The 57,671-nt window shown below is 41.6% G+C and carries 57 protein-coding genes and 2 other annotated features (2 of these 59 cut by a window edge); of the genes, 49 read left to right on the top strand and 8 right to left on the bottom strand.

Annotation, left to right across the window (positions count from 1 at the left end):
* On the top strand, positions 1-239 hold the end of the coding sequence (locus FD17_RS03880) for a helix-turn-helix domain-containing protein (protein ID WP_057823822.1). 673 nt of this gene lie to the left of the window's left edge; only the last 239 of its 912 coding nucleotides appear in the window; its start codon lies off the left edge, out of view; its stop codon occupies positions 237-239.
* 180 nt (positions 240-419) lie between these two features.
* Here the strand turns inward: FD17_RS03880 and FD17_RS03875 are convergent, their stop codons facing one another.
* The 5 genes from FD17_RS03875 to FD17_RS03855 form a co-directional block, all read right to left on the bottom strand.
* The gene (locus FD17_RS03875; protein WP_020280455.1) at positions 420-902 is read right to left on the bottom strand and encodes a universal stress protein; all 483 of its coding nucleotides are present in this window, start codon (positions 900-902) and stop codon (positions 420-422) included.
* A gap of 72 nt (positions 903-974) precedes the next feature.
* Positions 975-1,268, bottom strand: coding sequence for a hypothetical protein (locus FD17_RS03870; RefSeq protein ID WP_057823820.1), 294 nt, complete (start codon positions 1,266-1,268; stop codon positions 975-977).
* 15 nt (positions 1,269-1,283) lie between these two features.
* Complete coding sequence (locus FD17_RS03865; RefSeq protein ID WP_057823818.1) at positions 1,284-2,561, bottom strand: replication-associated recombination protein A; 1,278 nt, start codon at positions 2,559-2,561, stop codon at positions 1,284-1,286.
* A 112-nt stretch (positions 2,562-2,673) separates the two neighbouring features.
* Entirely contained in the window at positions 2,674-3,285 is a 612-nt protein-coding gene (rpsD, locus tag FD17_RS03860) for a 30S ribosomal protein S4 (RefSeq protein ID WP_057823816.1), read from the bottom strand.
* Positions 3,286-3,476: 191 nt separating this feature from the next.
* Positions 3,477-3,941 (bottom strand): GAF domain-containing protein, encoded by a 465-nt coding sequence (locus FD17_RS03855; protein ID WP_057823814.1) that lies wholly within the window; start codon positions 3,939-3,941, stop codon positions 3,477-3,479.
* A gap of 164 nt (positions 3,942-4,105) precedes the next feature.
* Between FD17_RS03855 and ezrA the strand changes: the two genes are divergently transcribed.
* From ezrA to trxA, 40 genes are all read left to right on the top strand, one after another.
* On the top strand, positions 4,106-5,842 hold the full coding sequence (ezrA, locus tag FD17_RS03850) for a septation ring formation regulator EzrA (protein ID WP_057823812.1): 1,737 nt from the start codon (positions 4,106-4,108) through the stop codon (positions 5,840-5,842).
* Between the two features lie 166 nt (positions 5,843-6,008).
* Positions 6,009-7,154 (top strand): cysteine desulfurase family protein, encoded by a 1,146-nt coding sequence (locus FD17_RS03845; RefSeq protein ID WP_057823809.1) that lies wholly within the window; start codon positions 6,009-6,011, stop codon positions 7,152-7,154.
* A gap of 8 nt (positions 7,155-7,162) precedes the next feature.
* The gene (thiI, locus tag FD17_RS03840; protein ID WP_057823807.1) at positions 7,163-8,380 is read left to right on the top strand and encodes a tRNA uracil 4-sulfurtransferase ThiI; all 1,218 of its coding nucleotides are present in this window, start codon (positions 7,163-7,165) and stop codon (positions 8,378-8,380) included.
* 74 nt (positions 8,381-8,454) lie between these two features.
* Positions 8,455-8,964: a thiol peroxidase gene (gene tpx, locus FD17_RS03835; protein ID WP_057823806.1), complete on the top strand. Its 510-nt coding sequence runs from the start codon at positions 8,455-8,457 to the stop codon at positions 8,962-8,964.
* Positions 8,965-8,991: 27 nt separating this feature from the next.
* Positions 8,992-9,201, top strand: a binding site (T-box leader).
* A gap of 60 nt (positions 9,202-9,261) precedes the next feature.
* Positions 9,262-11,922, top strand: a complete 2,661-nt coding sequence (locus FD17_RS03830; RefSeq protein WP_057823804.1) for a valine--tRNA ligase — start codon at positions 9,262-9,264, stop codon at positions 11,920-11,922.
* A 114-nt stretch (positions 11,923-12,036) separates the two neighbouring features.
* The gene (locus tag FD17_RS03825; RefSeq protein ID WP_057823802.1) at positions 12,037-13,368 is read left to right on the top strand and encodes a bifunctional folylpolyglutamate synthase/dihydrofolate synthase; all 1,332 of its coding nucleotides are present in this window, start codon (positions 12,037-12,039) and stop codon (positions 13,366-13,368) included.
* A 140-nt stretch (positions 13,369-13,508) separates the two neighbouring features.
* Positions 13,509-14,516: a rod shape-determining protein gene (locus tag FD17_RS03820; protein WP_275452948.1), complete on the top strand. Its 1,008-nt coding sequence runs from the start codon at positions 13,509-13,511 to the stop codon at positions 14,514-14,516.
* 48 nt (positions 14,517-14,564) lie between these two features.
* Complete coding sequence (gene mreC, locus FD17_RS03815) at positions 14,565-15,413, top strand: rod shape-determining protein MreC (protein ID WP_176744916.1); 849 nt, start codon at positions 14,565-14,567, stop codon at positions 15,411-15,413.
* 16 nt (positions 15,414-15,429) lie between these two features.
* On the top strand, positions 15,430-15,954 hold the full coding sequence (mreD, locus tag FD17_RS03810; protein WP_057823796.1) for a rod shape-determining protein MreD: 525 nt from the start codon (positions 15,430-15,432) through the stop codon (positions 15,952-15,954).
* Between the two features lie 15 nt (positions 15,955-15,969).
* On the top strand, positions 15,970-16,653 hold the full coding sequence (locus tag FD17_RS03805) for a septum site-determining protein MinC (RefSeq protein ID WP_057823794.1): 684 nt from the start codon (positions 15,970-15,972) through the stop codon (positions 16,651-16,653).
* Positions 16,646-17,452 (top strand): septum site-determining protein MinD, encoded by an 807-nt coding sequence (gene minD / locus FD17_RS03800; RefSeq protein ID WP_057823792.1) that lies wholly within the window; start codon positions 16,646-16,648, stop codon positions 17,450-17,452. Before FD17_RS03805 ends, minD begins: the two co-directional genes overlap by 8 nt.
* Positions 17,453-17,510: 58 nt before the next feature.
* Positions 17,511-17,747, top strand: a binding site (T-box leader).
* Between the two features lie 164 nt (positions 17,748-17,911).
* Positions 17,912-18,556, top strand: coding sequence for an amino acid ABC transporter permease (locus FD17_RS03795; RefSeq protein ID WP_057823790.1), 645 nt, complete (start codon positions 17,912-17,914; stop codon positions 18,554-18,556).
* Between the two features lie 12 nt (positions 18,557-18,568).
* Positions 18,569-19,204 carry an amino acid ABC transporter ATP-binding protein gene (locus FD17_RS03790; RefSeq protein WP_057823789.1) on the top strand — a complete coding sequence of 212 codons (636 nt, stop codon included), beginning with the start codon at positions 18,569-18,571 and terminating at the stop codon, positions 19,202-19,204.
* 11 nt (positions 19,205-19,215) lie between these two features.
* Entirely contained in the window at positions 19,216-20,079 is an 864-nt protein-coding gene (locus FD17_RS03785) for an amino acid ABC transporter substrate-binding protein (protein WP_057823787.1), read from the top strand.
* Between the two features lie 168 nt (positions 20,080-20,247).
* Positions 20,248-21,513: an EF-P 5-aminopentanol modification-associated protein YfmF gene (yfmF, locus tag FD17_RS03780; RefSeq protein WP_057823786.1), complete on the top strand. Its 1,266-nt coding sequence runs from the start codon at positions 20,248-20,250 to the stop codon at positions 21,511-21,513.
* A gap of 2 nt (positions 21,514-21,515) precedes the next feature.
* A complete protein-coding gene (gene yfmH / locus FD17_RS03775; protein WP_057823784.1) occupies positions 21,516-22,793 on the top strand; it encodes an EF-P 5-aminopentanol modification-associated protein YfmH in 1,278 nt (425 codons plus the stop codon).
* Positions 22,794-22,903: 110 nt separating this feature from the next.
* The gene (locus FD17_RS03770) at positions 22,904-23,995 is read left to right on the top strand and encodes a helix-turn-helix domain-containing protein (protein ID WP_057823782.1); all 1,092 of its coding nucleotides are present in this window, start codon (positions 22,904-22,906) and stop codon (positions 23,993-23,995) included.
* Positions 23,996-24,012: 17 nt separating this feature from the next.
* Complete coding sequence (gene pgsA / locus FD17_RS03765) at positions 24,013-24,594, top strand: CDP-diacylglycerol--glycerol-3-phosphate 3-phosphatidyltransferase (RefSeq protein ID WP_057823780.1); 582 nt, start codon at positions 24,013-24,015, stop codon at positions 24,592-24,594.
* Between the two features lie 119 nt (positions 24,595-24,713).
* Positions 24,714-25,184, top strand: a complete 471-nt coding sequence (locus tag FD17_RS03760; RefSeq protein ID WP_057823778.1) for a CinA family protein — start codon at positions 24,714-24,716, stop codon at positions 25,182-25,184.
* A 101-nt stretch (positions 25,185-25,285) separates the two neighbouring features.
* A complete protein-coding gene (gene recA / locus FD17_RS03755; protein ID WP_057823776.1) occupies positions 25,286-26,428 on the top strand; it encodes a recombinase RecA in 1,143 nt (380 codons plus the stop codon).
* 283 nt (positions 26,429-26,711) lie between these two features.
* A complete protein-coding gene (gene rny, locus FD17_RS03750) occupies positions 26,712-28,292 on the top strand; it encodes a ribonuclease Y (protein WP_057823774.1) in 1,581 nt (526 codons plus the stop codon).
* A gap of 82 nt (positions 28,293-28,374) precedes the next feature.
* Positions 28,375-29,169, top strand: a complete 795-nt coding sequence (locus FD17_RS03745; protein ID WP_057823772.1) for a TIGR00282 family metallophosphoesterase — start codon at positions 28,375-28,377, stop codon at positions 29,167-29,169.
* Between the two features lie 65 nt (positions 29,170-29,234).
* On the top strand, positions 29,235-31,823 hold the full coding sequence (mutS, locus tag FD17_RS03740; RefSeq protein ID WP_057823770.1) for a DNA mismatch repair protein MutS: 2,589 nt from the start codon (positions 29,235-29,237) through the stop codon (positions 31,821-31,823).
* Between the two features lies 1 nt (position 31,824).
* Positions 31,825-33,768, top strand: a complete 1,944-nt coding sequence (gene mutL, locus FD17_RS03735) for a DNA mismatch repair endonuclease MutL (RefSeq protein ID WP_057823768.1) — start codon at positions 31,825-31,827, stop codon at positions 33,766-33,768.
* Positions 33,769-33,843: 75 nt separating this feature from the next.
* Positions 33,844-34,443 carry a Holliday junction branch migration protein RuvA gene (gene ruvA, locus FD17_RS03730; RefSeq protein WP_057823767.1) on the top strand — a complete coding sequence of 200 codons (600 nt, stop codon included), beginning with the start codon at positions 33,844-33,846 and terminating at the stop codon, positions 34,441-34,443.
* 18 nt (positions 34,444-34,461) lie between these two features.
* Positions 34,462-35,490, top strand: coding sequence for a Holliday junction branch migration DNA helicase RuvB (gene ruvB / locus FD17_RS03725; RefSeq protein ID WP_057823765.1), 1,029 nt, complete (start codon positions 34,462-34,464; stop codon positions 35,488-35,490).
* Between the two features lie 4 nt (positions 35,491-35,494).
* Positions 35,495-36,535, top strand: coding sequence for a tRNA preQ1(34) S-adenosylmethionine ribosyltransferase-isomerase QueA (gene queA, locus FD17_RS03720; protein WP_057823763.1), 1,041 nt, complete (start codon positions 35,495-35,497; stop codon positions 36,533-36,535).
* 12 nt (positions 36,536-36,547) lie between these two features.
* The gene (tgt, locus tag FD17_RS03715) at positions 36,548-37,690 is read left to right on the top strand and encodes a tRNA guanosine(34) transglycosylase Tgt (protein WP_057823761.1); all 1,143 of its coding nucleotides are present in this window, start codon (positions 36,548-36,550) and stop codon (positions 37,688-37,690) included.
* An 88-nt stretch (positions 37,691-37,778) separates the two neighbouring features.
* The gene (yajC, locus tag FD17_RS03710) at positions 37,779-38,168 is read left to right on the top strand and encodes a preprotein translocase subunit YajC (protein WP_057823970.1); all 390 of its coding nucleotides are present in this window, start codon (positions 37,779-37,781) and stop codon (positions 38,166-38,168) included.
* A gap of 89 nt (positions 38,169-38,257) precedes the next feature.
* Positions 38,258-39,346, top strand: a complete 1,089-nt coding sequence (gene dinB, locus FD17_RS03705) for a DNA polymerase IV (protein WP_057823759.1) — start codon at positions 38,258-38,260, stop codon at positions 39,344-39,346.
* 82 nt (positions 39,347-39,428) lie between these two features.
* Positions 39,429-40,376 carry a DHH family phosphoesterase gene (locus FD17_RS03700; protein ID WP_057823757.1) on the top strand — a complete coding sequence of 316 codons (948 nt, stop codon included), beginning with the start codon at positions 39,429-39,431 and terminating at the stop codon, positions 40,374-40,376.
* Positions 40,377-40,384: 8 nt separating this feature from the next.
* Complete coding sequence (locus FD17_RS03695) at positions 40,385-41,746, top strand: DEAD/DEAH box helicase (RefSeq protein WP_057823756.1); 1,362 nt, start codon at positions 40,385-40,387, stop codon at positions 41,744-41,746.
* A 271-nt stretch (positions 41,747-42,017) separates the two neighbouring features.
* Positions 42,018-44,660 carry an alanine--tRNA ligase gene (gene alaS, locus FD17_RS03690; protein WP_057823753.1) on the top strand — a complete coding sequence of 881 codons (2,643 nt, stop codon included), beginning with the start codon at positions 42,018-42,020 and terminating at the stop codon, positions 44,658-44,660.
* 108 nt (positions 44,661-44,768) lie between these two features.
* The gene (locus FD17_RS03685; protein WP_057823751.1) at positions 44,769-45,065 is read left to right on the top strand and encodes an IreB family regulatory phosphoprotein; all 297 of its coding nucleotides are present in this window, start codon (positions 44,769-44,771) and stop codon (positions 45,063-45,065) included.
* Positions 45,062-45,496, top strand: coding sequence for a Holliday junction resolvase RuvX (gene ruvX / locus FD17_RS03680; protein ID WP_057823749.1), 435 nt, complete (start codon positions 45,062-45,064; stop codon positions 45,494-45,496). Before FD17_RS03685 ends, ruvX begins: the two co-directional genes overlap by 4 nt.
* Positions 45,497-45,510: 14 nt before the next feature.
* Positions 45,511-45,837, top strand: a complete 327-nt coding sequence (locus tag FD17_RS03675; protein WP_057823747.1) for a DUF1292 domain-containing protein — start codon at positions 45,511-45,513, stop codon at positions 45,835-45,837.
* A 90-nt stretch (positions 45,838-45,927) separates the two neighbouring features.
* The gene (locus FD17_RS03670) at positions 45,928-46,170 is read left to right on the top strand and encodes a cell division protein ZapA (RefSeq protein ID WP_057823745.1); all 243 of its coding nucleotides are present in this window, start codon (positions 45,928-45,930) and stop codon (positions 46,168-46,170) included.
* Positions 46,171-46,689, top strand: coding sequence for a CvpA family protein (locus FD17_RS03665; RefSeq protein WP_057823743.1), 519 nt, complete (start codon positions 46,171-46,173; stop codon positions 46,687-46,689).
* Positions 46,686-49,052: an endonuclease MutS2 gene (locus tag FD17_RS03660; RefSeq protein ID WP_057823741.1), complete on the top strand. Its 2,367-nt coding sequence runs from the start codon at positions 46,686-46,688 to the stop codon at positions 49,050-49,052. Before FD17_RS03665 ends, FD17_RS03660 begins: the two co-directional genes overlap by 4 nt.
* An 80-nt stretch (positions 49,053-49,132) precedes the next feature.
* A complete protein-coding gene (gene trxA, locus FD17_RS03655) occupies positions 49,133-49,444 on the top strand; it encodes a thioredoxin (RefSeq protein WP_057823739.1) in 312 nt (103 codons plus the stop codon).
* Between the two features lie 176 nt (positions 49,445-49,620).
* Here trxA and FD17_RS03650 read toward each other — a convergent pair whose 3' ends face one another.
* The gene (locus FD17_RS03650; protein WP_057823737.1) at positions 49,621-50,145 is read right to left on the bottom strand and encodes a DUF2507 domain-containing protein; all 525 of its coding nucleotides are present in this window, start codon (positions 50,143-50,145) and stop codon (positions 49,621-49,623) included.
* Positions 50,146-50,300: 155 nt separating this feature from the next.
* On the opposite strand from FD17_RS03650, the gene murI reads away from it, so the two are divergent.
* The 4 genes from murI to cbpB are packed head-to-tail and all read left to right on the top strand — an operon-like array spanning position 50,301 to position 52,753.
* Positions 50,301-51,071, top strand: coding sequence for a glutamate racemase (murI, locus tag FD17_RS03645; RefSeq protein WP_057823968.1), 771 nt, complete (start codon positions 50,301-50,303; stop codon positions 51,069-51,071).
* Positions 51,072-51,085: 14 nt separating this feature from the next.
* Positions 51,086-51,682, top strand: coding sequence for an XTP/dITP diphosphatase (locus tag FD17_RS03640; RefSeq protein WP_057823735.1), 597 nt, complete (start codon positions 51,086-51,088; stop codon positions 51,680-51,682).
* Positions 51,682-52,197, top strand: a complete 516-nt coding sequence (locus FD17_RS03635; protein WP_057823733.1) for a metallophosphoesterase — start codon at positions 51,682-51,684, stop codon at positions 52,195-52,197. The genes FD17_RS03640 and FD17_RS03635 overlap by 1 nt, the downstream gene beginning before the upstream one ends.
* Positions 52,198-52,219: 22 nt before the next feature.
* Positions 52,220-52,753 carry a cyclic-di-AMP-binding protein CbpB gene (cbpB, locus tag FD17_RS03630; RefSeq protein WP_057823731.1) on the top strand — a complete coding sequence of 178 codons (534 nt, stop codon included), beginning with the start codon at positions 52,220-52,222 and terminating at the stop codon, positions 52,751-52,753.
* A gap of 73 nt (positions 52,754-52,826) precedes the next feature.
* On the opposite strand, the gene FD17_RS03625 is transcribed toward cbpB, so the two are convergent.
* Positions 52,827-53,708, bottom strand: a complete 882-nt coding sequence (locus FD17_RS03625) for a mechanosensitive ion channel family protein (protein WP_057823729.1) — start codon at positions 53,706-53,708, stop codon at positions 52,827-52,829.
* Positions 53,709-53,843: 135 nt separating this feature from the next.
* Here FD17_RS03625 and FD17_RS03620 point away from each other — a divergent pair, with 135 nt between their 5' ends.
* Complete coding sequence (locus tag FD17_RS03620; RefSeq protein WP_057823727.1) at positions 53,844-54,263, top strand: DUF948 domain-containing protein; 420 nt, start codon at positions 53,844-53,846, stop codon at positions 54,261-54,263.
* Positions 54,264-54,281: 18 nt separating this feature from the next.
* Complete coding sequence (locus FD17_RS03615; protein WP_156653605.1) at positions 54,282-54,737, top strand: YtxH domain-containing protein; 456 nt, start codon at positions 54,282-54,284, stop codon at positions 54,735-54,737.
* A gap of 38 nt (positions 54,738-54,775) precedes the next feature.
* Here the strand turns inward: FD17_RS03615 and FD17_RS03610 are convergent, their stop codons facing one another.
* Positions 54,776-55,876: a M24 family metallopeptidase gene (locus FD17_RS03610; RefSeq protein ID WP_057823723.1), complete on the bottom strand. Its 1,101-nt coding sequence runs from the start codon at positions 55,874-55,876 to the stop codon at positions 54,776-54,778.
* Between the two features lie 217 nt (positions 55,877-56,093).
* Here FD17_RS03610 and ccpA point away from each other — a divergent pair, with 217 nt between their 5' ends.
* The gene (ccpA, locus tag FD17_RS03605; RefSeq protein WP_057823721.1) at positions 56,094-57,095 is read left to right on the top strand and encodes a catabolite control protein A; all 1,002 of its coding nucleotides are present in this window, start codon (positions 56,094-56,096) and stop codon (positions 57,093-57,095) included.
* A gap of 176 nt (positions 57,096-57,271) precedes the next feature.
* On the top strand, positions 57,272-57,671 hold the 5' portion of the coding sequence (locus tag FD17_RS03600; RefSeq protein ID WP_057823719.1) for a YebC/PmpR family DNA-binding transcriptional regulator. It continues 332 nt past the right edge of the window; only the first 400 of its 732 coding nucleotides appear in the window; its start codon is at positions 57,272-57,274; the stop codon falls past the right edge of the window.

The following is a 57,671-nucleotide window of genomic DNA, read 5'->3' as shown; positions in this document are numbered from 1 at the left end:
CTCAACAGGATTTGATCTATAAAGCTGATGTGTTGGCTGAATTGGAGTCCAAGTGTTTGTATGCCAAGGGGCAGGTAATTCAGGCGACAATGAAACAGTTTGCCGCCATGTTCATTGCTGAGTTGCGTGGCAATACAGACTTGGCAGAGAAAATTATGAACCGGAATCAATCCCATATTGTTGAGATGGTAAAGAACGAACTATCAAAGAATGAAGGGAATCCAACTTTTGTTAAATAATAAAGATTTAAAGAAAAACCGATTTTCCAAGTAGCCGGAAGGGTCTACTTGGAAAATCGGTTTTTATATTGTTCCATGAGTCCTAAATAGATGTGAAACAAAAACACCCAAGGAGTATGTAAGCATTTCTGGGTGCTTGGTATTTAATCAATCATTTTGAATCGTAGTTCTGAATGAATGTTAAACATGTTTACTTGGATTGACAGCAGGTTTGTTATCCAAGTCGGTTCTAACAACTAAGACATCACAAACCGCTGTTCTTGTTACATATTCAGTAACTGATCCGATTAATAATCGTTCTACGGCATTTAAACCAGTTGCACCAATCATGATTAAGTCGATGTTGAGGTTTTGTGGAATATCTCTTGCAATGACCGTCTTTGGTGCACCGTACTCAATTGAGTAATCGACATCGTTCAGACCCGCACTTTTAGCGTCTTCGATGTATTTATCCAAAGTTTCCTTTGCGGTATCGGTAACCTGTTCAACCATTGATGTGTCAAAGCTTGAAATATTTTGAAATGCTCGTGTATCAACAACGTGAACTAAGTGAAGAGATGCATTATTACGGATCGCAACTGCTACACCCTTTTTAAAAGCTAACTCAGCCTCGTATGATCCATCTACTGGGACTAAAATTTGTTTATATTGTTGTTGTAACATTATGCCCACCCTCATTTCTATCTGTTTAACTTAATTGTACTTTACTTTGGATAAAATACAAAGAAATAAATATCACTGCTGTTTATGATTAATGACGTTAAGAATTGCAAACTCGACCACGAGGCCATGTGCAGTCATCCACAAAAGGACAACCAATATCAAAATATCATTTTGAAGAATGAGTGAAATAATCCCTAAAACAGCCAGAATGATAAACATAATTCCACCATTTTTAGCCGCTCCCTTTAAACGAGGATCATCTTGAACCGAAATATTGAACATTGTTTTTTTAAGGTGCGATAGCAGGTAATAGCCGATGTAAAGGGCAATCAGCACAGCTACAGCAACCAAAATATTGATTATCATAGTTACACTCCAATACTATTTATGTCCCGAAGATTTTCTAAGCTTTTCATACTGTTCCCCAAGGGCCGTTTCGATGCGCCCATTTTCTTTCGGGTGGTAATACTGGGCATTTTTTATTTTATCAGGCAAATATTGTTGTTTGACCCAGTCGTTTGGAAAATCATGGGGATACTTATAAGTGACACCTCGGCCCAACTTTTTGGCACCTTTATAATGGGCGTCTTTCAAGTGTAATGGGACATCACCGTAATTACCTGATCGAATGTCGCCTAGCGCACCGTCAATCGCGGTCATGGCCGAATTAGACTTTGGGCTGAGACACAGTTCGATGATTGCGTTGGCAAGCGGTATTCGAGCTTCTGGCAGTCCCAACTGGCGGGCAGCGTCAACTGCCGCCACTGTTCGTTGACAGGCACTAGGATTGGCCAACCCGATGTCTTCATACGCGATAACCAATAGCCGTCGCATAATCGAAACCAAATCGCCGGATTCAATCAATCGACCTGCGTAATGCAATGCGGCATCAGTATCAGAGCCACGGATTGACTTTTGAAACGCAGAAATCACATCGTAGTGGGCATCACCGTCTTTGTCGGAATTCAGTGCCTTTCGCTGTAAGCATTCCTCAACGATTGCCTGGGTCACTTTGATTCGACCCTGACTGTTTTTCTCGGTAGACTTGACCGCCAACTCCAAAGCGTTTAAGGATGAACGCAAATCACCGTTGGTTGCCGTTGACAAGAAGTTCATTGCCGAATCCGAGATGTCGACTGGATAACTTCCAAGCCCTTTATCTGTGTCTTTCAATGCACGGGTGAGGGCTTTTTGGATATCTTTGGACGATAGGGGATGGACTTCAAAAATTTGAGTTCTTGATCGAATTGCGGGATTGATATTGATGTAAGGATTTTCAGTCGTTGCACCAATCAAAATAATCGAACCGCTTTCCAGTAATGGCAAAAGGAAATCCTGCTTGGTTTTATCCAAACGATGAATTTCATCAAGAAGCAATACGACGGTACCGCTCATTTTGGCTTCTTCAGCGACAACCTGCAAATCCTTTTTAGTATCGGTGGCAGCGTTCAACATTCTGAAGGCATATTTGGTTGATCCTGCAATCGCACTGGCGATACTGGTCTTTCCGGTTCCGGGAGGACCATATAAGATCATCGATGACAGCATCTTAGCGCGAACCATTCGTTCAATAATTTTACCGGGTCCAACCAAATCCTGTTGGCCCACGATTTCTTCGAGCTTTGTGGGACGCATTCTGTAGGCGAGGGGTTGTTGCATGATCATCCTCCTTTCAACTTAATGTGATTAAAATATAAACTTCATAAATTATACCATGGGAATTGGAGACACAAAAAAAGCGTTTTGCCTAAGCAAAACGCCAGCTGAATTATTAACCCAACTTGTTGTAGTATTCAACAATAAGTGATTCATCAATATCAGCATCAAGTTCTTCACGTTGTGGAAGACGTACTAATGATCCTTCAAGCTTGTCTGCATCGAAGCTGACATATTGTGGACGACCCACAACAGCTTCAACAGCATCCTTGATAACTTGGAGAGATTTTGACTTCTCACGAACGGAGATTACTTGACCAGGTTGAACTTCATATGATGGAATATCAACACGGTTGCCATCAACAGTGATATGACCATGATTTACTAATTGACGAGCTTGACGACGAGTAGTAGCCAAACCTAAACGGTAAACCATGTTATCCAAACGCTCTTCAAGTAAGATCATGAAGTTAACACCATGCTTACCTTCACGAATCTTGCCGGCACGAACGAACAGGTTACTGAATTGACGTTCAGTAAGTCCGTACATGTAACGAAGCTTTTGCTTTTCGTGTAATTGCAAACCATATTCTGAAAGTTTTGAACGACGGCCTTGACCGTGATCACCAGGAGCATAAGGACGACGTGAAAGTTCTTTACCAGTACCTGATAAAGAGATACCCAAACGACGTGAAATTCTCCAACTTGGACCTGTATATCTTGACATAAGTAATCCTCCAATATTTTTTTGGAGTAAAATAAGCCATTGTAGACTTAGTATTCGTGCATGTTGCTTTGCTCTTTCGCTCAAGCAGCCGATTGAGTTACTTGCAGAACCAATTGAATGGCAACAACATGTTGACGAGCTTACCGTCTACTGCTGCGTTATTTTACACAAAGACCATTGTATAAAGATTTCTACTTGAAGTCAACATGTTTGATGAAGATATCGGCAAACTGATTGAGAATTTGTTCATCTTCACTTGAAAAGCGATCGAGAATTGGTGAGTCGATATCTAAAACGCCAATTGCTTTTCCGTCTTTAAATAATGGGACAACGATTTCCGAATTGGAATTGGCATCACAGGCAATGTGACCTGCAAATTGATGGACGTCGGCTACCCGCAGAGAATGTTTTTCCTTTAGAGCAGTCCCGCACACGCCGTCACCATTTTTGATGTGCATGCATGCCACATTTCCCTGAAATGGGCCGAGGATGAGTTCATCATTATCAGGAACGTAACGGTAAAATCCAACCCAGTTAATATCTTCCAAAGTCACGTTTAATAAGGCAGCGGCGTTTGCCATATTTGAAATCAAATCAGTCTCCCCGGTTAAGAGGGCATCGAGTTGTTGATTGACGAGATTGGTAACGTTTTGCATAATTGTCTTCCTCACTTTAAAAATAATATGGTGAAAGCATTCTACTATGATATAATTCAACTTAGAGCACATTTATTTGCTATTCATACATATTAAATTGTTTTGGGCAATTTTACTACAATAATGTACCATTTAATATCTTTATTTCTGAAGGATGGGATCGAATGCTTACTTTGTTGATTGGAATCATCGTAGTTGTTGGGGCCGGTTACCTTGGATTTGTTTTTTATCAAAGACGAACAATCAAAATGGCAACCGATGTTTATGAGAACAAACGGGACTTGAACAAAATTCCGCTGGATGATGAGTTTGCACTTGCTAAGAAAATGAATTTAACGGGTGAATCTCACAAGAAATATGATCAGTTGTACAACAAGTATCAGCATTACAAGAACCAGATGCTGCCAAATATTGATGAGGGGATCGCGGCAGTTAAGGAAGACGGCAAGGGAATTAACTTTCTCAAAACAAGAAGCGACTGGGAAAGTGCCAACAAGGCCATCTCTGATGCCGATTCTACTTTAAAAGAAATCCAAGCTGGCTTGGCCCAGCTTTATGATTTGAACAAACAACATAAGCTGGCAGTTGAAGAGCTGGAAAAGAAATATAAACGGTTGCGTGAGGATATTCTCAACAAGAACCAGTCATTTGGCCCAAGTATTGATAATTTGGAAAAGATGCTCTCTGATATTGAGGGGACCTTTGACGAGTTTACCCAGCTGACCAAGAGTGGCGATCCCAACAGTGCTGAAGATGTATTGAATGATCTTAATTCTTCAACCGACAAAATGGAATCGTATATGAATCGGATTCCCAAGTTATATCAAATGATCTCAAAAGAGTTCGTTGATCAAGTTGATGAGATCGAAGCTGGTTATAAGGAACTTAAAGACAAACAATACAATTTTCCAAATGATAAGTTTACCGATGACATCAAGGGAATTCGTGATCAACTGAAAGTCAATACCAACAAGTTGAAGACTTTAGATGTTGATTCAGTTGAGAAGGCTACCAAAGATATCGCTGATCGAATTGACAAGTTGTATGATGCAATTGATAAAGAGTTCAAAGCCCGACCAGAAGTGGAAAAGGACACCAAGGTTATCGGTGAATATATTGAACATGTTCGCCAGCAAAACAGCGATCTTCAGCTGCGGCTTGAGGCACTTAACAAAAGTTATATTTTGAATCACAAAGAAATTGAAAACAATCATCAATATGACCAGCAGATCTCGACAATTGAGAAGAAGTATCAGGATGCTGTCGACGCCATGCAAAATGGCACTGCCGTATTTTCAACAATCAATAGCGATCAGAAGCAAATGATGAAAGACTTAGGACAAATTGAATCAGAGCAAAAAGATCTGTTCCAGTCGACTGTCAAGATTCCCCAACAAGAACAGGCTGCCCGCAACGCGCTGTCCAAATTTGATTTGGAAATGCGTAATAAGAAACGGCGGATAGACAACCATAATTTACCTGGATTGTCAGATGACTACCAAGAAACGTTCACCGGGGTCATTCGAGAAATTAACCACTTGGACGATGCCATGAATCAACCTAAGATCGATGTTGATGACATCTCCAAGCAGCTTATTATCATTCAGTCTGATATGGATACATTAGAGGAAAAGACCGATCAGTTGATTGACGATGCAACTCTGGCAGAACAAACGATTCAGTACGCTAACCGGTTTATCGGCAGTGACTCTGAAATTGCCGCCGCCAGTAAAACTGCTCAGATGTATTTTGACCAAAAATATGATTATGAGCAAAGCTTGAATATCATTTCAAAAGCATTGGAAAAACAGTCGTCCGGAATGTTTGACAAGATCAAAGATGACTATTTTAGTGCTAAGAAACGATTCAAATCAGGAAAAGCAAAAGAAGACAAACAATAATTTGATTCATCAGGTGAGGCTGAACTGGATTCTTCAGCCTCACTTTTTGTTTACTGCTTGTTGATGTTTAACCCAAATTGCTTGTTACAAAAGGCCTTTGGGTGTATCATCATGAGAGTTATATTTGTTGGAGTCGAACCAATAAATTTAGAGAAGAAGGTTTCAAATGATTTATTTTGATAATAGTGCCACCACAAAAGTATTACCTGAAGTTCTTGACACTTATAATAAAGTGAGCGAACAAATTTGGGGCAACCCATCAAGTTTGCATAACTTTGGTGAACAGGCGTTTAATCTCTTGGAGCAGTCCAGAAAGCAGATCGCCGATTTGTTGAATGTTCATCCAGATGAAATCTACTTTACGAGTGGCGGAACCGAGGGTGACAATTGGGTCATCAAAGGAACCGCAATTGAAAAGCGAGAATTTGGGAAACATCTGATTACCACATCAGTTGAACATGCTGCAGTAAGGAACTCATTTGAACAGCTCAAACAGCTGGGCTATGACGTCACCTATCTGCCAGTTGATGATGAAGGCCGGATCTCCATTGCTGACTTGAAAGCAGCAATCCGTCCGGATACGACTTTGGTTTCAATTATGGCAGTGAATAATGAAATTGGGACTATCCAACCAATTCAAGAAGCTGCAGAATTGCTGAAGAATTATCCGAAAATTCATTTTCATGTTGATGCGGTTCAAGGCCTTGGAAAGGGCATTCAGGATCAGATCTTTAACGATCGAACTGATTTTGCTGCCTTTTCAGGTCACAAGTTCCATGCACCACGGGGAACCGGTTTTATCTATGGTCGTCGTGGTCGTCGTATCGCACCATTAATGAATGGTGGCGGTCAGGAAAAGAACCAGCGGTCGGGAACCGAAAATTTGCCTGGCATCGTTGCCATGGCAAAAGCAATTCGCCTGGTACTTGCAAAAGAACCGAGTGCAATTGAAACCGAGCGCCAAATTAAGCAGCTAATTATGGATCATATCAGTAAATTTGATAAGGTCACGATTTTCTCAAAGAATGACGCAACGTTTGCTCCGCACATCCTTTGTTTTGCAATTCAGGGTGTCCGTGGTGAAACCATTGTTCATGCTTTTGAGAAACAGGGAATTTATATTTCTACGACAAGTGCCTGTTCGTCGAAGGATCACACTGAATCCGGCACGTTAAATGCCATGCAGGTTCCAGATGATATTGCCACAAGTGCCGTTCGCATTTCACTTGGAGATCACAATACGCTTGATGAAGCCAAACAATTCGTAAAAGTATTTGATCAGTTGTATGAAGAATTTGACAAATTAAGTTAGGAGCAAATATGCACTATACAGAAATTATGGTTCGTTACGGCGAACTGTCCACAAAGGGCAAAAATAAAAAAGATTTTATCAAGCAGCTTGGGAAAAATGTCAGAGCTGTTCTTCACCCATTTCCAAAGCTTGAAGTCAAAGCACAACGCGACCGTCTTCACGTTGCCTTGAATGGCGAAGATGACAAACAGGTCATCGAAACCTTGAAGGGCGTTTTTGGGATCGAAAACTTCTATCCATCCGTTCAATTGGATAAGGACATGGATGTGATCAAGAAGACCGCGTTGGAAATGGTCAAGGAACAATATCATGACGGAGCAACATTCAAAATTAATACGCGTCGTCAGGATAAACACTTTGAGTATGATACCAACCAGATTAACAACATGCTGGGTGATTACATTCTCGAAAACGTTGATGGAATTACGGTTGACGTTAAGAACCCAGACATTTCGATTCGGGTGGAAATTCGTATGAATGGCGCTTTTCTTTCATCTGAAAAGATCCACGGCGCTGGTGGCTTGCCAGTCGGAACCGGTGGTCGCGCAACGATGATGCTTTCCGGTGGAATCGATTCGCCCGTGGCGACTTATTTAGCCATGAAGCGTGGTGTCAAAATTGACATGATCCATTTCTACAGTCCGCCTTATACCGGCGAACAGGCTTTGAATAAGGCCAAACAGCTGACTTCTGTTTTGGGAAAGTATTCAGGCAACATTCAGTTCATCCAAGTGCCATTTACAGAGATCCAAGAAACCATTAAGGAAAAAGTCCCCGAAGGTTATTTAATGACGATTCAACGACGGATGATGCTGCGAATTGCTGCTCAAATTACCAAGAACCGCCATTGTGATGGCGTCTTTACCGGTGAAGCTTTGGGTCAAGTCGCATCACAGACTTTGGAAAGCATGATGGCCATCAACGATGTGACCACGATGCCGGTTTTGCGGCCGTTGGTTTCAATGGATAAGACTGATATCATCAAGATTTCAGAAAAAATTCATACTTATGATCTTTCTATTCTTCCATTTGAGGATTGCTGTACAATTTTCACACCCCCAGCACCAAAAACGCGGCCAAGTTTGGAAAAGTCTCGGAAATTTGAACAGTATATTGATGTTGAAGGGTTGATGAAAAAAGCGATTGATAACATTGAAATCACTAATATTAAACCCGGTGAAGAATTCCTGAATCAAAATCAGGATGTCTTTGCTGAACTTCTTTAATTTTTCGATACTTGCGCATTTAACCAGTTTAGGCTACATTATGTATAAAGTAGTTACACCAAGGGAGTGCTTTTATGAAAATCACTATCAATGGTAAAGAAGAAAGTATGTTTGGCAATCCACCTGAAGTTGGGGAACAATTGCCAAAGTTTAAACTCGAGGATGCAAATGGCAACAAAGTGAAAACGGCTGATATTATTGGCCGAATCACGTTGATTTCGACTGTTCCCGATATTGATACACCGGTTTGTTCAATGGAAACCCGCAAGTTTAATCAGGAGGCCGACAAGTTTCCTGACGTGCGTTTCTTGACAATCTCCAATAATACGATTGAGCAGCAGAAAAATTGGTGTGCTGCGCAAGGCGTCACAAATTTGCAAATGCTGTCTGATGAAAACCTTTCATTAGGTTACGCATTGAAGCTTTATTTGCCTAACTTTGGGGCTTTGGCACGGACCATTTTCATTGTCGATGCGACCGGGAAAATTATTTATCGCCAAGTGGTTTCGGAGATTCATGATGAACCGGACTACGATGATGCGTTGAATGCTTTGAAAAAAGTTGCTCAACGTATTGACGATTAAGCCATATTTGGTTAAGATTAAAATTAAATTAAAGTGTTGAGCAAGAGAGTAGCCGGTATTTTGGGTTAAGAAAGAAAACCATTGCTGCGAGGTTTTTACCAAATACCGAGTGAAGGTAACTTGTGAGCTTCTCGTTTTATTTCGAAACGAGGCGGTTTATCAGACCGTTACTATGATATTTAAGTGGGGCTTTTTTGAGCCCAATTTAGGTGGTACCGCGAGCACTTCGTCCTAATGACAGGATGGGGTGTTTTTTTGTTACATAAATTTGATCTAAAAATTGGAAGGAGCAATGTCATGTCAGACAAAAAACCAGAAATGTCCACGAAATATGATCCAACTGCTGTTGAAAATGGCCGTTATAACGAATGGCTTGAAGAAGGGGTATTTACTCCCAGTGGAGACAAAAAAGCCAAGCCGTTTTCAATCGTTTTACCACCGCCAAATGTTACTGGTAAGCTTCATCTGGGTCATGCATGGGACACAACGCTTCAAGATATGATTATCAGACGCAAGCGAATGCAGGGCTTTGATACACTGTGGCTGCCAGGAATGGACCATGCCGGAATTGCGACTCAAGCTAAAGTTGAGGCTAAGCTCCGAAAGCAGGGAATTTCCCGATACGACTTGGGTCGTGAAAAATTTGTCGAAAAGGTCTGGGAATGGAAGGATGACTTCGCCCGAACGATTAAAGAACAATGGGCCAAGCTCGGCCTTTCACTCGATTACAGTCGTGAACGTTTCACTTTGGATAAGGGGCTTTCAAAAGCAGTTCGAAAAGTCTTCGTATCCCTTTACCAAAAAGGCTTGATCTATCGTGGCGAATATATTATCAACTGGGATCCTCAGGCCAGAACGGCATTGTCCGATATTGAAGTTATCCATAAAGACGATAAGGGTGCTTTCTACCATGTCAAATATCCATTTACCGATGGAACCACTTTCAATGGGAAGGACTATATTGAAATTGCCACTACCCGTCCGGAAACGATGATGGGCGATACTGCGGTTGCCGTCAATCCTTCCGACAAGCGATATAAGGATATTGTCGGCAAAAAGGTACTTGTGCCATTAATTAATCGTGAAGTGCCGATTATTGCCGATCAGTACGTTGACCCCGATTTTGGAACTGGAATGGTAAAAATCACGCCAGCCCATGACCCTAACGATTTTAAAGTTGGAAATCGTCATGACCTGAAGCGAATCAATACCATGAATGAAGACGCATCAATGAATGAAAACGCCGGCAAGTATGAAGGCATGGATCGATTCGAAGCGCGAAAAGCAATGGTAAAAGATCTTCAGGATGAAGGCTTAATGATTTCTATTGATCCGATTGTCCATTCCGTTGGTCACTCCGAACGGACCGGTGTTCAAGTTGAAGCCCGCTTATCAACTCAGTGGTTCGTTAAGATGAAGCCACTTGCCGAACAGGCCATCAAGAATCAGGATACGAATGATAAGGTTAACTTCTTCCCAGACCGTTTTGAAGGCACCTTTGAACAATGGATGGAAAATGTTCATGACTGGGTTATTTCTCGTCAACTCTGGTGGGGTCATCAAATTCCTGCCTGGTACAACAAGAAAACCGGTGAAACATACGTTGGTATGGAAGCACCTAAAGATCCGGAAAACTGGGATCAGGATCCTGATGTCTTGGATACCTGGTTCTCGTCAGCGCTTTGGCCATTTTCAACCATGGGCTGGCCTGAAGATACCGAAGATATGAAGCGATACTTCCCAACCGATACACTGGTTACCGGTTACGATATTATCTTCTTCTGGGTTTCCAGAATGATTTTCCAAAGTTTGGAATTTACTAAAGAACGACCATTTAAAGATGTTTTACTGCATGGATTAATTCGTGATTCACAGGGTCGGAAGATGTCCAAATCACTTGGAAACGGAATCGATCCGATGGACGTCATTGATAAATATGGTGCTGATGCGCTTCGTTGGTTCCTATCCATTGGTGGAACACCTGGACAAGACTTGAAGTTCAGCTATGACAAGATGGATTCGGCATGGAACTTCATTAACAAGATTTGGAATGCCAGTCGATACGTTATCAAGAATTTGGATGGAATCGATCAACCCAAGCTGCCTGATCAATCCGAATGGCAATTATCCGACAAATGGATTTTGAGCCGCTTGAATGCAACCGTCAATCACGTTTCAGAGTTGTTTGAAAAGTACAATTTTGGTGAAGCCGATCGCTATCTTTACGACTTTATCTGGAACGACTTCTGTGACTGGTACATCGAAATGAGTAAGGAAGCACTCAACAGCGATGATGAGAGGCTGAAGAAAAACACCCAAAACATTTTAGCTTATGTCTTGGATCAAACATTGCGTCTGCTTCAACCGATTATGCCATTTGTAACTGAATATATTTGGCAGATGATGCCGCACGAAGGAAAGTCATTGGTTACCGCAGCATACCCGGTTGATCATAAAGAACTGAACGATCCGGAATCTGAACAACAGATGAAGTCACTCATTGATTTGATCACGGCCGTCCGGAACATTCGAAACGAAGCCAACGCACCACTTTCTTCACCAATCGATATGCTGATTCAAACAGACAACGCAACTCTTAAGGGAATTTTTGAGTCCAACCGTGAATATATTGACCGGTTCTGTCATACTCAGAAATTGGAAATCGGGGCAAATATTGAGGCACCAAAGCTTTCAATGTCTGCCGTGATTACGGATGCAACGATCTTTGTGCCATTAGCAGAATTGGTTGATTTGAAAGATGAACAAGCCCGGGTTCAAAAAGATGTTGATAAATTTGAGGCCGAAGTGGCCCGTTCAGACAAAAAATTAGCAAATAAACGCTTCGTGGACAATGCGCCTGAAGCCGTTGTTGAAGAAGAAAAAACCAAACAGGCTGATTATCAATCGAAGTTGGATGCAGCCAAGGAACGTCTTGAACAAATTTCCAGTGAGATGTAAAAATGAACCAACTATGATCCGCTAATTTCAAAAAACGTGGGATGAAATGCTGTTTCCTGGTGAAAGATCAGGATTTGAAGCTGCATTTTACCCGCGTTTTTTAAGGAGAAAAAAATGATTAACACATATGACGAGGCGCTTAACTTTATTCATGGGAGAACAAAGTTTAAGAAGATTCCGACATTGAAGCGGATGCGTCGATTTTTAGATGAATTGGGTGCCCCGGATAAAAAGATTAATGCGATTCACATTGCCGGCACCAACGGCAAGGGCTCAACACTCGCCTTTTTGCGGAATATTTTTCAGGCAGAAGGGAAAACGGTAGGGAGCTTTACTTCACCGTTTTTGGTCAAGTTTAATGAGCGAATCAGTGTCAATGGAGTTGGTATTTCCGACGATGATATCCTCAGGTTGACACAGGAATTGTATCCCACGATTGCAAAACTTGACGCCGAATTACCGGAAGGTGGCCCCACGGAATTTGAAATTGTGACGGCTATGATGTTTAAATACTTTGCAGAAGGTCATGCAGATATTGTGCTCATTGAGGTTGGCCTAGGTGGCTTGTACGATTCGACAAACGTGATTGTTCCAAAGGTATCGGTGATCACGTCAATTGGCTGGGATCACATGCATATTTTGGGTGACACATTACCCAAAATTGCTTTTCAAAAAGCCGGTATTATCAAGGAAGGCGTACCGGTAGTTGTTGGCGGAGTTGATCCGGATCCGCTGGAAGTAATTGTTCATCAAGCGGCTAAAAAGCACAGTCCCATTAAGATTTTGGGCAAAGATTTTCATGTTAATGATTTAGGTGAGCAAAATTGGGTTCAAAGTTTTGATTTTGATTCATCCAATCTTCATCTTCATCAATTACAGACAGACCTTATAGGGGATTATCAGACCCATAACGCAGCTTTGGCAGTCCAAGCATATAATGAGTACCAAAAGCTCCACAATCAGCCCATAGACTCTGAGGTAATCCGTCGTGGTATTCGAAATACTCGGTGGGCTGGACGGTTCGAACCAATTGCGACCCGTCCCGCAATTGTTTTGGATGGAGCTCACAACATTTCTGCTGTTGACCTGATCGTGGATACTCTTGAAAACGATTTTCCTAAAGGCCATATCTATGTGCTAATGGGAATTCTTGCAGACAAGCAGGCTGATAAAATGGTCGAAAAAATGGCGACTGTTCCAAATGTTTCGATTGTCTTAACCCAGTTCGCCGGACCGGGTAAACGGGCGGCAGCCAATCCGGAAAAATTGGAACACAAACTGCAAACCCGTCCGCAAAATGTGTCCGCAATCGATGATTGGCAGTCGGCCATTTCTGAATTGAAACGGAAACTGACGCCTGACGATATGCTATTAATTACCGGTTCGTTATATTTCATATCGGATGTTCGGAAATTTCTTAAGAATCCGGGTATGAATTTCAAATAAACTATTAAATCAGCTTACGTTTCTCTTGATTTTATTTATTTTTGGACGCGTTATGATATACTTGTTTCGTTAAACAATAATAAATTAATCTATAAAAAACGAACTAAATTAAGTTGATAGACAACGAAGGGATGGATAACGTGTTTGGACTTGGGGAAAAAAACATAGGAATTGATCTTGGTACTGCTAATACGATTGTTTACGTTGAAGGAAAAGGAATTGTTCTTCGTGAACCGTCAGTAGTTGCCAAAAGCACAAAATCAGGCGAGGTAATCGCCGTTGGATCAGAGGCTCGGGCAATGATCGGCCGGACTCCGGCCAGTATTCAGGCTGTTCGGCCAATGAAAGACGGTGTGATCGCTGATTACGATACGACCGTTGCAATGATGAAGTACTTTATCCAAAAGGCATTGGGACATTCATCAGGCAAACCTTATGTGATGGTTTGTGTGCCAACCGGTATCACTGCTGTTGAAAAGCGGGCTGTGATTGATGCAACCCGCGTTGCCGGTGCCCGTGACGCATATGTGATTGAAGAACCATTTGCAGCCGCAATTGGTGCCGGTCTTCCAGTTATGGATCCAACCGGTAGCATGGTTGTTGATATCGGTGGTGGAACAACTGATGTTGCCACCATTTCTTTAGGCGGAATCGTTTCCAGTCGTTCAGTTCGAATGGCTGGCGACAAGCTGAATGAGGCGATTGCACAGTATGTCCGTCAAAAGTACAATCTGCTCATTGGTGAGCGAACTTCCGAACAGCTCAAGATTGATATTGGTTCTGCTTCTGCCGAAGCTGCCAAAGAGATTAAAGCGATTCCGGTTCGCGGCCGTGATTTAGTAACTGGTCTGCCTACAACGGTTGAGATCAGTGGAACTGATGTTAATAAGGCCATTAATGAATCAGTTATGGCAATCATTGCAACAATCAAGGAAACCCTTGAAGAAACATCACCGGAAATTGCCGCTGATGTGATTGACCATGGGATTGTTCTCACCGGTGGTGGGGCCTTATTAAGAAACATTACCGATGTGATTGCAGAAGCTACTCAAGTTCCTGTTTCAATCGCCTCGGATCCACTTGATTGTGTGGCTATTGGTACTGGAGAATCCTTAAAGAGCATCAATGTTATGAAGAAAAAACAATAATTAAAGAGGTAACTATACTTGATTATTGATTAACGAATGGAGGCAATTATGCAAAAATTTTTCTCCAGTCGAAAGCTTGTAATTGTCGTAGTATGTTTGATCGTTAGTTTTGGTTTAATGACATTATCGGTTGCCATTCGAGACAAACGGAGCACGCCACCGTTGGTACAACAATTTGGAAATGATATTGTTGGATTTGCCGACCGAATTGTAGCAGCCCCAATGAATGGAATTCATCACGGGTTTGTTTCGACTAAGAATCTTTTAAACACATACCAGGAAAATGAACGTCTCAAGTCAAAAGTCGATCAGTTGACCCAAACACAGGTTAAAGATCAGGTTTTGACTCGTGAAAACAAACAGTTAAAACGTCAATTAAATGTCGGCAGCACGTTGACAGGCTATGAGAAAATTAATGCTGCTGTTATTACTCGGACACCCTCATCTTGGGCAAGTCAGATTATTATTAACAAGGGTCAGGCTTCCGGAATTAAGAAAAACATGCCGGTGATTGCCGGTCCTGGGTTGATTGGAACGGTTGCCGAAGTTAACAAAACAAATAGTAAAGTTGTTTTGGTTTCCAATACTGCTGAGAATTCAAACCGTTTTGCAATTCAGGTCCTTGGCGACAATTCAAAAGTCGTGAATGGAATTATTACATCATATGATTCATCATCTAACCGTATCATTATGGGAAACATTACATCAAAAGCAAAGCTGTCAGTCGGAAACCGGGTGACAACCAGTGGATTGGGCGGCGTTATTCCCAAGGGAATATACGTCGGCACGGTCTCTAAAGTTGCTCAAGATGATTACGGTCTTGCAAAAAAAGTATATATTAAGCCGGCTGCTAATTTGAACGACATTGAAGTTGTATCAGTAGCAGTTAGAGATTGATGGGAGGGACGATTAGGTGAAACGAAAAGTTCCCATTGCAATATATTTTGTGATTGGTCAATTTATTGCATTCTTTCTTGATGGTTCCATCAGCCAAGCTCTTTCCGGAACTCTTTTCAAATATCCAAACTCAATGGTTCCTTGCTTGACGGTTCTCTGGTTAATCTTGGCGGCATTTTTCGGCAACGTTAAGAAACTACACCTGTATACCTGGGCTGCAGTTATCGGATTCATATTTGATATGTACTATACGGGACTACTCGGAGTTAATGTTTTTATTTTTCCGTTAGTTGTTTATTTGTGTCAAACGGTATACCAAATCCTGCCACCAAATTTCCTGAGTGGCTTTTTGGTGTATTTTTTAGGAATCACAGTTTTGGTTAGCTTGGGGTATATTGCCAATGCGTTTATTGGTGAAACAGATGCGTCAGTTGCGCAATTCCTGGTGAATACATTGGCACCTACACTCGCTCTCAATCTGGTTTTGTTGGCAATTGTTTACCTTCCGATTGAGACACTGTATAGGACTCATAAGCAATAAGAAGGAGAGTAGACAATGCACGATTCAGCCGTTTTGAAAGGCACCAAGGATGGGTATGAAATAATTTTAGACGAGAATGCCAATCTTAAAGACATTTTTGCGTCGCTTAGAAAACTTCTGGATAATTTAAAAACCCAGACGGCTTCGACCAATCCACAGGCGATTTCCTTTGATATATATACTGGAATGCGTTTATGGCCGGCCGCAGACCGATCTGAAATTGAGAAAATCTTTTCTGATTATTCATACTTCTCTGTTCATAAGATTACTTCCGACGTCATCACTAAAGAAGAGTCGAATCGGATTCTCGAGCAAACCAGCGTCCACATTATTGATAAGGTGATTCGTAATGGCCAAGAAGAACACATCCAAGGTGATGTGTTATTTTTAGGAACTGTCCATGAAGGTGGGAAATTATTCGTTGGCGGCAACATCTTTGTCCTGGGAAACGTCGAAGGAATTATCCAAGCTGGGGCACCCGATCTTGAAGATAAAATGATTATTGGGGATGTACATAACGCTCAACAGGTTCGGATCGGCGAACAGTTTGAAATTCTTGCTGACACCAAGCGGGAAATGAACAGTGGCACAGTCATTTACGTGAACGACTTACATGTATTGGATTATGGTAAGCTTGAGGATCTTAAACAGATTAATCCCAAGTTCTACAATCAGATAGGAGGAGTCATCAATGGGTAAGGCTTACGTTATAACTTCAGGTAAGGGGGGAGTTGGTAAAACAACTTCTTCGGCCAATATTGGAACTGCATTGGCCATGATGGGTAAGAAAGTATGTCTTTTGGATCTTGATATTGGCCTGCGTAACTTAGACGTTGTTCTTGGACTCGACAATCGGATTATGTATGACATTGTGGACGTTGCAAATGGTCGCGCAAAGCTCAGCCAGGCACTGGTAAAGGACAAACGATTTGATGATTTGCTTTATCTTCTGCCGGCAGCTCAAAACACTGATAAGACAGCATTAAATGAAGACCAGGTAAGAGAAATCGTTGATGATTTGAAGCCGGACTTTGATTTTATTTTAATCGACTGTCCTGCCGGCATTGAACAAGGATTTATGAATGCAATTGCCGGAGCCGATAGCGCGATTATTGTCACGACACCTGAAATCTCAGCTGTTCGTGATGCTGACCGGGTGGTTGGATTACTCGAACAACATCCACTTCAGGAACAACCACACCTGATAATTAATCGGATTCGTCAACATATGATGAAAGACGGTTCAGTGATGGATGTCGATGAAATCACTCATCATCTTGGCGTTGAGTTGTTGGGAATTGTTTTTGACGACGACGCAGTCATTACGACTTCCAACAATGGTGAGCCAGTTGTTCTACAAGCAGAGAATCCCGCAGGTCAAGGTTATCGTGATATCGCTCGTCGGATGGTTGGTGAGTCCGTTCCGTTAATGGAAATTAAAGACGAACAGAAGCCGTCGTTCTGGCAAAAAGTTGGCCATTGGTTCCATAAAGGATAAAAGTCCTTGACGGGAAACCAAATTACGATTATGATAAATTTAACTTAATTAAAGATTTTTAAAGACGTTGATCAGAACCGATTGTTATTTTAAATTACAGAGAGCCCATCAAGGTGGAAGTTGGGTATTTAATTAAAAGTCGTCACATCTGTGAGTCATTTTTCTGAATTTAGTAGGAAAAAGCGGTAAGCACGTTATTGCTGAAGTTTAGTATTTTTGATACTAAACCTTTTGAGATTTTTCATGTGAGTGAAAAATGAATCAGAGGTGGAACCGCGATAAATTCGTCCTCTTAAGTCAATGATGGCTTAAGAGGACGTTTTTATTTCCAACAATAATATTGAACTTCGTGAGGCAGTGGGTGTGAGCCTGCTGCGAATTGAGGTGGAACCGCGAAAACCATCGTCCTCTTGAGTATCGTTTATTACTCAAGGGGATTTTTTTATGGAGGGATGTCAAATGATTCAATATATTGAAGAAATTTTACCAGCATTATTATCGGGAACCAAAATGACTTTATCAATTTTCTTTTGGACATTGATTTGTTCAATCCCATTAGGCGCGTTGGTTGGACTTGGGCTCATTCAAAAATTCAAGCCGCTGACTTGGTTACTTAATTTTTACGTCTGGATCATGCGAGGGACGCCACTTTTACTGCAATTGATTTTTGTATTTTATGGTTTGCCAATTATTCATATTGTCTTTCAACGTTATGATGCAGCGATGTTTGCTTTCATCCTGAATTACACTGCTTACTTTGGTGAAATATTCAGAGGTGGCTTTCAATCAGTTCCAAAGGGGCAGTTCGAAAGTGCCAAGGTGCTTCGGTTGAGCTACGGCCAAACGATCCGAAAGATTGTGATTCCTCAGGTCTTTAAAATCGTACTTCCGTCAATTGGGAATGAAGTTATTAACCTGGTTAAGGATTCATCTTTGGTTTATGTCATCGGACTGGGCGATCTGCTTCGGGCCGGAAACGTGGCGACTGCAAGGGACGTCACGCTGTTGCCGCTGATTTTGGTCGGAATTATTTATCTGGCATTGACTGCGGTCTGCACAATTGTTTTGAAGTTGATTGAAAAACGTGAGAGTGTTTGGCGATAGGAGGGGATTACAATGTTAGCAATTAAAAATTTAACGAAACGATTCGGCAGTCGGACAATCATTGATGATCTGTCGATGACAGTCAAAGATAATGAAATTATGGCGATCGTTGGTCCTTCTGGAGCCGGTAAAACAACTCTACTACGTTGTATAACTGGTTTGGAGCCAGTTGATAAAGGCGAGTTTTTCTGGAATGGCACGCAATTTGATCCGACCAATACGACTCAAAAGGACACGATTATCGGCGTCGTTTTCCAAGATTACCAACTTTTTCCTAACTTGACGGTTCTTGGTAATATTACCTTGGCCCCAACAATGGTCAAAAAAGAATCTATGGACGATGTTAAAAAATATGCCCGTGAGTTGTTAAGTCGGCTGGGATTGGAAGGCAAGGAAGATCTGTATCCCTTCCAACTTTCCGGTGGGCAAAAGCAGCGGGTGGCGATTGTCAGAGCCCTTGCAATGCGGCCTAAGATTCTTTGTTACGACGAACCAACATCCGCATTGGACCCGGCATTGAGAGATGAGGTTGCTCAGATCATTCTTGATTTAAAGAAGCAGGAAATGACCCAAATCGTTGTCACTCATGATATGGACTTCGCCAAAAACGTAGCCGATGAAATTCAGCAGGTTGAACAAATTCAGTAGGAGGGGTAAAAATGTTAAAAGCATTTAAAAGATTATTATTGATTACCAGTCTCCTCCTGATCACAGTTGGTTTATCCGGTTGTGGTGTCCGCTATGTCAGCCGTCAAGGTTCCCAAGAGAATCCGGATACGTGGTCAACTGTTTCCAAGCAGAAGAAAATTATTGTTGGGCTGGATGACAGTTTTGTGCCAATGGGATTTCAAACTAAGAGCGGTAAGATTGTTGGATATGATGTTGACCTTGCCAGAGCAGTTTTCAAGCAGTATGGCATTAAGGTTGACTTCCAGCCGATTGACTGGTCGATGAACGTTACGGAACTTCGAAATGGGACGATTGATCTGATCTGGAATGGTTTTTCAATCAATCCACAACGAGCAAAAAAGATCACATTTAGTGAACCATACTTGATCAATGATCAGGTCTTGGTTTCCAAAAAGAACCAGCATATCAACAGTTTTGCAGATATGAAGGGGAAAGTTGCCGGGGTTCAAAACGGTTCAGCCGGTGCAATGGATATTGATAATCAGCCAAAGCTGCTCAAAGATAAGATTAAGGGCCATGAGCCAATTCTTTACGACACGTTTACTGATGCGTTCATTGACTTGAATGCAAACCGGATTCAAGGATTATTGATTGACAGTATTTATGCAGGATATTATTTGGAACACCAGCCAAACCAATCAAGCTTCAAATCGGTTCCAAGCGAGTTTCCCAAGGAAGAATACGGCGTTGGGATGCGTAAAGGCGATACTGTATTAAAGAAAAAGATTGATCAAGGATTGAACCGTCTTGCCAAAAATGGTGAACTTCACAAAATCAACATGAAGTGGTTCGGAACAGATCGGGACAGTCCTTTGATGAAAAATGTTAAATAACCGTTTTAGAAAAACTTTCAATTTAGGTTGGAAGTTTTTTTAGTTTGTCCTTGTAATGAAATGATTCTTGGGTAATTCTCTATTTTTCCTTATAATTCATGGTTTTGGTTGAGATTTTAATGTTTTTATTTTATTATGAAATTTGTGACTAATTGAGGAGGAAACTCAGTGAAATACGAGATCGCAAAAGGGGTCAGTTTAACAACCATCCCAACAACTAAATTTAAAAACAGCAAGATATTGATCAATTTTACCTTTCCAGCCCAACATGAAAATTATGCAAAGTTGGCATTATTGGCGGAGCTTTTGGAAAACTGTTCTGCAAAATACAACAGTGAGCTTTTGGTCTCACGTCAGTTATCAAGAATGTATGGCGCAAGCTTTGGCGTGACAGTCCTTCGATATGGTAATCAGCATACCCTTCAGGTGTCGATTACCTTTCCCAGCGACAAATACCTTCCCGCGAAGAGTCAATTAACCTCTGAAGTTCTTAATTTTTTGCAAGAGATGATTGAAGATCCCTTCGTTGACGGTCAACAATTTGATCAGGCCTATTTTCGAATCCATCAAAGCAACATGATTAATTATTTGGATTCGATCCAGGATAATAAAGGGTTCTTCTCAACCTTACAATTACAACAATTGTATTACGCAAATGATCCTGATCATGGTAATTTCTTAATGGGTACCCCTCAAGAAATGAGTCATATTGATTCAAAAAGTCTGTTTAATTTTTATCATCAGGTTCTTTTCCAAGCAAAAATTTCGATTCTAATTGGCGGTGATCTCGATGAGAAGCTTGTCGCAGATGGATTTCAGCATTTCCAATCATTTTCGGATCGAATCCCTCAGGTATATGAGCTTAAAGTGAAGCCACGCCCAGTTGATGATGTTCAGCGGGCGGCCAAAGATATCGAAGGTTCTCAGTCAGTATTAAGTATCGCTTATGAATTGCCCATCTACTTTGGTGATGATGAATATTTTCCAGCAGTCATTTTCAACCAGCTGTTTGGCGGTTCGAGTAGATCTTTGCTATTTACAAATGTTCGTGAAAAACACAGTTTGGCGTATGACATTCACAGCAGCTACAATTCTTTGGTCGGAATGGATACTGTCCAGGCGGGGATTGATTACGCTAATGAGGATCAGGTAACTGAAATGGTGGCTGATCAATTGACCCAGCTGATTGATGGTCAATATTCAGATGAACTGTTGGATGGTGTTAAACAGGCACTTGTCAATCAACACAGATCTGAAGTCGATCATCTCGGCTCTCTTATCGAAAAACAGTATATTCAACAGATCATGGGATTTAGTTTAAGCGATTCTCAATGGGAAGATAAAGTTGAAGCGGTTACTCGAAAACAAATTTCTGAAGTTGCCAAGCGAATGTCTTTGAGAGCTATTTTTCAGCTGAACAGCAGGGGGCATTAACAATGGAATTAATTGATTATCCAAATTATAACGAAAAATTATTTGTTCAAACCCTCTCCAACGGCTTAACCGTGTACTTGCAGCCCAAAGCCGGATTTAACAAAACAACCGCTGTTCTCGGTGTCAATTACGGTTCGATCGACAGTCAATTTTTATTAAATGGCGAAAAGGTTATTCAACCAGCTGGAATTGCGCATTTTTTAGAGCATAAGATGTTCGATAAAAAAGACTACGATGTTTTTGAATTGTTTAATAAAACAGGGGCACGTTCAAATGCCTTTACTAGTTTCACAAAAACCAATTACCTATTTTCCACGGCAGAATCCTTTAAAGATAATTTGGATATTTTATTGGATTTTGTCCAAATTCCATACTTTACACAAGAAAAAGTTGAACGTGAAAAAGGGATTATTGACCAAGAAATTAATATGTATAAAAATGATCCGGATAATCAAGCTTATTTTGAAACGATCGCCAGTCTGTACCCCAACTCGGTTCTATCTGAAGATATTGCAGGCGATGTTGCTTCTGTGGGAAAGATTACTTTGGCAGATGTTGAACTGGCCTACAAGACTTTTTACCGTCCGGAAAACATGAGCCTATTCATTACGGGCAAATTAGATCCGAGTGAAACACTGCGGTGGATTGAAGATAATCAGGCAGGAAAACAAGTTCCTAAGCCAGTTAGAGTTAAGCGATTGGTTGAACTCCCGTCAACTGGTGACGAAACAATTCAACAGTCAAAAATGGATGTCTCAAGGCCAAAAGTAACACTGGGATTGCGAGGAAATGATCAAGTACCCACAGGTCGTGAAGGCCTTAAATATGAGATTGCCCTCTCCGTCATGTTTGACTTGTTTCTTAGTGAAAACTCGGTTGAATATGATAAACTGTATCATGATGAAATCATTGATGATTCGTTTTCATGGGAGTTTGAAAATGAACGTGGCTTTCATTTTGCGGTCATTAGTTGTGATACGGCCAAGCCGCGTGAATTAATCAAACGATTAAAGCAGATTATTGCAGACATTCCCGAGAAAATCGACAGCTTATCCGATGAATTTCAATTGCAAAAAAACGAGCTTTTCGGTAATTACATCGAGATGATGGACTCTGAAGAAGCAATTAGTGGTCAATTTGACGGCTTCATAGGTGAACCTGTTACAATATATGATGAAGTTGAGATATTAAAATCAATGACCTTGGCAGATGTCAGTGCAATTGCCAATGATTTTTTGAGTAGGGTAACTGTTCAAGAAGTTTTGATTCAAAATCGTTAAGGGTTAAATGATTGATTTATAATTCTTACTTTATCAATTACTTAAAATAATAGCAGTTTACCTTATGATATACTTTAAAGAGAACACAAAAAATTCAATGGAGAATGAGTATGAGCGACGAAAAAGATAATTTAACAATTGGAAAAAAACTACATGATGCCCGAGTTGCAAAGGGCTACACTTTGGATGATTTACAAAAGAATACGAAGATTCAAAAACGTTATCTCATCGCGATTGAAGATAATGATTTTGATGCGTTGCCAGGTGATTTTTATGTTCGGGCGTTCGTCAAACAGTACGCAGATTCGGTTGGCCTTGATGGCTCGGATCTGTTAAGTCAGTTTGATACCAAGCTGCCTGATACTGAAGATCCGGAATATGTTGACCGGGTAAATGACGACAACCCTGAGACTCGGTCTGCTCAACGCAAAGTCGAGGAACGAAATGATAAACTACGCCGTTATATTCCGATTATTTCTGTATCGGTCGTGGTCTTGGTCATTTTGATCGCTATTTGGGTTGCGGCGGCTAAAAGTACTCGGAATACTGCCAAGACTCAGATCGAAACAAGCAAGGTTTCCGTTTCTGGAAATAAATCTGCCAGTTCAAAATCGTCCAGTTCCAAAAAGACCAAGACTGCTAAGAAAGCAAAGGGGATTACTTTTAAGAAAGTAACTGCCTCAGGTAGTAATATTACTTACCGGGTCTCCGGAACTTCAGGGAAAACGCCGTTAAAAATTGCGGCAACCGGTACAGGAAGTGCGTGGACTTCTGTTTCTGCTGATGGCACTTCATTATGGCAGGCTTCATTAACCGGCGGCAATTCCCACACGATTTCTTTACCTAGCACAACAAGTACCGTGACGATTAATGCTGGAAATGCCGAAGCTACTCAAATTACGGTAGGTGGTAAAAAGTTGACTGTGGCAGCTCCACTCAATGGTGGTTCCAGTCAGGTTCGAGTAATCACATTGCAATTTGGTAAAGCAAGTTCCTCTGCTTCAAGCTCGAGTTCAGCAACCAGCAGTTCGTCATCAACCACTACCGGCACGACTGGAACGACAGGTACGACTGGAACTACCGGCACCAGTGGGACTTCATCAACTACTGGAACGACAGGCACAACTGGTACAACAAGCGGTTCCGGTACGACTGGCACAAGCAGTAATAACAGCAATACCGGCACTGCCAATAGTTATTAATCTGCTGGAGGTTGAACATGAATTTACCCAATAAATTAACAATGTTTAGAATTATTTTGATTCCCTTTTTTATCATCATTTTAGCTGCCCCAATTTTTTCCGGGAGTGTGGTTTGGGCGGGAACGTCAATCAGTATGACCCGTTTAATTGCAACGATCATTTTTGTGGTGGCTTCCTTAACCGATTTTTTGGATGGTCAGATTGCTCGTCGGAATCATCTGGTCACAAATTTTGGTAAGTTTGCAGATCCACTTGCTGATAAGATGTTGGTCATGACCGCATTTCTATTTTTAGTTGGTCTCGGAGATGTTCCAGCTTGGGTTGCAGCGATTATTGTCTGCCGTGAGCTTGCTGTTACCGGATTGCGGTTGATCATCGTGGAAAACGAGGGTCAGGTGATTGCTGCGGCATGGCCAGGTAAAATCAAAACAACGACACAAATGTTGGCGATCATTTTGTTATTCTTGAATAACGTTTTATTTGACGCCATTAATATTCCGATGGGACTAATCCTGTTATACACCTGCTTATTCTTCACAATTTATTCAGGTATTGACTATTTTGTCCAAAACCGTTCAGTTTTTTCAGATTCATTTTAAGTCCAACAGCTGCCGGAAGGTTCATGAAAATGAGTCTTCCGGCATTTCTGTATTTTTTGAGTAGAAAAGAATAATTTTGACTGGTTATCCGTAATTAACGAATAGAGGGAGCAATCAACATGGCATTAGAACAGACATTAGTGAATGAACTTTTATCCAGGCACATTACGATTACTGCAGCAGAAAGCCTGACTGCAGGAGAATTTCAGAGTACCCTCGGTAATGTTCCAGGTGTTTCGGAAGTTTTTGAGGGGGGATTTGTAACATATTCAAACCAGGTTAAAGAGCAGCTCTTGCACATTCCAAGTGATGTCATTGAAGAAAATGGCGTTGTCAGTGAGGCAACTGCAATTTGGATGGCAAATCAGGCACGTAGTATCATGGACAAAGATCTGGGGGTTTCATTTACCGGAGTTGCCGGCCCGGATACGCTTGAAGGCAACCCTGCCGGAACCGTCTGGATTGGAATTGCATACGGTACAGCAAAGACGTATGCCAAGAAGTTTCAGTTTGATGGAGAACGCAATGAGATCAGGGCGGCATCAGTTCAGGCTGGGCTGCAGATGGCTTTGGATATGATCAATAAATAACTTTTAGTCGAACTTTTGTTCGCATTTTTATTGCTTTTTTGGAAAATCATTAGTATAGTTAATTAGTAAACTTTTCCGTTTAGGATAGTGGGAGGAATTTAATGGCTGACCAAAGAAAAGTAGCTTTAGATAAAGCCTTAAAAAATATTGAAAAAGAATTTGGAAAAGGGTCAATTATGAGAATGGGTGATAAGGCCGATACTCAAATTTCGACCATTCCATCCGGTTCATTGGCATTAGACGACGCATTAGGTGTAGGTGGATATCCACGTGGACGAATTGTAGAAGTCTATGGGCCTGAAAGTTCAGGTAAAACGACGGTGGCATTACACGCCGTTGCCGAAGTTCAAAAACGTGGCGGGACTGCTGCCTATATTGATGCAGAAAACGCTTTGGATCCAGTGTATGCGACTCATCTTGGCGTCAACATTGATGACTTGCTGCTTTCTCAGCCTGATACCGGTGAACAGGGGCTTCAAATTACGGATGCACTGGTTACCAGTGGTGCCATTGATATTGTCGTGATTGACTCGGTTGCCGCACTGGTTCCACGTGCTGAAATCGAAGGCGAAATGGGAGATGCCCATGTTGGTCTCCAAGCCCGGTTAATGTCTCAGGCACTTCGAAAGCTTTCTGGAACCATCAGTAAAACTAAAACGATTGCAATTTTCATCAACCAGATTCGTGAAAAAGTTGGTGTGATGTTTGGAAATCCGGAAACTACTCCTGGTGGGCGAGCACTGAAATTCTATGCCACAATTCGGCTGGAAATCCGCCGTGCCGAACAGATCAAGGATGGTACCAATATCATCGGTAACCGTGTTCGAATTAAAGTTGTCAAGAACAAGGTTGCACCGCCATTTAAACGTGCCGAAGTCGATATCATGTATGGGAAAGGAATTTCTCAATCTGGTGAATTAGTCGACATGGCCGTTGACAAGGATATTATCGATAAATCCGGTTCGTGGTACTCATATGGTGAGGAACGAATTGGCCAAGGGCGTGAGAACGCCAAGACTTACCTGGAAGAGCATCAGGATATGTATGATGAGATTATGAAAAAAGTCAGAGCAGCATATGATATTCCTGACGATACAATGCCAGACAAGACTGATGACACAAAAAAGTCTTCAAGCAAAACTACCAATAAAAAAGCTGACAAGAAGGATTCCAAAAAAGAAGATTCAACTGATTCTTCCAAAGGAACCAAAGTTGACAGCATCGATTTAGATATTGGCAAATAAATTACCAATACCAATTTCAATAGATTTTCGAATGGACGCTCTTACATGGGGGGCGCCCATTTTTGTTATCCAATCACGGTACGATGGGCTTTTGTGAAACATTCTGAAACAAAATCTTCTCGTCAAATGAATCTTGTTATATACAACTGCCGGAGTGCCTTACGCAAAGATGATTGACACTAGTGATAACAAACATTAAAATAAGAATTGTGTCAATAATCAAATAACATCTATTAATTGGTTTAGAAATAATCATTTTTTGATGATTTGGAGGTGAAAAGCCATGACCATGGCTGGGATAATCCTCGCAATCATCGCTATAATTGTTGTTGGTTTTGTTGGTATTTTAAGCTTTGTAATCGGCAAGTCTGCACAAAAGAAGATCCACGAGAAAGATCTTGACTCCGCTAATGGTTCTGCCAAAGGAATTTTGGCAGATGCTAAGAAAAAAGCTGAAACTGTTGTCAAAGAGGCAACGTTATCAGCTCAGGAGAAAAATCACCGCTACCGTTCTTCAGTTGAGAAAGAACTGAAGTCTCGTCGTGCGGAGATCCAAAAGCAAGAGGATCGTTTGCTGCAGCGTGAGGAAGCTCTTGATCGGAAAGACAGTGCTTTCGAACGTCGTGAGAGCTCGTTAAATCGTAAAGAGCAGAAGATTAATCGTGAACAACAGAATTTAGTTACACAACAAGATGAAGCAAACTCACTTATCGCAAAACGCCAAGCCGAAGTTGAGAAAGTTGCAGCTTTAACTCAATCTGAAGCACGTGACATGATTTTGAAAGAAACTGGCGATAAATTAGCTGATGAAAAGGCACGGATGGTAAAGGAAAGTTACTATCAGGCCCAGACGGAAGCTGATGAAAATGCCAAGAATCTGATAATTGAAGCAATTCAGCAAAGTTCAGCAGATGTTGTCTCTGAGACAACCGTTTCTGTTGTGAGTCTTCCAAATGAAGATATGAAAGGACGAATTATTGGTCGTGAAGGCCGGAATATTCGGACTTTCGAAACCTTAACCGGGATTGATTTAATTATTGATGACACGCCACAAGCAGTTGTACTCAGCGGCTTTGATCCAATTCGAAGAGAAGTTGCTAAAATGACACTTGAGAAGTTAATTAAGGATGGTCGAATCCATCCGGCACGGATTGAAGAAATGGTCGAAAAGAGCCGTAAAGAGCTTGACGAACGGATCCAAGAGATTGGTGAAGAAACGTTATTCGACTTGGGAATTCATTCTATGAGTCCAGATATGATCAAATTAGTTGGACAACTTAACTTTAAGATTGATCATGGGCAGAATCTGCTTAGTCATTCAATTGAGGTCGCTAAGTTGGCAGGTGCTTTTGCAGCAGAATTAGGTGAGGATGTTACTTTAGCTAAACGCGCAGGATTATTACACGATATTGGTAAAGCTGCGAATAATGGTGTTGAGGGGTCACATGTACAAGTTGGGGTTGATTTCGCCAAAAAGTATCATGAGAGTCCAGTTGTCATTGATGCTATCAAAGGATATGAAGAAGGCCATAATCCGGAAACAATCATTTCCGAATTGGTTGCTGTTGCTGAAAAGATTGCGATTTCGCGTCCAGGAGCACACAGCGAATCACTTGAAAGCTTTGTTCATCGCCTTGACAGCCTCGAAAAGATCACCGACAGCTTTAACGAAGTTCAAAAGAGTTATGCGATTCAAGCGGGTCGAGAGATTCGAGTTATTGCAAAACCCGAAGATATAACGGATACACAAGCAATTGTGTTGTCCCGTGAGATTAAACAAAAGATTGAAACTGAAATGAAGTATCCTGGTCACATTAAAGTCACAGTTATCAGGGAAGTTCGTTCAGTCGAATACGCAAGATAAAAGATCAGAGTCTCTGGTCTTTTTTCTTTTAATAAATGTTAGAATTATTTTATATAAATCAGAAAGTATCGAGGAAAAATAAATGCGAATTCTTTTTATCGGCGATGTGGTTGGCGACAAGGGTGTTTCAATGATTGGCGACTTTCTGCCGAAGTTAAAACAAGAGATTAAACCGCAGGTGACGATTGTCAATGGTGAAAACGCAACTTCGATGGGCCGTGGCATTTCTTTAAGTATCTATAAACAGCTGATGAGTGACGGCGTCGATGTTGTGACACTGGGAAATCATGCTTGGAGTAACAATGAAATATTAGATTTTATCGATGATGCCAAACGATTAATCCGGCCATATAATTTTCCTAAACGAACGACTCCCGGTAAGGGATATACCATGGTTAATGTAAATGGCAAACAACTTGCTGTTTTGAATTTCCAGGGCCGAGTGTTCATGGATAATCTGGATGATCCGTTTGCGTTAGCGGATGAATTGGTTGATGAGATTACTAAAACCACAAATTGTATTTTTATGGATTTTCATGCCGAAGCAACCAGTGAAAAGCTTGCAATTGCCCGTTATCTGGATGGCCGAATTTCTGCTGTGGTTGGCACCCATACCCATGTTCAAACAAACGATGCCCGTATTTTGGCGGGAAAGACCGCTTTTTTGACTGATGCTGGGATGACCGGACCCGCTGACGGCATGCTGGGGATGCAGCCTGACAGTGTTATTCAACGATTCTTAGACCAACGGCCAGCACGTTTTAAGGTAATGGAAACTGGTCGTGGAATTATTTCCGGATGTTTCATTGATATCGATGATAAGACTGGTCACGCCACCCACATCGAAACAGTGTCGATGACTGATGATCAATTATAAACAAATAAGCAACAATGCATGATATGCTGAAACAAAATTCAGTTGGAATTTAAGGGGACTTTCAGTTGGCAAAAAAAGAATTAACTCCGATGATGGTACAGTATCAAAAAATAAAGGACCAGTATCCTGACGCGTTCTTGTTTTATCGGCTCGGTGACTTTTATGAAATGTTCAACGACGACGCCATTAAGGGATCCCAGTTATTGGAATTAACTTTAACAAATCGCAGCCGGAATGCCGATAATCCCGTTCCAATGTGCGGGGTACCGCACAAAGCTGTTCAAAACTATATCGACATTTTAGTTGATCAGGGTTATAAAGTCGCTATCTGTGAGCAGATGGAAGATCCAAGACTGGCCAAAGGAATGGTCAAACGTGAAGTCATTCAACTAGTGACTCCCGGGACTCAAGTTGACGTTGGCAGTGAAAACGCTAAATCGAATAATTATTTGACATCGGTGGTTTATGATGGAAAAAACAATGAGTATGCTTTTGCTTACGCAGATTTGTCCACCGGTGAACTTAAAGTTGCCAAACTAACCACTCAAGCAGAATTTGTCAATGAGCTGGTTTCTTTGCAGACCAAAGAAATTGTTGTTGATAAGGACTTGCCAGAGGCGATTCAGGAGACCGTTAAGAAACTTGGAATTCTCATTTCCCATCAATCTGATTTACCAGTCAATTCTTCGGTCAGTTACTTAAGTCAAGATGTTGACGATGCCTTGATGAAGCAGGTGCTGAAACGATTACTGGATTATATTCAAGAGACCCAAAAGCGAAGCCTTCAGCATCTAAAAAGAGCGGTGGTCTATGAACCATCCGATTTTTTGGAACTTGACCATAATTCACAATACAACTTGGAATTGCTTAGAAACATCAGGACTGGAAAAAAATCAGGCACTTTATTGTGGCTTCTTGATCAAACTAAAACGGCCATGGGTGGGCGGAAGTTGAAACAGTGGATTGAACGCCCATTGGTTAATCGAAACATGATTAATAAACGCCATGATGCAGTTGCAGTTCTACTGGATCACTATTTTGAGCGCAACCAACTTCAGGATGAATTAATTAAAGTGTACGATTTGGAACGTTTGGCGGGCCGAATTGCATTTGGCAGCGTTAATGGTCGAGACCTCATTCAGTTGAAGACATCTCTTAAACAGGTACCCAAAATTAAGTACATCTTAGAACAAATTGCTGACAAAAGCTTTGAGGATATGTTGAAGAACCTTGTCCCTTTGGATGATATTGTGAATGAAATTGATTCTTCGATTGTTGAAGAACCGCCGATTTCAGTGACTGACGGCGGAGTCATCAAAGATGGCTATAACCAACAGCTGGACAAGTATCGTGATGCAACCAACAATGGTCAAAAATGGCTTGCAGAACTGGAAGCCAAAGAACGTAAAGTGACCGGAATTAACAATCTTAAAGTTGGTTTTAACCACGTTTTCGGTTATTACATTGAAGTGACCAAGGTCAATTTGGACAAGATCCCAGCCAACCGCTATCAGCGAAAGCAGACCTTGGCAAATGCCGAGCGATTCTCAACTCCCGAGTTAAAGGATAAAGAAGCCTTAATCTTGGAAGCCCAAGAACAGAGCAAAACTTTGGAGTACAAGCTGTTTGTCAAAATTCGTGATGATATCAAACAATCAATTAAGCGGATCCAGGATTTAGCGGATTCAGTGGCATCGATTGATGTGCTACAAAGCTTTGCTGCCGTCAGTGAAGAATACCGGTTTGTTCGGCCGACACTCACAACCAAACATGTTGTCGATGTCAAAGACGGTCGTCACCCGGTTGTCGAGAAGGTGCTCGGTCATCAGCAGTATGTACCTAATGACGTTAATTTAGATGAAGACACCAGTATTTTATTGATTACCGGGCCAAACATGTCTGGTAAGAGTACGTACATGCGTCAAATGGCGCTGTGTGTCATTATGAATCAGATGGGCTGCTTTGTTCCTGCAAAAGAGGCAAAACTACCTGTTTTCGATAAGATTTTCACGCGGATTGGTGCGGCCGATGATCTGATTTCCGGTCAGAGTACTTTTATGGTGGAAATGAAAGAAGCAAATGACGCCATTGAGAATGCGACTCCCAATAGTTTAATCTTGTTTGATGAGATTGGCCGGGGGACTGCAACATATGATGGAATGGCATTGGCTCAGGCAATTATTGAGTATGTTCATAACAATATTGGGGCAAAGACTTTGTTCTCCACCCACTACCATGAATTAACCGTATTGGACGAATCGTTGAAACGTCTGCAGAATGTCCACGTTGGGGCGACTGAGTCAAATGGTGAACTGGTATTTCTGCATAAGATCCAACCAGGGCCTGCCGATAAATCATACGGTATTCATGTAGCAAAATTAGCCGGGTTGCCAGAAGGCCTCTTACACCGCGCAAACGACATTTTGACGAAGCTGGAACAGCAGGCCGAAGAACAGCATGAAAAGCCATCAGCACCCAAAGAAGCGCCTCAACAAGCTGCTGAACAGCAAACATCACTTTTTCCACTTGAGCAAATTGATGATAAACAAGCTGAAGTTGTGTCACAATTAAAGAAATTGGATTTGATGTCTAAAACACCCATGCAAATCATGAATCAAGTATATAAATGGCAACAGAAGATAAACGGAGATTAAGGTGATCGATTTGAACGAAATTCATAAGCTGCCGACAATTCTTTCTAATCAAATAGCCGCTGGAGAAGTTGTTGAACGACCGTCATCAGTAGTTAAAGAATTAGTCGAAAACTCAATAGATGCACACAGCTCTGAAATTGATGTTACAGTCGAGAATTCAGGCTTGAAGCTGATAAAGGTGGTTGACGACGGGAATGGAATTGATTCTTCCCAAGTTCAAACAGCTTTTCTTCGTCATGCCACCAGTAAAATTTCTGAACAACGGGACCTTTTCCGGGTTCGAACACTGGGCTTTCGTGGTGAAGCGCTGCCCAGTATCAGTTCAGTGGCCAATGTGAAGATGAAAACTTCTACTGGGTCAATCGGAACCGAGGTTGAGTATAAGGGCGGTAAATTGGTTGAGCAGAAGGCATCGGAGTCTCGAAAGGGGACAACCGTTGAAGTTGCCTCGTTGTTTTATAACACGCCGGCTCGACTGAAATATTTAAGTTCGCCAAATACTGAACTCGCCAAGATTTCTGATATTGTTAACCGGCTTGCACTGAGTCATCCAGAAATTGCTTTTTCGTTTATCAGCAACGGCAGGGAGTTGTTGAGAACTTCCGGTCGGGGTGACCTGCTTCAGGTGCTTGGCGCGATTTACGGTGTCAAAACGGTTTCCAAGATGCAGCCGATCAAAGGCAAAGATCTTGATATCAAGGTCAGTGGCTTTGTCAGTCTGCCCGAATTGACCCGTTCAAGCCGCAATTATATTTCACTGATTCTCAATGGTCGGTTCATTCGCAACTTTCCACTTACCAAGGCTGTGATTGCCGGTTATGGCTCAAAGTTAATGATTGGCCGGTTTCCAATTGCCGTTATCAAAATCGATGCCGATCCGGCATTGATTGATGTGAATGTCCATCCTACCAAACAGGAAGTTCGAATCAGTGATGAACCGGCAATTGGTAAGCTGATTTCAGATGCCATTTATGACATGCTTCGTGATAAACAGCTGATCCCGGATGCTACCAGGGACTTTAAGAAACCGTTTAACGCAACACCTCATCAATTCAGTGTTTCAACGGATGAACAAGTCAACACCAATCCGCCGTTATTTGCAGTGGATTCAGAACCGGTGCCGACAATTAGTCAGACCAATGTGACGCCGGTGGTTGTCAAATCAAGAGATGATCTTGACAGTTCACAAGTGAACCAATTTGATGAATTATTAAAAAACGAACCCAGCTCCGTGCCCGTGTTTGAAAGCAATCCAGTTGACAGCTCCATGCAAAATCAACAGGAGGGCCATGACCTTGATCAACCTGAGCAGTCCGAATTAGTGGTGGAAACCGGTTTTCCACATTTAAATTATATCGGTCAGGTTCATGGAACCTATCTGGTTGCTGAAACCGCCGATAATATGTATCTGGTTGACCAACATGCCGCCCAAGAGCGAATTAATTATGAATTTTACAGAAAACAAATTGGCGAAGTTTCCGATGACCAGCAAAAACTGCTGGTGCCGATCGTGTTGGATTATTCAACGTCCGATTTTTTACTCATCAGCGATCATATGGACTTACTTGATCAGCTTGGGATTCATCTGGAACAATTTGGCCAAAACAGTTTTATTGTCCGTGAGCACCCAATGTGGTTCAAGGCAGGCCAGGAAGAAGATACAATCAAAGAAATGATTGATTGGATTTTATCCGACCATAAAATTTCAGTCGCTGCCTTTCGCGAAAAAACTGCCATCATGATGAGCTGTAAGCGGGCAATCAAAGCCAACCATCATCTTGATGAGCTTCAGGCAAAGGCATTGCTCAAACGACTTCCTGAATGTGAGAACCCATATAACTGCCCACATGGACGGCCGGTATTGGTTAAATTTACCAACGAAGAGATTGAAAAGATGTTCAAACGAATTCAGGATCCTCATCATACAGACCAGGAGATCATTTAAAATGTTGCCCGCCCGTAATGGTGATATGTTACAATTTATTAGGCAAACATACGTTTTAATGAAGAGGAGAAACTGATGTTCGAATTCTTGGAAGGTACTGTCGTTGATATTACGCCAACCCATATCGTGTTGTTGGTTGGTGGGGTTGGTTACTTGATCAACACCGCTGATCCATACCATTTCAATGTGGATGATCAAAAAGTGATTAGGGTATACATCTATCAATCTGTGAGTGACACGGCAATCTTATTGTTTGGCTTTGCGACGATTGAAGATAAACAAATTTTTGAAAAATTAATTTCAGTTTCTGGAATCGGTCCAAAAAGTGCGTTGGCAATTCTTGCCGGCAATGACCGTGATGGGCTGATTTCAGCCATTAATAATGAGGATGTCAAGTTCCTCACCAAATTTCCTGGTGTTGGTAAGAAAACTGCCCGCCAGATTATTTTGGATATGCAGGGTAAACTAGACGACATTTCAACAACAGCCGTTGATAATCGGCAGGTTGGCGTTCAAAGCGAAAAGACACCAGAGCTTTCAGATGCATTATCTGCCTTGGAAGCTTTGGGATATGGTGCTAAACAAATTGATGGCATTGAACCGGATTTGGCCAAACAAACCGGTCTGTCCACCGACCAGTATTTAAGCTTAGGATTAAAACTATTGATGCACTAGGAATGAGGAGATGATAGATTGGCCAATGAAAAAGATGATCGACTGATATCTCCAGAGAATGTGGATGCCGACGAAACCAACATTGAAAAATCACTTCGTCCCCAACTGCTTAGTGAGTATATTGGACAAGATGACGTTAAAAACGAGTTAAAGGTCTATATAAAGGCTGCCAAGCAGCGTGAGGAATCATTGGACCATGTTCTGTTGTATGGGCCCCCTGGACTTGGTAAGACCACTTTGGCAATGGTTATCGCCAACGAAATGGGTGTTAATATACGCACAACCAGTGGACCGGCAATTGATAAGCCCGGTGATTTGCTTTCCCTGTTGAATGAACTTCAGCCAGGGGATGTCCTGTTCATCGATGAAATCCATCGGCTTCCCAAAGTGGTTGAGGAAATGCTTTATTCCGCGATGGAAGACTTCTTCGTGGATATTATTGTCGGACAGGGCTCCGGTGCCCACCCAATTCATTTTCCGCTTCCGCCTTTCACATTGATTGGCGCTACGACTCAGGCGGGGATGCTGTCTGCACCTTTGCGGGATCGATTTGGGATTGTTGAACATATGAACTATTACAAGACTTCTGATTTGGAAGACATTGTTCGACGGACTGCCGACATTTTTCAAATTGATATTCAAGAATCCGGCGCCCATGAAATTGCACTTCGATCTCGGGGAACGCCTCGGGTTGCCAACCGCTTGCTGAAACGGATTCGGGATTTTGCCCAAGTTTCAGATAAGGACAGTGTTGATTTGGAGATTGTTCGTTATGCACTGTCGAGGTTAAAGGTTGATGACTTGGGATTGGACGATACCGATATCAAACTGTTAACGACGATGATCAAGTATTACGATGGGGGCCCGGTTGGGCTAAACACGTTAGCAGCAAATATTGGTGAAGAAACCGACACGATTGCTGAAATGTATGAACCCTATCTGCTCCAAATCGGTTTGATCAAACGGACCGCACGCGGGCGAATTGTAACCCCCAAAGGCTATGCTCACTTGAGCTATCCGATGCCTCATAAGGACGAAAGGAATTAACATTTTGAAAACAAATTACACCCTTGAAGATTTTGACTATAATCTTCCTCATGAATTAATTGCCCAAACCCCGATTAAAGATCGTGACGAATCCCGACTGTTGGTTTTGAATAAAGATACCGGTGAGATGGAAGACCGGCGATTTTATAATATTATCGATTATTTGAATCCGGGGGATGCCCTGGTGATGAATGACTCCAAAGTGATGCCTGCCAGGATCTACGGTGTTAAAGAAGATACCGGCGGCCACATGGAAGTGCTCCTGCTTCATAACATTGAAGGGGACCGTTGGGAGACTTTGATGAAGCCCGCTAAAAAGGCCAAAGTCGGTACTGTAATCAACTTTGGTGATGGCCAACTAAAAGCGGTTGTCACGAAAGAACTGGATCATGGTGGCCGTGAAATTGAATTCAAATATGACGGCATCTTCATCGAAATTTTGGAACGGCTTGGCGAAACACCGCTACCACCATATATTAAAGAAAAGCTCGATGATCCCAATCGCTACCAAACGGTTTATGCCAAAAAAATGGGTTCTGCTGCGGCACCGACTGCCGGTCTTCACTGGACTAAAGAGCTTTTGAAAAAGGTTGAAGATAAAGGTGTTCACTTAGTTTATCTGACACTTCACGTCGGGTTGGGAACGTTCCGACCGGTAGATGAAGAAAACATCGAAGACCATAAAATGCACAGTGAGTTTTATCGATTATCAGAAGAAGCCGCCGAAACACTGAATTCAGTTCGTCAAAACGGCGGAAAGATTGTCGCCACGGGAACGACTTCGATTCGAACCTTGGAAACCGTCGGCACAAAATTTGATGGTGAGATTCGCCCTGATTCCGGATGGACGGATATTTTCATCAAACCAGGCTATGACTGGAAAGTTGTTGATTCATTTATTACCAATTTTCATCTTCCAAAATCAACACTGGTCATGTTGGTGGCATCGTTCACCGGTCGTGACAACATTTTAAATGCTTATCAGCATGCCATTGACGAAAAGTATCGCTTCTTCAGTTTTGGCGATGCGATGTATATTCATTAGGAGGATTATTATATGCAACCAGCGATAACTTATCGCTTGATCAAAAAAGAGAAGCATACAGGTGCCAGATTAGGCGAAATCACAACGCCCCACGGAACTTTTAGGACGCCGATGTTTATGCCGGTTGGAACCCAGGCAACAGTCAAAACCCTTGCTCCGGAAGAATTGGATCAGATGGGGTCAACCATCATTTTGGCAAATACTTACCACCTTTGGCTGCGCCCAGGTGAAGATATTGTTAAAGAAGCTGGTGGCCTTCATAAATTTATGAATTGGGACAAAGGAATTTTAACGGATTCCGGTGGTTTCCAAGTTTTCTCCCTTGCAAAAAATCGTGACATTACTGAAGAGGGTGTCACTTTTAAAAATGAAATCAACGGTTCGAAGATGTTTTTATCCCCTGAAAAGGCGATTCAAATTGAAAATGATCTTGGACCCGATATCATGATGAGCCTCGATGAATGTCCGCCGTTTTTTGAGTCATACGACTATGTTAAGAAGTCTGTTGAACGAACAAGTCGATGGGCAGAACGTGGATTGAAAGCTCACAAGAACCCTGATTGGCAGGGACTTTTTGGAATTGTTCAGGGAGCCGGGTTTGAAGATTTGCGTAAGCAATCAGCCCAAGACTTGGTCAGTCTCGATTTTCCCGGTTACTCAATCGGTGGATTGTCAGTTGGTGAGTCTAAGCAGGAAATGAACCGGATTCTGGAATCAACAAGTCCCCTTTTGCCTGAAAATAAACCCCGTTATTTGATGGGGGTAGGGGCCACTGATTCATTAATTGATGGTGTTATTCGAGGAATTGACATGTTCGATTGCGTCCTTCCAACCAGAATTGCGAGAAATGGGACGGTTATGACTTCCCACGGTCGTTTAGTTGTCAAAAACGCCAAATATGCCCGTGATTTTACACCCTTGGATGATCAATGCAATTGCTATACATGCCGTAACTACACACGGGCCTACATTCGTCATTTGGTTAAAACTGATGAAACATTTGGTCTTCGTTTGTGCAGTTATCATAACTTGTATTACTTGATTCATTTGATGAAGCGGGTTCAACAGGCAATAATGGATGACAACCTATTAGATCTTCGTGCTGAAGTTTTTGAACAGTACGGCTATAACAAGCCAAACGCAAAAAACTTTTAGGTATAGACTATTGAGGCCGTATTTGGTAAAGTATTCTTATGGAAAGCGTGGGTGAAAAATATTGAATCAATCTTATTACTCAATTTTAATGATTGTTGTCCTGTTTGCGGTTATGTACTTCTTAATGATCCGTCCACAGAGAAAGCAACAACAAAAGCGTCGTGAACAACTTTCAAAGATCAAGGAGGGCGATCAGGTTATTACTATCGGTCGTCTTCACGGTGTGGTTGATGAAATCAACGAAGCTGAAAAGACAGTTACATTGGATTGTGACGGCATCTATCTGGTGTTTGACTTGAGCGCAATTGCGTCAGTTAAGCAGCCAGCTGTTGCCACTCCGGCAGCTAACAGCAATGCCGATGCCGGTAACAAGGCATCTGATGATAACAAAGACGATTCTGCTGCATCTGATGCTGATCAGAAATCAACTGAAAGTTCTGATCAAGCTCATGATGACTCAAAATCAGAAGAAAAATAGCTTTCGCTCAGCGGTTGGGAAGATCACTTTTTATCCCAACCATTTTTTTACACCAGGTAAGAACATACGTTTGATTAAGAGTGATATCAATGAAAACAAAAGACAGAAAAATCATCCATGTTGATATGGATGCCTTTTATGCTTCAATAGAAGAACGGGAAGATCCCAGCTTGAAATCCAAACCGTTAATTGTCGCAAAGGATCCTCGGAAGACCGGTGGAAGAGGTGTCGTTTCAACAGCGAACTATAATGCTCGAAAATATGGCGTTCATTCGGCCATGAGTGCAATGAAAGCCTTGGAATTGTGCCCGAATGCCGTCTTTAGATTTTCGGGATTTGACTTATATCGATCGGTTTCCAATCAGATTCATGAAATTTTTCATGAGTATACTGAAATGACCGAGTATGTCGCTCTGGACGAGGCTTATTTGGACATCACCGACAACAAGAAACATGTTCTTGATCCGATCCAGGTTGCCAGAATGATTCAAAATGAAATTTGGGATCAAACTCATTTAACCTGTTCAGTGGGTGTGTCATATAACAAATTTTTGGCTAAAGAGGCTTCTGATTATGCCAAGCCTGTTGGGATAACGGTGATTGAACAAAGGGATGCGCTTGAATTTTTGGCGAAATTGCCCATTGAAAAGTTTCGTGGGGTAGGCAAGAAGACGGTTCCCAAAATGCGCGAATTAAATATTAACAATGGTGAGGATCTCCTTGCGTGGTCTCAAATGGATTTGATTAAGCACTTTGGTAAATTTGGATATGTTCTTTATGAGCGGGCCCGCGGAATTGATGAAAGGCCGGTTGAGTATCAACGGGTACGTAAATCAATTGGTAAAGAGCGCACTTTTGGACCTGCCATTGATAACCAGTCTGAGGTTGATGCTGCACTGCAGCGAATTGCGGGGATGGTCGTGAAGACCATGGATGATAAGAAGAAGCACGGTAAAACGTTGGTTCTTAAAATCCGTTATGCTGATTTTTCAACTTTTACCAAAAGAATGACACTGGACAATTACATCAAGAATAGCCCCGAAGAATATTTTGCATTGGCAAATGATTTACTGGTGGATATGCCAGACATCACCAAAGGGGTCCGGCTACTGGGAATTACCATTACCAATCTGGACGATCTCAGCTATGAAAATATTGTTCTGCACCTGTTCAATTAAGTGATTACACGATTCCGGTTTATCTTATTCACTAATTAATGTATACTAAAGTGTTCAACAATAAAACAATGGAGCAATTAATATGGCAATTCAAGATCAAATACTTAATGAAATTAAGAAATTTAAAACAATTATTATTCATCGTCACAAGCGACCAGATCCCGATGCAATCGGATCACAAATGGGTTTGGCTCAATTGATCAAGGGTTCATTTCCAGACAAAACGGTTTTATGTGCAGGCAAGCAGTACGAGAGTTTTGCCTGGTTGGGGACAACTGATGAAATCACCGATGAACAATATAAAGATGCATTGGTGATTGTCGTTGATACCGCAAATCAACCACGTGTGGATGATGAACGCTATACCACCGGTAAAGAGTTGATCAAGATTGATCATCACCCAAACGATGATCAATTTGGCGACATCATGTGGGTTGAACCGGAGTCTTCAAGTACTTCTGAGTTAATCTATGATTTCTTTGATGCGAACAAGGATCAATTAACCTTACCAGCAGAGGGTGCCCGTTTGCTTTACGCAGGAATTGTTGGTGATACCGGCAGATTTATGTACCCATCAACGTCACCGCATACACTTGAAGTTGCCTCAAAATTGGCAACTTATGATTTTTCAACAAGTGAAGTCAACAAAATAGAAGATGAGATTGACATTCCACTTGCGCGCCTATCGGCTTATGTCTATGAAAATTTGAACATTCTTGATAGCGGTGCCGCTTATCTGGTATTGTCCAATAAAGTGTTGGAGCCTTTCAAGCTTGGTGATGAAAGTACGTCTGCCGTTGTGCCGTTACCCGGTAAGATCAAGCAGGTGGTGTCTTGGGCGATTTTTGTCGAGCAAAAAGACGGATCATTCCGTATCCGATTGAGATCCAAAGGGCCTGAAATCAATGAACTGGCCAAGCAATACGGCGGTGGCGGACATCCACTTGCCAGTGGCGCGGTCGTTGAAGACGAAGACCATATCAAAGATTTTGTTAAAGATTTAAACGATCTTGTTGCCAAAAACAAGTAGGAGAATATATGAGTAATTTTTCAGAATTTAATTTGAAGCCTTTTTTAGTGGACGCGGTTAAGGAACTTAACTTTTCTCAACCAACTCCGGTACAGGAAAAAGTCATTCCTGTGATTATGCAGGGCAGAGACGTTGTTGGTCAATCCGCTACAGGTAGTGGTAAGACCCACGCCTTTTTACTGCCGATCTTTAATCAGTTGGATCCGGACAAAGACGAAGTTCAAGCGGTTATCACGACTCCCAGTCGTGAACTGGCTTATCAAATTATTGATGCGGCCAAACAGCTTGCCAAACATAGTGACAAACCGATTTCAATCGGTCATTACGTTGGTGGAACCGACAAGGTCCGACAGGAAAAGAAAATCAAACATGAACAGCCACAGTTGGTGATTGGAACTCCTGGGCGAATCTGGGATTTGATTCAAAATGGTGGACTTGATGTCCATACGGCTTCTCAATTAGTCATTGATGAAGCAGATATGACACTTGATATGGGATTCTTGGATGTTGTGGACAATATTGCTGCCAGTTTTGGTAAGCATGTTCAGATGATGGTTTTCTCAGCCACGATTCCTCAAAAAATCAATGTCTTTTTGAAGAAATATATGGTTAATCCATTTATTGAAGAAATTCCCGTTTCGACAATCATTAGTCCAACCATTGATAACTGGTTAATTTCAACCAAGGGCCAAGACAAAAACCAATTGATTTACAAGCTGTTAACCATTGGTGAGCCATATCTGGTATTAATTTTTGCAAATACCAGAAAACGGGTTGAAGAATTGACTGACTATCTCAAGGGTCAGGGCTTAAAGGTTGCAATGATTCACGGTGGTATGAAGCCCCGTGAACGTAAGCAGGTTATGAGACGAGTCAAGAATCTCGATTTCCAATTTGTGGTTGCCACTGATTTGGCTGCCCGTGGAATTGATATCGAAGGTGTTTCTGACGTTATCAATGACGACATTCCCACTGAAGATTTGGAATTCTTCATCCATCGTGTTGGCCGAACTGGTCGAAATGGGATGTCTGGAACCTCAATCACCTTATATTCACCTGATGAGGAAAAATCAGTTGAAGAACTTGAAGATATGGGAATTCATTTCAAACCCAAAGCTCTCAAGAATGGTGAAATTGTTGATTCTTATGATCGAAACCGACGAAAGACTCATCGGAAAAAGCATGATAAGCTTGATCCAACTATGATTGGTATGATTAAAAAGAAAAAGAAGCACATCAAGCCTGGATATAAGCGGCGGATTAAGAACACAATTGCCCGCAAGGATGAAATGGATCGCCGGGTTGCTAAACGAGAAGAAGCCAGAGCCAAGCGTAAGCAGCGAAAGAGCAGTTCTTCACGTTATAAGTAACATGTCATTGACACCATATTCACAAAAAAGTATACTTTGAGATGTGTTAAGAACATGCCATGTAAATCTCCGTTTTCAGAGACGCTTTGGTTGGTGAGAAAAGCGACAGGATTTGCATGGTGCTCTCTTAAAAATTTAAATTGTAAAACGCAACTCTACGTTATAGAGATCAAGTGGTTAACGATGAACATCGTTGCAATCAGAGTGGTACCGCGTCAATCGGCGTCTCTGTTAGCAACGGTGTTTTAATTTTGTCAAAGGAGAAAAGAGCATGAAACAGTTAAGCAGCAGTCAAATTAGACAAATGTACTTGGACTTTTTCCAAGAAAAGGGGCACACGATTGAACCGAGTGCTTCACTTATTCCAGTAGATGACCCGACTTTACTCTGGATTAACTCTGGTGTTGCAACCATGAAGAAGTATTTCGATGGTTCAGTTGTACCAAAGAATCCACGGATGACCAGCTCACAGAAGAGTATTCGGACCAATGATATCGAAAACGTCGGTAAAACCCCACGTCATCATACTTTATTTGAAATGCTGGGGAACTTCTCGGTTGGTGATTACTTTAAAAAAGAAGCCATTGCCTGGGCATTTGAATTATTGACTTCACCAAAGTGGTTTGGCTGGGATAAAGATAAGCTTTTCATGACAGTTTACCCAAAGGACAAAGATGCCAAGATGTATTGGGAAAAAGTCGGTGTTGCACCTGATCACATCATTGAAATTGAAGACAACTTTTGGGATATTGGCCAGGGACCATCCGGGCCAGACTCAGAAATCTTTTATGATCGTGGCAAGGACTTTGACAACTTGGCTGATGACGATCCTGAAAATTATCCGGGTGGTGAAAATGATCGTTGGCTTGAAGTATGGAACATTGTGTTTTCACAATTCAACCACACACCACAAGATACTTACGAACCGCTACCTCGTAAAAACATTGATACGGGAATGGGACTCGAACGAGTGGTTTCAATTTTTCAACATGCCCGAACAAATTTTGAAACCGACTTATTCCTACCAATGATTCGTAAGACAGAGGAATTAAGTGATAACAAGAAATATGATACAAATAAGAAAGACAATGAAGCTTTCAGAATCATTGCCGATCATTCACGGGCAATTACCGTTGCAATTGGTGACGGTGCCTTACCATCAAACGTTGGCCGGGGTTATGTTATCCGTCGATTGATTCGTCGGGCAATTGTTAATGGTCAGCGTCTTGGAATCAACGAAGCTTTCTTGTACAAGCTGGTTCCAGTGGTTGGGGAGACCTTGAAGTCTTATTACCCTGATGTCTTGAAGCAAAAAGATTATATTGCCAAGGTGGTCCGATCAGAAGAAGACCGATTTAACGAAACCCTGGCTGACGGCTTGAAGCTGTTTGGTCAAGTGGTCAAAGAAGCTAAGGCCAATAATCAGACGGTCATTGACGGGCCAACTGCCTTCAAACTGTATGATACTTATGGTTTTCCAGTAGAATTAACTCAAGAAGAAGCCAGCGATGCCGGTTTATCAGTTGATAAGGAAGGCTTCAAAGCTGAAATGCAAAAGCAGAAGGATCGTGCCCGTAAAGCCCGTAGTGGTGCCAAGTCGATGGGCGTCCAACGCGATCTTTTGATTGAAATTAAAGATGCCAGCGAATATGTCGGCTATGATACATTAGATGTCGACAACGCCAAACTGCTTGACATCGTCGAAAACGAGAAATTGGTTGACACTTCCAAGGGTGGAACGGTTGAAGTTATTTTTGATAAGACACCGTTCTACGCTGAAATGGGTGGTCAAGTGGCCGACCGTGGTGTTATCCTCGACGAGGAAGGCGATAAAGTCGCTGACGTCGTTGATGTTCAACACGCACCAAATGGACAGAATCTCCACACATTAAAGACTCAAGAGCCACTTGAAAAAGGCAAAAACTATCATTTGATTGTTGATAAATTATTCCATAGTCGAGTTGAAAAAAATCACACGGCTACTCATTTGCTTGATCAATCACTTCGAAACGTATTGGGTGGGCATACTCAACAAGCGGGTTCATTGGTTGAACCCAACTATTTGCGGTTTGACTTTAATCACTTTGGTCAAGTGACCGATGATGATCTCCAAAAAGTTGAAGATATGGTTAACAGACAAATCTTTAATGAAATCAACGTTGATACTGTCGTAACTGACCCCAAGACTGGTAAGAAAATGGGTGCAATTGCTTTGTTCAGTGAAAAATATGGGGACAAAGTTCGAGTTGTCAGCATTGGTGATTTTTCAGTTGAATTCTGTGGTGGTACCCACGTAACCAACACGCGTGACATCGGTTTGTTTAAAATTGTTTCTGAATCCGGTGTTGGCGCTGGTGTTCGTCGGATTGAAGCCGTTACAGCAAAAGATGCATTCAAGATGCTCAACGATCATGAAAAAGAACTCAAGCAAATTGCCAGTGACTTGAAAGTTACTCAAATTAAGGACACGCCTAAACGAGTTGGTCAATTACAGACAGAAATCAAGGATCTGACTCAAAAGCAACAGTCGCTCGAAGCCAAACTGGCTGGACAGCAGGCCCAAAATGTTTTTGCTGATAAGAAGACAGCCGGCAATTACTCAATTATTACCGGAATTATCAAGGATGCCGGCATGGATCAGTTGCGTCAATTAGCCGATACATGGCGTTCAAAGGAATTGTCTGATGTGCTGGTACTTGGAACCGGTAGTGGTGACAAAGCCAACTTAATTGTTGCTGTGGCTGATGAAAAGATTAAGGCCGGTATCAAAGCCGGTGACTTGATTAAGTCAATTGCAGGTAACATCAAAGGTGGCGGCGGTGGCCGTCCAAACATGGCTCAAGCGGGCGGTAAAGATCCTGCAGGGCTTGATAAAGCAATGAGTGCAGCGGTTGATTGGTTAGCAACAAAGTAATTATTACACCACGGTTACATGTCCGTTACATTGGCATACTTGATTGTAGTTTCACTTACAATCAGTTAAAATTAATACAAATGACCTTATGTCATAGAGGTGAATCGTATGAGTTCTTTAGATAAAACCATGTTTTTTAATTTTAATGAAGATCAGCCAAAGGACGTTCGTGAAACATTGTTGACTGTTTATGCGGCACTTGAGGAAAAGGGATACAATCCTTATAACCAGATTGTCGGGTATCTAATTTCCGGTGATCCAGCGTACATTCCACGTAACCTTGATGCCCGAAACCTTATCCGCAGACATGAACGTGATGAAATAATCGAGGAATTAGTTCGTTTCTATTTGGATAACCATCCAACTGATAATCATCCAACTGAGACGAAAAAAGGTGAAAAATGAGATTAATGGGTTTAGATGTTGGTTCAAAAACCGTCGGGGTTGCTGTTAGCGATCAGTTAGGCTGGACCTCACAAGGCGTCGAAATAATTCGGATAGACGAGGATAACCAAGAATTTGGTTTGGACCGGGTCTCCGAGTTGGTTGAAAAGTACCAAGTTGATGGCTTCGTTGTCGGGCTTCCGAAGAACATGAATAATTCGTTGGGTCCCCGTGCTGAGGCTTCTGAACAGTATGGCAAACGACTTGAAGATAAGTTTCACTTGCCTGTCGATTTTGAAGATGAGCGGTTGACGACTGTTGAAGCACAGCGAATGCTGACTGAAGAAGCCGATGTCTCCAGAGCAAAGCGGAAAAAAGTGATCGACAAACTGGCCGCCGGCTTGATACTTCAGAATTATTTGGACCGCAGTGGTAAATTAACTAAAATATAGCGAGGTAAACAATTATGGCAGATCAAGAACCAGTACAACAACAAATTACATTAGTCGATGAAAACGGCGATGAAACATTATATGACGTATTATTTACTTTTAAGTCAGAAGACTTTGACCGTTCATACATTTTAATCTATCCAGATGGTAAGGGTGAAGACGAAGAAGTTGAAATCCAAGCTTATGCCTTGCCTAAGGGTGATGATCCAAGTGACCCTCAAGGCGGTGAACTTCAAGCCATTGAGACTGACAAGGAATGGGATATGATTGAATCAGTTTTGAACACATTCCTGGGTAAAGATGATGACGATCAGGATGATGACAGTGACGATAACAAATAATTAGAAGTTGTCATTATGACGAAAGGATTGAGGCGAAGCAGTTATCTAGTCTCAATCCTTTTTAATTGAAATGAATTAGGATGTGATGTAATGTCAGATAGCGAGAAACGACGCTTCAAAGCACATATTGATGGCAAAGACTATGTTTTGATTGGTAAAGGGTCGGTTGACCATATGCAGGCTGTTACTGACTTGCTTAATGAACAGTTGAAGCAGCTTCACGAAGCAATGCCGAGTTCAACAGAGGAACAACGGGCAATTTTGATTGCTTTTAATGCCATTTCGAAACAATTTGAAGTTGAGGAAAAAGCACATAATAAAGAGGTTCATTAGATGATTTTTAGTATTGGGATCATTTTGATTTTGATATTTGGATTTTTACGAGGACTCCACCGTGGTTTTGTCGCAGAAATATTGAGCTTAATTGGGTTTGTCCTGGCTACTTTTGTGAGTCTTGTTGCCACATCACCAATTGCGGCATTTATTAATGATGCTGTTTTTAAGAGTGGGGACAACCAAACTGCTCAGCTTGTGGTCAAATGGGTGATCTTTGCCCTTCTTTTTGGTTTGGTGTGGCGTCTCATTCGCGTAATGCGTAATCTTTTGACTCCTTTAACGAAACTACCAATTGTGCATCAATTAAATTCACTATTGGGTGGATTTGCTGATATCATCATAAAATATCTAATCATCTTTATTTTATTGAATTTTTTGTTGATTTTTCCCAGTGAAACCATTCAGGAACAGTATCAGCAATCTGAGGTTTCCCAATGGATTGTTAAGAAAACTCCGATTCTCTCAGATAAAATGATTCAAATTTGGAATCAACATTCTAGTGAGGTTAATGTATGAACGAAAAAGTATTGGAAACATTGGAATATGGAAAAATTAAGGACCAGCTGTCAAAGTACTTGACCACTGATCGTGGCCGGGAGATCGTTCAATTATTGACTCCCAGCTCATCATTTGAAGCCGTAAACCAACGGCTTGAACAAACTGCTGACGGTGCCGATATTGTCCGTCTCAAAGGCGAAATTCCAATCCCTAAACTGACTGAAATTTCACCATATATGAAGCGTTTGAGAATCGAGAATGCCTCATTGGGCGGTACCGAGCTTTCCCACATTACCAAGTTGTTGCGGGCAGTGCAGGTTGTGGTTGAATTCTTCCAAGATTTGGAAGCAGAGGAAGTTACCTTTAAATCCCTGCCGTCAATTATCAGCAAATTGACCTTAATGCCTGATGTAACCAAGCGAATGGTCGCATCGATTGATGATGATGGCCGCGTTCTAGACGGTGCTTCTTCCGATCTTCGTTCAATTCGGCGGACAATTGTGGCAGCTCAGAGTAATATCCGATCCAAGATGGGAAAGTTCATCAAGGGTTCTGATGCCAAGTATCTTTCAGAACCGATCATTACTGTTCGTGACGGCCGTTTTGTTCTGCCGATTAAGTCCGAGTATAAACAACGTTTTGGCGGGATTATTCATGATCAAAGTGCATCCGGTCAGACCCTTTATGTCGAGCCGAATAATGTTGTTGAAATGAATAATCAATTAAGACGGGATCAGTTGGCTGAACGTGCGGAGGTTCGCCGTATTTTAGGTGAATTGACCAACTTAATCAGGCCACATCGAAATGAGCTGCTGGCAAACATGGATCTGGTCGGTCAACTGGATTTTGTGAATGCAAAGGCCAAATTTGCCCATGCAACGGGAAGCGTTTTGCCAAAGGTTTCAAAAGACAATGTGATTAATTTGAGAAAAGCCCGTCATCCATTAATTGCCAAGGATAAGGTGGTTGCCAATGACATTGAAATTGGTTATAAATACAACACCATTATCGTAACTGGACCGAACACCGGTGGTAAAACGATTACCATTAAGACAGTTGGGTTATTGCAGTTGATGGGGCAATCCGGCTTGTTTGTCACTGCCAATGAAGATTCACAAATTGGCGTTTTTGATAATGTTTTTGCGGATATTGGTGATGAACAGTCGATTGAAGCCAACTTGAGTACCTTCTCATCCCATATGGACAATATCATCACAATTTTGCAGCAAACCAGCCCAAATAGTTTGGTGCTATTGGATGAGCTGGGTGCCGGAACAGATCCCAAAGAAGGGGCTGCTTTGGCAATGGCAATTATTGATGCTTTTCATAAAATTGGCTGTGAGCTGATTGCGACAACTCATTATCCTGAATTGAAAGCTTTTGCCTATAATCGTCCTGGAATAATCAACGCATCGATGGAATTTGATGTTGACACATTGCGGCCAACTTACCGATTTCTATTGGGGATTCCCGGACAAAGTAATGCATTGAACATTGCCAGCAAATTAGGGATGTCAAAGCAAATTATTGACCAGGCACGGGCATTTACCGATTCAGAGAACCAAGACATCAATAACATGATTGAAGAGCTTACAGCGCAAACCAAGCGTGCTCACGACGAAGCTGATGAACTTGATGAGCAGCTGAAAGAGTCAACCCGAATTCATAACGAGCTGCAGGATAAATTTACCAAGTATGAAAATCAAAAAGATCGTTTGACTGAAGAAGCCAAGGAAAAGGCTAATCAGGTTGTTGAAGAAACCAAGAAAAAGGCTGACCAGATTATTGATGATCTTCATAAAAAGCAAGCTCAGGTTGGTAAAGTGGCTGTCAAGGAAAATGAACTAATTGACGCCAAAGGAGCTTTGAACAAACTTGAGACGGCACCTAACCTTGTTAAAAACAAAGTATTGAAAAAGGAAAAAGCCAAGCATGACTTTCATCCGGGCGATGATGTTCTTGTAAAATCATATGGTCAGCAGGGAACACTGCTTCGTCAAGATAAAAATCATACTTGGGATGTTCAAATTGGGATTTTGAAGATGCAGATTGAAGAATCTGATTTGGAAAAATCCGGTCCGGTTAAACAGGATAAAAATCAATACCAGACTCATGTTTCAAGAACTCGTTCAGCAGGGATGTCACCAACCCTTGATCTTCGTGGCCATCGTTATGAAGAAGCCATGACCGAAGTTGATCGATACATTGACTCGGCTCTTCTTGCAGGTTACCCATCTGTAACAATTATTCATGGTAAGGGAACCGGTGCCCTTAGAAAGGGCGTCACCGAATATTTGAAACGTAATCCGCGGGTTAAAAGTTTTGGGTATTCTGCCCCCAATGCCGGTGGTGATGGATCAACCGTTGTTAAACTAAAGTAAAAATAGTTGTGTGCAATTTGGTTGCTTTTTGTCATAAAATTGTTAGTATTAAACTATTAAAGGATTGGAGTGTTTTTAATATGCTTAAAGAAACTACAGATCAAACTTTTGAAAAAGATACTGCTGAAGGCGTTACGTTAACTGATGTATGGGCAACCTGGTGTGGTCCTTGTCGGATGCAGACTCCTGTCATCGAAGAGTTGGCCGAAGAAATGGACAACGTTAAGTTTACAAAAATGGATGCTGATAAGAATCCCCAAACTTTATCCAAGTTTGGCATTATGAGCATCCCAACATTATTGGTTAAAAAAGATGGCAAAGTGGTTGATACGATTGTTGGATATCATCCAAAAGCACAGGTCAAAAAAGTGCTTGATCAATACGCTGGATAAGAATAGATGATTGCGGATGTTAAGATTTTTGCATCCAATTAATAAGGGACTTTAACGTTAATGTTACGTTAAAGTCCCTTATTAGATTCTTCAAAAAAATTTGCAGCCGTATTCTATCAAGATCAACAAAACAGCCTTTCACAAACGAGTGCGTTTGTGGTGGGGTATTTCAGAAATCAATTTGTTTTGTTCTGATCGGCATCATCGTTTTTATCTGGTTCAACAATTTCAAAGATTGACGAAGCTTCCTGGCCATCGGCAGGTTTATCCGGACTGAGGTAAGTACTCAACAAGACAAATCCTTTATTAACATTTGATTTTTCAAGCTCAGCTTCTGCCTGTTGGTTAAGAATGTACTGACAGCTTTGAGCAATGAAACCTGATTCTAGGTAGAAGTCGGGATCTTCAAATGATTTTAAGCGTTGGGCAACAATTTCGCCGCTTAACCGCCAACTGATTTGGTTTCCTGAACGTTTAAGAAGTTTGAGATCACCAAATTTAAACTGCTTAAAGAACGTTTCAAGGTCCTCATAGGTTGCCAAACGATGGTTCCTGGCGAGGTGCTTACCGGCCCAGTATGAAATTTCATGAGCGTCTTTTCCAAGTATTTCCGGAATCAGTGAATCTCGTATCAATTCCTGGCCTAAAAGGCTTTTCATTGTATCATCGTTAATAAAACTTTTGTATACTTCGTTATCCATTTTTTAATCTCCATCAATGCAAAATGTAATAAATTAATTATACAATATAATTATTAATCTTGTTTTAAGTTGAACATAAGTTTCTTTTGCAAGATAATAATGTTATTGAAACAAGGGAAGAAGGAATTCTGTTGGATAATCGGCCAATTGGTGTAATGGACTCGGGGGTTGGGGGACTTACTGTCCTAAAAGAAATGACCAAAACCCTCCCAAATGAATCGTACATCTTTATTGGCGACCAGGCCAATTTACCATACGGGCAAAAGAGTTCTGAGACTGTTCGAAAGTTAACGAAACGAATTGCGGACTACATGGTCGAACAAGATGTGAAGATGTTTGTGATTGCCTGTAATACAGCGACTGCTGCCGCTTATGAATATTTAAAAAAGATTTTACCGATTCCAGTGATCGGGGTGATTGAACCTGGTGCAAAAATGGCAGTTAAAGCCTCTAAATCAGGACAGATTGGCGTTATTGCGACAAATGGGACTGTTCGATCGGGAGACTATGAGCGCTTGATCAAGGCCCAAAATCCATTAGCCAATGTTTCTTCACTTGGCTGTCCAGAGTTTGTCACGATGGTGGAAGAAGGTTTGGCAGGGACTGTTGAGGCGCAGGTTGCCGTTAATAATCGCCTTGCGTGGTTTATGGATAAGCCGATTGATACCTTGATCATGGGGTGTACCCATTTTCCAGTACTTCAAGAAGAAATCCAAAACGTGATGGGAGATTCTGTTGAGTTGATTGACCCCGGCGTTGCCACTGCAAAGCAGGTATTTGATTATCTGAGTACGCACGATGCATTTTTTGATGGCGGTCAGGTTCACCAGAGGAAGTTTTATACAACTGGTAACCCAACTGATTTTGCAAAGATCGCCGACAAATTACTTGGCACGCCAATTTCTGCTGTTCAGCTGGATATTTAAAGGAGCTTGATAACGTGAAAAGACCAGAAATAATTGTGATTGCATCACAAAATAGTCACAAAATTATTGAATTTGAAGATGCATTCAAAAACACCGGAGTTACAATCAAATCATTAAAACACTTTGATAACGTACCAGAGATTGATGAAACCGGATCTACTTTTGAAGAAAATGCGACCTTAAAAGCCACCGGAATCATGAAGTTTTCGCACCAAGCAGTCATTGCTGACGATTCCGGCTTGGTTGTTAAAGCCTTGAACGGCGCACCTGGAGTTCATTCAGCCCGTTACGCCGGCGATCATGACGATGATGCAAACAATAATAAACTTCTTAAAGAAATGCAAAATAAGTCGGATCGATCTGCCTATTTCGAATCCGTTTTGGTATATTTAACCCCAGAGGGCGACAAGGTCGTGGCATCTGGTCGAATTGACGGCGAAATTTTGACTGCCCGTCGAGGTAATAACGATTTTGGCTATGACCCATTATTCTATGTGCCTTCACAGCAAGAAACACTTGCCGAGATGACGACTCATGACAAAAATATGATCAGCCATCGCGGCAACGCCATTCGGAATTTACTCAGTCGATTACAAGGGTTGTGGGATTAATGAAAATTGTGGTTGTGAGCGACAGTCATGGAGATCGACAAATTGTTCAGGAGATTGTGGATCGCTATGTGGACAAAGTAGACGGAATTTTTCACTGTGGAGATTCTGAGCTGTCAATTGATGATCCTTTGATTGACAAGCTGCACATTGTTCAAGGAAACATGGATTTGGCTGCTTTTGCGGATCATGATCTTGAAACCATTGGCGATCAGACAGTTTTAACAGTCCATGGTCATCATCAAAATGTTAACAGTGGCCTGCTGAATCTTGAGTTATATGGCCGGAGTTTATCCGCAAACATTGTGTTATTTGGTCATACTCATCAGTTGACTGCCACGTTTGACGACCACATCCTGTTCGTCAATCCAGGAAGCATTTCACAGCCTCGTGGTGAATATGCAAAAATTGGTGGTACTTACGCGCTTATCGATTCAGATGATCAGCAATATACCGTTCAATACTATAATCGCCGTTTTCAACCACTCAATAATTTGAAGCTTCATTTTACACACTGATAGAAAAGGAGTTTATTTTTACATGATCGATAAACCGATTGAAACTGTGATGCGAGAAAGTAACCGGGATATTTTGATTCCCGCTGATTTGGTTGCGACTGTCAATCAAGACAATAATCTCCAACATGTTTTTATGGTTCTGACAAAAGTAAAGTATGCCAAAATTCCAGTTTTAGACAATGATAGTCATTTCAAAGGGCTTGTTTCTCTGCCAATGATAACTGAGCTGATGCTTCAAGATACCGGTATTACAAGCCGACCGTTGGACGCAATCAAAGTTAAGCAGATTATGCAAAAAGACGTTCCAACGATTTACGAGCGAGACAATCTGGAAGCTATTATGCGCTACCTTGTGGATGAAAACTTTCTGGTCTATGTCGACTCCGAGAATCGCTTTAAGGGAATTATTACGCGTCGTGAGCTGTTTAAGGAAATTAATTTCCTTGCTCATAACTTTAATAAACACTATATTGCGTTGCCTGTGTATAATCACAAGTCAACGACGGAGACACAGAAAGCTCAAGTCCATGGTTCTAAAGGGATTATTAACAGATAAATACACAAAAAAGTAAGGGATGTGACAAATATGCTTGTCACATCCCTTACTGTGTATTTTCACCTCATGAAATTTAATTAGTCTGCCCGGCAATCATTGTTGGACTTGCCGGTAATTCAATTCCAGCTTTGTTGATTTCTGCCAGGTAGAGTGCCAAAAAGTTATGCGAGACTTCGTATTGGCTGCCATTCTTAGTCGTGATGTTTACTTGAATGACAAGTTTTCCATTTGGCAGGCTGATGGTTCCGAGGATTTTCGGTTTTCCAATAATATCTGGATAATTGGGAATTTCCTTTTGGTTAACTTCCCGAATAATTTTCGTTACTTTTTCAACTGGCGTTTGCGGGAAAATGCCAACTTGAATCATGGCAGTCATGTTATTTCTGGACATGTTGGCAATTGTGGTGATTGTTCGGTTTGGAATGAAATTCAATGTTCCGTCGTCACCAACCACTTGAGTTGTCCTCAATCCGACCGCTGTTACTGTTCCTCTGATTGTGCCGATTTGAACGTATTCGCCAACTTCAATTTCTTTTTCCAGCAAAATGAAAAAGCCACTGACAATGTCTGTCACGAATCCTTGAGCGCCAAGCCCAATTGCCAGGCTGAAGATCCCTGCAGAGGCAACCAGCGTTCCAACTGGGACGCCAATTGTTGACAGAACAGAATATATCCAAAAGAACCACAAACAATAATTTAAGACGTTGATGGTCAGGGTATGGAAGGTTTTGATTCGTTTCTCGGTTACCGTATTTTCATATTTCCTCCGGTACCGTTTAAAGAAGTGGTTGGTAAGGCTTTTGCCAACCCGCCTTAGAACCAGAAAGAGAATGCTGAAGAGAATCAGTAATAAGATCTTCTCTAAAATGGTCATGGCAAGTTGATCCCAGTTGACCATCCGAAAATATTTTTGCCAATTAATTGCCAGGGTTATCATATTCAAGGTATTTATCATCGCGATTCCTCACTTTTGTATAACATCATCTTAGCAAATTGGCCCAGCAAAAGAAACCATTCCCCGTTCATTTTCATTGTCAAACCATTGTTGGAATGCTATTCTTAAGTAAATGTTGCACAAGGAGGGAAAATAATGACTGCTGGACAAATCGCCGGTTTAATCGCCGCACTTGCATTTTTACTGTTGGTAATCTTTATTGGATTATTCTTAATGAAGGTTAGTCGAACAATTTCTGAAGTAAATAACACAATTAAAACAATGACCAGTAACGTGGATGTCATTGCCAAACAAACTGACAAAATTATGTCGACTTCCAATGATCTGGTTAAAGATGTGGACGAAAAGTTGAATATTGTGACACCAGTCTTTCAAGCTGCTGCTGATTTAGGCGAAAGTGTTTCAAGCTTGAACACTGCTACACAAAATCTCACTAAACGGGTTAAAGATTCTGGAAAAAAGGGTGCTTCAGTCGGGCTTGCAGGGAAATTTGGCAAGGGTGCCTGGAACATGTACCGCAACCGTCATAATGCAAAGAATACAACAAAACCATAATTTGAAGGGATGATCACAATGGGCAAAAAATTAGCTTTAGGTTTATTCGCCGGAGCCCTTGGCGCTGGCTTGTATGCTGCATACCAAAAATTAGATGAGGCCAAGAAAGATCAACTGAAGAGAGATGCACGTCAAAAGGCCGATGAATTTCGAGATCGTGCAGTCGATTATGCATTTTATGCCAATGATGCTGTAAGTGATTTAAAAGATGTCATTCGAGACGAGATGGAAAACACTAAAGGAACTGTGAATGATGCCAAAGCCCAGTTTGCTGATAAAGCGAAGAGCTTCAACAGCAGTCAACCTGATGACGATGTTGAAGATGATCAGGATGATATCGTTGTCGATGCCAAGGATGCTTTCCAAAACACTGATATTCCGAGTTCAAAGGATGATCTTGATCCTAAGCCGGAAAAAGATGACAATCCCGAAAATGAAATTCCAATCACGGACAACAGTGATGATAATCAATAAAAAGCAACCTCATGATGAGGTTGCTTTTTCGTTTGGGATTATTGTTCGATATAACGAAGTTCCTTAGTGGTGTGAGTGAATGGCTCGCAACCATCTTCAGTAATATGAACACAATCTTCAATTCGAACACCCGCAACATTTGGAATATAAATTCCCGGTTCGATTGAGAAACACATTCCCGGTTGGAGGGTCATTTGATTGCCTTCCATAATGGACGGAAATTCGTGCTCGCTCATTCCCATCCCGTGTCCAAGACGGTGAATGAAGTATTCGCCATAACCAGCTTTGGAAATGACGTCTCTGGCGGCTTTATCCAATTCCTCGGCGGTTACACCGGGTTTGGCAGCCTCTTGGGCAGTCAGTTGGGCCTCAAGACAGACTTTATAAATGTCCATGGACTTATCATCCGGCTTACCAACTGCAATCGTTCTGGAAGCATCACTAATGTAACCGTCCCAAACCGTTCCCAAGTCAAAAAGGACAAGCTGATTATTTTGGACCTTGTTTTCACTTGTGGCACCATGAGGTTCTGCGGCGTGGGCACCTGCTTGGACCAGTGAAGGGAAGCTCAATTCCATAATGCCGTTCTGCATTAAAGCATACTGTAAATCCGCGGCAATTTGGTCTTCTGTCTTACCGATTTGCACGGCTTCAAAACCTTTTTGCAGGGCAAAGTCATCCCATTTACCGGCAATCTTCAGCTTTTCGATTTCATCATCCGACTTGATCAAGCGCATTTGTTCCACAAATGGTGTCAGGTTCGCAGAGAAATCCGCATTTGGAAATACCTGCTGTAATGCTTCCAGACGCGTTACTGATAATTGGTTCTTTTCAATTGCAAAGTGAGTGTCGGCAGTATTTCGGTCGTGGACCTGGTCGGCAATCATGACCCATGGATTTTCATGATCCAGGTAGCCATATACTGGAGAAGTCCAGCCGGTGTCCTTGATTGCTTCAGTTTCCAATGCCGGTCCGAAGATGAATGGCTCATGATCCTTAAAAATGACCATCATTAATACCCGCTCAACAGGGTCGCTGTAAAAAGTTGTTAAATATTGAATGGTTTTTGGATCTGTCACCAATGCGATGTCCTGGCCGTTATCAGCCAGCCAGCGTTGGATTTTCTCTATTTTATTCATGCAATCACTCCTTAATTATTTACAAACAGTATATCATATCAAAATGTTTGGGATTATTGCCGTAAACTTCCGTTTTCACTTGAATTTTCATCAATGATAGTTTATGATTTAGGTGAAAACGTTTTCAATTTGCTGAAAACCTTTTTATTTGGTATATTAGATGATGTTTTGAAAACCGATGAAAACATATTCTAACGAGAAAGAAAGGGCTATCTTTATGGATAAACAAACAATCACAATTTATGATGTTGCTAGAGAAGCAAGCGTGTCGATGGCAACCGTTTCTCGAGTAGTAAATGGAAATGCCAATGTAAAGCCAGCAACGAGGAAGAAAGTTTTGGATGTAATTGAAAAATTGGATTACAGACCAAATGCTGTCGCCAGAGGATTAGCAAGCAAGAAAACGACGACCGTCGGCGTTATTGTGCCTGATGTGACCAACATGTATTTTGCATCTTTGGCACGAGGAATTGACGATGTTGCTACAATGTACAAGTACAACATTATTTTGACCAATTCGGATTCCAACGGTGAAAAAGAAATTAACGTCCTGAATACGTTATTGTCCAAACAGGTGGACGGTATCATCTTTATGGGTAATGAAATTACTGATAAGCTGCGTGACGAGTTCAAACGAACAAAGACACCAATTGTTTTTGCAGGATCAGTTGATGAAGAAAACATTTATGCAAGAGTTAACATTGACTATGTTGCTGCCGTTCAAGAAGAAGTTAAGAATTTAATTGATCGTGGTAATAAGCGGGTTGCCTTTGTTTGTGGACCTTTGGAACAGGCAATCAATGGCAAGTACAGGCTGAAGGGCTACAAGCAGGCATTGAAGAGTGCCGGAATTCCTTATGATGATAAGCTGGTCTTTGAAACTGATGATACATACAAGACTGGTACTTTGTTGCAGCCTGCGTTGATGGCTGTCAATGCCACTGCTGCGATGGTTACCGATGATGAGTTGGCAGCCGGAATTATGAACGGAATGTCAGACGCCGACGTTAAAGTGCCTGATGATTTTGAAATTATTACCAGCAATGATACCAAGCTGACTGAAATGGTTCGTCCAAAGATGTCATCGATTACCCAGCCTCTGTACGATATCGGTGCTGTGGCTATGCGTTTGTTGACTAAATTGATGCACAACGAACCGGTTGATGAGAAAAACGTTTTGCTGCCTTACGGTTTGATGAAACGTGAATCGACCAAATGAACAGAATTATAAATTTTGATGAGTGATTCCAATGGGATTGCTCATTTTGTTGTGTTAAACTGACTGGAAATACACTGCTTATTTGACCACGCTTTCTTGAAACTGAAGGGCGCATCTGGTAAAATATTGTCGTATGTTTATAACCAGCTAATAAATTTTAGAAAAGAGGAGTTATTATGTCAGGACATTCAAAATGGCATAACATTCAGGGGCGTAAAAACGCTCAGGATGCTAAGCGTGGAAAGATCTTCCAAAAAATATCACGTGACTTGTATCAAGCCGCTAAAAAAGGTGATCCTGATCCAGAAAACAATCCTCAATTGCGTCTAGTGATGGAAAAAGCACGTGCTGCCAATATGCCAAAAGATAACGTTCAACGTGCTATCGATAAGGCTTCAGGTATTGGTGGAGCCAAGTTCGAAGAAATTACTTATGAGGGTTATGGTCCCGGTGGTACTGCCATCATGGTTTCAGCTTTGACTGACAACAAGAACCGAACTGCGGCTGCAATTCGTTCAGCGTTCACTCATCATGGCGGAACGCTTGGAACCAGTGGATCAGTTTCATATATGTTTG

The organism is Lentilactobacillus sunkii DSM 19904, from assembly GCF_001435575.1.
GTDB lineage: Bacteria > Bacillota > Bacilli > Lactobacillales > Lactobacillaceae > Lentilactobacillus > Lentilactobacillus sunkii.
The sequence above is the reverse complement of the archived record's forward strand: the minus strand, read 5'-3'. Positions and strand labels throughout refer to the sequence as shown.

Bases quoted from the DNA above. Each gene is read 5' to 3' on its own strand.
- FD17_RS03875 (WP_020280455.1), bottom strand. From the start codon at position 902: ATGTTACAACAACAATATAAACAAATTTTAGTCCCAGTAGATGGATCA.
- FD17_RS03870 (WP_057823820.1), bottom strand. From the start codon at position 1,268: ATGATAATCAATATTTTGGTTGCTGTAGCTGTGCTGATTGCCCTTTAC.
- FD17_RS03865 (WP_057823818.1), bottom strand. From the start codon at position 2,561: ATGCAACAACCCCTCGCCTACAGAATGCGTCCCACAAAGCTCGAAGAA.
- rpsD (WP_057823816.1), bottom strand. From the start codon at position 3,285: ATGTCAAGATATACAGGTCCAAGTTGGAGAATTTCACGTCGTTTGGGT.
- FD17_RS03855 (WP_057823814.1), bottom strand. From the start codon at position 3,941: ATGCAAAACGTTACCAATCTCGTCAATCAACAACTCGATGCCCTCTTA.
- ezrA (WP_057823812.1), top strand. From the start codon at position 4,106: ATGCTTACTTTGTTGATTGGAATCATCGTAGTTGTTGGGGCCGGTTAC.
- FD17_RS03845 (WP_057823809.1), top strand. From the start codon at position 6,009: ATGATTTATTTTGATAATAGTGCCACCACAAAAGTATTACCTGAAGTT.
- thiI (WP_057823807.1), top strand. From the start codon at position 7,163: ATGCACTATACAGAAATTATGGTTCGTTACGGCGAACTGTCCACAAAG.
- tpx (WP_057823806.1), top strand. From the start codon at position 8,455: ATGAAAATCACTATCAATGGTAAAGAAGAAAGTATGTTTGGCAATCCA.
- FD17_RS03830 (WP_057823804.1), top strand. From the start codon at position 9,262: ATGTCAGACAAAAAACCAGAAATGTCCACGAAATATGATCCAACTGCT.
- FD17_RS03825 (WP_057823802.1), top strand. From the start codon at position 12,037: ATGATTAACACATATGACGAGGCGCTTAACTTTATTCATGGGAGAACA.
- mreC (WP_176744916.1), top strand. From the start codon at position 14,565: ATGCAAAAATTTTTCTCCAGTCGAAAGCTTGTAATTGTCGTAGTATGT.
- FD17_RS03805 (WP_057823794.1), top strand. From the start codon at position 15,970: ATGCACGATTCAGCCGTTTTGAAAGGCACCAAGGATGGGTATGAAATA.
- minD (WP_057823792.1), top strand. From the start codon at position 16,646: ATGGGTAAGGCTTACGTTATAACTTCAGGTAAGGGGGGAGTTGGTAAA.
- FD17_RS03795 (WP_057823790.1), top strand. From the start codon at position 17,912: ATGATTCAATATATTGAAGAAATTTTACCAGCATTATTATCGGGAACC.
- FD17_RS03790 (WP_057823789.1), top strand. From the start codon at position 18,569: ATGTTAGCAATTAAAAATTTAACGAAACGATTCGGCAGTCGGACAATC.
- FD17_RS03785 (WP_057823787.1), top strand. From the start codon at position 19,216: ATGTTAAAAGCATTTAAAAGATTATTATTGATTACCAGTCTCCTCCTG.
- yfmH (WP_057823784.1), top strand. From the start codon at position 21,516: ATGGAATTAATTGATTATCCAAATTATAACGAAAAATTATTTGTTCAA.
- FD17_RS03770 (WP_057823782.1), top strand. From the start codon at position 22,904: ATGAGCGACGAAAAAGATAATTTAACAATTGGAAAAAAACTACATGAT.
- pgsA (WP_057823780.1), top strand. From the start codon at position 24,013: ATGAATTTACCCAATAAATTAACAATGTTTAGAATTATTTTGATTCCC.
- FD17_RS03760 (WP_057823778.1), top strand. From the start codon at position 24,714: ATGGCATTAGAACAGACATTAGTGAATGAACTTTTATCCAGGCACATT.
- recA (WP_057823776.1), top strand. From the start codon at position 25,286: ATGGCTGACCAAAGAAAAGTAGCTTTAGATAAAGCCTTAAAAAATATT.
- rny (WP_057823774.1), top strand. From the start codon at position 26,712: ATGACCATGGCTGGGATAATCCTCGCAATCATCGCTATAATTGTTGTT.
- FD17_RS03745 (WP_057823772.1), top strand. From the start codon at position 28,375: ATGCGAATTCTTTTTATCGGCGATGTGGTTGGCGACAAGGGTGTTTCA.
- ruvA (WP_057823767.1), top strand. From the start codon at position 33,844: ATGTTCGAATTCTTGGAAGGTACTGTCGTTGATATTACGCCAACCCAT.
- tgt (WP_057823761.1), top strand. From the start codon at position 36,548: ATGCAACCAGCGATAACTTATCGCTTGATCAAAAAAGAGAAGCATACA.
- yajC (WP_057823970.1), top strand. From the start codon at position 37,779: ATGATTGTTGTCCTGTTTGCGGTTATGTACTTCTTAATGATCCGTCCA.
- dinB (WP_057823759.1), top strand. From the start codon at position 38,258: ATGAAAACAAAAGACAGAAAAATCATCCATGTTGATATGGATGCCTTT.
- FD17_RS03700 (WP_057823757.1), top strand. From the start codon at position 39,429: ATGGCAATTCAAGATCAAATACTTAATGAAATTAAGAAATTTAAAACA.
- FD17_RS03695 (WP_057823756.1), top strand. From the start codon at position 40,385: ATGAGTAATTTTTCAGAATTTAATTTGAAGCCTTTTTTAGTGGACGCG.
- alaS (WP_057823753.1), top strand. From the start codon at position 42,018: ATGAAACAGTTAAGCAGCAGTCAAATTAGACAAATGTACTTGGACTTT.
- FD17_RS03685 (WP_057823751.1), top strand. From the start codon at position 44,769: ATGAGTTCTTTAGATAAAACCATGTTTTTTAATTTTAATGAAGATCAG.
- ruvX (WP_057823749.1), top strand. From the start codon at position 45,062: ATGAGATTAATGGGTTTAGATGTTGGTTCAAAAACCGTCGGGGTTGCT.
- FD17_RS03675 (WP_057823747.1), top strand. From the start codon at position 45,511: ATGGCAGATCAAGAACCAGTACAACAACAAATTACATTAGTCGATGAA.
- FD17_RS03670 (WP_057823745.1), top strand. From the start codon at position 45,928: ATGTCAGATAGCGAGAAACGACGCTTCAAAGCACATATTGATGGCAAA.
- FD17_RS03665 (WP_057823743.1), top strand. From the start codon at position 46,171: ATGATTTTTAGTATTGGGATCATTTTGATTTTGATATTTGGATTTTTA.
- FD17_RS03660 (WP_057823741.1), top strand. From the start codon at position 46,686: ATGAACGAAAAAGTATTGGAAACATTGGAATATGGAAAAATTAAGGAC.
- trxA (WP_057823739.1), top strand. From the start codon at position 49,133: ATGCTTAAAGAAACTACAGATCAAACTTTTGAAAAAGATACTGCTGAA.
- FD17_RS03650 (WP_057823737.1), bottom strand. From the start codon at position 50,145: ATGGATAACGAAGTATACAAAAGTTTTATTAACGATGATACAATGAAA.
- murI (WP_057823968.1), top strand. From the start codon at position 50,301: ATGGACTCGGGGGTTGGGGGACTTACTGTCCTAAAAGAAATGACCAAA.
- FD17_RS03635 (WP_057823733.1), top strand. From the start codon at position 51,682: ATGAAAATTGTGGTTGTGAGCGACAGTCATGGAGATCGACAAATTGTT.
- cbpB (WP_057823731.1), top strand. From the start codon at position 52,220: ATGATCGATAAACCGATTGAAACTGTGATGCGAGAAAGTAACCGGGAT.
- FD17_RS03625 (WP_057823729.1), bottom strand. From the start codon at position 53,708: ATGATAAATACCTTGAATATGATAACCCTGGCAATTAATTGGCAAAAA.
- FD17_RS03620 (WP_057823727.1), top strand. From the start codon at position 53,844: ATGACTGCTGGACAAATCGCCGGTTTAATCGCCGCACTTGCATTTTTA.
- FD17_RS03615 (WP_156653605.1), top strand. From the start codon at position 54,282: ATGGGCAAAAAATTAGCTTTAGGTTTATTCGCCGGAGCCCTTGGCGCT.
- FD17_RS03610 (WP_057823723.1), bottom strand. From the start codon at position 55,876: ATGAATAAAATAGAGAAAATCCAACGCTGGCTGGCTGATAACGGCCAG.
- ccpA (WP_057823721.1), top strand. From the start codon at position 56,094: ATGGATAAACAAACAATCACAATTTATGATGTTGCTAGAGAAGCAAGC.